Raw genomic sequence first — 57,369 nt, 5'->3', positions numbered from 1 at the left:
AGCCGGCACACGAAGAAGTGCTGGACCTTCACCCCGGAGACCCCGCCGTCCACGATGTGCTCGACGGTGTCGACGAAGCAGGGCACCACATCGGTGATCTTGGCGCCGAGCTCCTCGTGGACCTCGCGGTGCAGGGCCTCGACGACGGTGGTGTCGGAGGGTTCCACGCCGCCACCGGGCGTGACCCAGTAGGGATCCATCCCCGGCTTGGTGCGCTTGATGAGGATGAGGTCGTCCCCGTCGAGCAGGATGGCGCGTGCGGTGCGCTTGATCACGGGCCGTTCGGTCATGGGCCGTTCGTTCATGGGAAGAAAATGGCCCGTTCGAGGTGTCCTGAAACGCGTCGGCCGTCTGAGGTAACTCGCCGCCCCGCGCGGTGACTCATGCGTTCCCGCGGTGATTCACCAGTCCCCCGCCGCCCGCAGCAGCTCCTCGTGGGCCCGCGCGAGGGGCGACAGGGCGAGCGTGCCCGTACGCACGACCAGGAAGTAGGTCCGCAGTGGAGGCACCGGGGGGTCGAGGAGCGCCACCAGCCGGCCCTGGGCCAGGGCCTCCTCGCACAGATAGCGGGGCAGGACGGCGAGCCCGGCGCCTGCCGCGGCGGACTCCCGTACGGCACGCAGATCGGGGGCGATCACGGTGGCGGCGACCGTCGGCTCGGCCTCGAAGACGCTCGCCCAGTAGCGGGCGACGAACGGCAGCGACTCGTGTACCTCGACCACCGGAAGCTGCTCAAGGAGCATCGCGCCCTTCTCCAGAAGCACCTCGGGGGAGAGCCTGGCCGCCCAGCGTTCCGCCGCGACCAGGACGTACTCCTCGTCGCAGAGCGGGGTGGAGACGAGCAGACCACCCCGGGGGCGGGCGGTGGCGACGGCCAGGTCGTGATGGCCGGCGGCGAGGCCGTCGAGGATCTCCTCGGTGTTGCCGAGGAACGACGCCCGTACGGCGAGGCCCTGGCCGACCAGCGGGGTGAGCGCGGGCAGGACGCGGAGGGCGGTGAACTCCGGGGGCCCGGCGATGTGAAGGGTCCGGACGCCACCCTCCTCGTCGAGGCCGGTCTCGGCTATCTCGACGAGGGCGTCGAGATGGGGAGCGGCGCGGTGCGCCAGCTCGTCCCCGATGGTGGTCGGCGTGACGCCGCGGGCCTGTCTGAGGAAGAGCGGGCGCCCCAGTTGTCGTTCGAGGGTCCGGATCTGGCTGGTGACGGCGGGCTGCGAGAGCCCCAGGAGCGCGGCGGCACGGGTGAAGGAGCCGGCCCGGTGCACCGCGACGAACGTGCGCAACAGGGCCAGATCCATGTCCGCCCCCTCCCGGCCGTGTGGCCGTTCGACTCAGGCGGTCGGCTGACTGCGCCTCAGGACCGTCCAACTATAAATAAGTCGATAGGCCTCTGTCGCTACCGTGATTGGACACTGACGCTCGGTCAACTAGCCTTGCTCAGGCGGTCTCCGCGCGTGGAACCGAGGGCGTTCCGAGCCACGAGGGGGGAGGCTCGGAGCGCCCCGTCCCGCGCGCCCGCCCGCTGGAGACCTCTCAGCCACCGGCCTCGTCGAGCGCCCGCAGCACGTCGGCGATCAGGTCCTCCGGATCCTCGGCGCCGACCGAGAAGCGGATGAAACCCTCCGCGACCGCGTCCCCGCCCCAGCGCCCGCGCCGCTCCGCGGTGGAGCGCACGCCGCCGAAACTGGTGGCGTCGTCCACGATCCGCAGCTCCTCGAGGAACCGCTCGGCCCGCTTGCGGTCCGCCAGTTCGAAGGAGACCACCGGCCCGAAGCGCCGCATCTGCCGGGAGGCCACCGCGTGCGAGGGGTCGCCGGGCAGCCCCGGGTAGCGCAGCCCTGTCACGTCGGTGCGCCCGGCGAGCGCCTGCGCGAGCGCGAGCGCGGTGGAGCACTGGCGGTCGATCCGCAGCTGGAGCGTCGCGAGGGAGCGGTGGGCGAGCCAGGCCTCCATGGGACCGGGGATGGCCCCGACGACCTTGCGCCAGCGCCGTACCTCCGCCGCCCGCTCGGGATCGCGGCAGCTGACGTGGCCGAGCAGGATGTCGCCGTGTCCGGTCATGCCCTTGGTGTCGCTGGCGACGGAGAAGTCCGCGCCCAGTTCGAGGGGCCGCTGACCGAGCGGTGTGGCGAGGGTGTTGTCGACGGCCACGAGCGCCCCCGCCGCGTGCGCCTCGCCCACCAGGCGGCGGATGTCACAGACGTCGAGCCCGGGGTTGGACGGGGTCTCGATCCAGAGGAGACGAGCCCCGTCGAGCACCGCGAGCTGGCCGTCGCCGCCGGTCGGCGCTGTCCGGACCTCGATCCCGAACGCCCTCAGCTGCTCGTGCAGCAACGGCAGGGCCTGGTAGCCGTCGCTGGGCACCACCACCGCGTCGCCCGCCTTCAGCTGGGAGAAGAGGACGGCGGAGATCGCCGCCATGCCCGAGGCGAAGACCAGCGTCTCGACGCCCTGCTCCCCCGGCGCCTCCAGCTCGCCGATCGCCCGTTCCAGATGGGTCCAGGTGGGGTTCTCGTCGCGGCCGTACGCGTAGCCGCCGGTCGGCTCGCCCGGCAGATGGAAGTGGGCGGCGAAGACCGGCCCCGGAAGGGTCGGCTCGTACTTCACGGGTTCGGGAAGCCCCGCCCGCACGGCGCGCGTGCCGTCGCCGTATGCGTGGTCGGTCACGGTGTCCGGTCCTCCAGTTCCAGTCGTACGGCGGCGAGCAGTCCCTCGCTCGCCGCCTCCACCATGTTCAGGCACTCCTCGAAGCCCTCGCGGCCCCCGTAGTAAGGGTCGGGGACGTCGAGTCCGTCCCGTGCGGCCGGGTCGTAGGAGCGCAGTAGTCGTATCCGCGCCGCTTCCTCGGGCGTGCGGGCCAGCTCGCGCAGCTCCCGCAGATGTCCTTCGTCCAGTGCGATCACCAGATCGATGGCCGGGAACCACGAGGCCCGGAAACGGCGGGCGGTGTGCGCCGAGGTGTATCCGTTCTCGTCGAGAACGGCGACCGTGCGCGGGTCGGCGGCGTCGCCCTCGTGCCAGCCTCCGGTTCCGGCGCTGTCCACCTCCACGAGGTCACCGAGGCCGGCCTCCTGCACATGGCGGCGGAAGACGTGCTCGGCCATCGGCGAGCGGCAGATGTTGCCGGTGCAGACGAAGCAGACGCGGTAGGTCAAGGTCCTCACTCAGTCACCGTCGGGGAGCACGACGTTCAGCGCCCACGACACGATGGAGATGATCAGCCCGCCCAGGACGGCGGTCCAGAAGCCCTCCACGTGGAAGCTGAGGTCGAACTGCTCGGCCAGCCAGGAGGTGAGGAGCAGCATCAGGGCGTTGATCACGAGGGTGATCAGGCCGAGGGTCAGAATGAAGAGAGGCAGCGCCAGGAGACTGACGACCGGCTTGACCAAGAAGTTCACGAGCCCGAAGACCAGGGCGACGAGAATGAGGGTCAGGGCCTGCTTGCCGGTGCTGTCGCCGGTGAGGGTGATCTTCGGGACCAGCCAGATGGCGACTCCCAGGGCACCCGCGTTGGCGAGTGTCTTGACTACGAAATTCATCATGTGTCTGATCGTGGCAGACGTGATCAGGCCGAGGGCAGGGGCTGCAGGGCGATGAAGGCTTTCCGACTGGACGAACTGGAGGCGGAGCGTGCCGCGAACAAGGGCGCGTACCTCCAGTTCCTGAGGGAGCGGCACATGTCGGTGGGCCTGTACGCGCTGGACGCCGGAGAGCTCGACCCGCAGCAGCCGCATCACCAGGACGAGGTGTACTTCGTGGTGAGCGGGCGCGCGGCGATCACGGTGGGGACGGAGACGACCCAGGTGGCGCGTGGCAGCGTGGTCTACGTGCCGGCCGGGGTGGAGCACAGGTTCCACCACATCAGCGAGGACCTGCGGGTCATGGTCGTCTTCTCCCCGCCGGAGAGCTGAACCGGAGAGCGAGGACCCGAGATCCGGACCAGCGGGCCCGGACCAGCGGGCCCGGGCCAGGGGGCCGACCCGGGCGCCGCATCCGCGTCCTGGCCTCGGAGAACCGGGGGCCGGGGTCGGGGAGCCGCCGGAGCCCCCTAGGGGTCGGATCAGGGGAGAGCGGGGGCCGCAGGGCCCCCATGGGCCCCTTCCGGCCCCTAGCCTTGAGGATGTTCGGCGCGGAGTGTGCGGAACGGATCTTCGAGAGCGAGGTAGGGACGATGGCCGTACAGGAGATTTTCGCGGGGATGCCCTGGTGGGTGAAGTGGGTCGCCATACCCGCGCTCGCGCTGCTCGTCTTCGGCGGGCTGATCACCAGCGTCCTGACCGTCGTGATCGGGCTGCTCTTCAAGGTGCTGCTCTTCGTGGCCCTCGTCGCCGGACTGATCTACGTCGTAAGGAAGTTCGGCTCCTCCGACCGGTCGCGCGAGGACTGGTAGCACAAGCTACTCATCGGTATGAGGGCGACGGAGGGTATTAGCCCGCCCGGGGGAACGCGCTGGTCGAATCAGAGCATGGGCCCAGAGGCTGCCACTAGAGTGGAATCCCTCCGCCGCGTTGGGGACTACAGGCGTAGACCTCCCTACTGACCAGCGGTTTCCCAGGCCCGGCGGGCGCGCGGGGGCGGCCCCCGCGGGCGGATGCACTGCATCCGTCGTCACGCCTGGGGGTGACCTTTGGCCACGGCTACGCAGACGGCTGCGCCTACCTTGATCGGCTCGGTGCAGCGAGCGCTGAGACTTCTGGAGGCCGTGTCCTCCCATGTGGACGGCGCTCCGGCCAAACAGCTCGCCCGCGAGACGGGCCTTCCGCTCCCCACCACGTACCACCTGCTCCGCACCCTGACGCACGAGGGCTACCTGGTCCGCGAGAAGGGTGTGTTCGTCCTGGGTGACGCCGCCGTGCGACTGGCCTGCGGCGGAGATGTGCAGAATCGTCGCATCAAGATCGAAGACTCCTTGGCCCGCTGGCGGGACGAGATCGGTGTGCCGGTGTACTTCGCCCTCTACCGCGAGGGCGAGATCGAGCTCGTCGCTGTCGCCGACACCCCATCGGCCCCCGCGGTGGACGAATGGGCTGACTTTCGCGAGACCGGGCACGCCCACGCGATCGGGCAGTGCCTGTTGAGCCAACTCGATCTGAAATCTCGTCAAGACCACCTCGACCGCCACCCGGTGGAATCCATCACTCCGTACACGGTGCGTAACCGGCATGTGCTTTTGGATCGTTTGGGCGGTTTGGGGCGAATGGAGCCCCTGGTGGAGCGTCAGGAATATGCGCTCGGCACGGTCTGTGCCGCAATCCCCATCACGGCGGGCTCCGCGGCGGCCGCAATGGCCATTTCCCTCCCCCTCCACCAGGAAGAACGGTTGCTCCCAGCGGTCGAGCGGCTACGCACGGAGATCGGAAAGCTCTTCAGCTCCCTCGCGTTCTCTATCAGTATCTGAAAAATCACTCCTTGTGATCTGCTAGTGCTTACAGCACGATTGCGTCAAGAGGGCCACGGGGGATCATTCCTGGCCGTTTCGGTCACAGCTTTCAGCAGCTGTGTTTACACAACTGCTTCATCTACTGCGGGGTACACGATGCGAGAGTCGGTTCAGGCTGAGGTCCTGATGAGCTTCCTCGTCTCCGAGGAGCTCTCCTTCAAGATCCCGGTCGAACTGCGTTATGAGACCCGGGATCCCTACGCGGTGCGGATGACCTTCCACCTCCCCGGGGACGCGCCTGTGACCTGGGCGTTCGGCAGAGAGCTGCTGCTCGACGGGATCAACCGGCCGAGTGGGGACGGCGATGTGCACATCGCCCCGACGGAGCCCGAGGGCCTCTCGGACGTCTCCATCCGGCTCCAGGTCGGCGGCGATCGCGCCCTGTTCCGGGCCAGCGCGCCGCCACTGGTCGCGTTCCTCGATCGGACGGACAAGCTGGTTCCGCTCGGTCAGGAACGCACACTCGGTGACTTCGAGGACAACCTGGAGGCGGCGCTGGGCCGGATCCTGGCCGAGGAGAGCGCTGGACCTGCCGCCTGAGCCGGCGCGCGGCCCGCACAGGCCGTCCCGGCACCCGTGCTCGTACAGGCTGCCCCGGCGCGCACCCTCGTACACACGGCTCCACCACCCGTCGCCAACCGCGCGTCACTTCGCGCGGCGGCGCCGTCCGCCCCGTGCGGTGGGCTTCCGGCTGCCCGTCGCCGTACGACCCTCGGCCTCCGCCCGGTCGGCGGAGACCACCAGGGCCGCGAGGACCGTGGTGACCGGCACGGAGGCGACCAGACCGATCGATCCGACGAGCGTCCGGACGATCTCCTCGGCCACCAGCTCGCTGTTGGCCACCGTCCCCATGCTGCTCTGCGCGATGGTGAAGAGCAGCAGCAGCGGGAGGGCGGCGCCCGCGTAGGCGAGCACCAGCGTGTTCACGACCGAGGCGATGTGGTCGCGGCCGATCCGGATCGCGGCCCGGTACAGCGCGCGCGGACCCATGTCCGGATCGGCCTGGTGCAGTTCCCAGACCGCCGAGGTCTGGGTGACCGTCACGTCGTCGAGCACGCCGAGCGAACCGATGATGATCCCGGCCAGGAGCAGGCCGGACATGTCGATGCTCGGGTACAGGCCGTGGATCAGGCCGGTGTTGTCGTCGGTGTTGCCGCTGAGTGAGGCCCAGTCGATGAAGACCGAACCGAGCAGCCCGATCAGCAGCAGCGAGATCAGCGTGCCGAGCACCGCGACCGAGGTGCGGGCCGAGAGTCCGTGGCACATGTAGAGGGCGATCAGCATGATCGCGCTCGACCCGATCACCGCGACCACCAGCGGATTCGATCCCTGCAGGATCGCCGGCAGGATGAAGAACGTCAGCACGAGGAAGCTCGCGGCGAGGGCGATGAGCGCCATCACACCCCGCATGCGGCCGACGAGGACGACCACGAGGGCGAAGATCCCGGCGAGCACCGCCATCGGGACCTTCCGGTTCACGTCCGTCACGGAGAACTGCAGGTCGCGCGGGGCGTCGGGGGCGTACGCCACCACCACGCCCTGCCCCTCGTGCAGTTGGCGCGGCGCGTCCGGCTGCACGATCTCGGTGAACGTGCGCCCCTTCTGCGCGCCGGTGGTGACCTCGATCGTCGCCTTCCCGCACTCGCCCTGCTGGGCGTTGACCGCCTCGCGGCCCTCCGGGGTCGAGGTGTCCCCGGTGGGCGGCACCTGTCCGGCGTTCACGGACTTGCAGTCGACCTGCTCGACGGAGACGACCGTGCCCTGCTCGGTCTGCCGGTCGAAGCCGACTCCGGTGCGTTCGTGCGCGGGGGTGCCGCCGGGCCACAGGACCACGAGACCGACGGCGACGGCGGTCGCGAAGGGGATCAGGATCGCGGCGATGACCTTGCGCAGATGTCGGGAGACCGGGGCGGCGGGGCCGTGGCCGTGGCTGTGGCCGTGCCCCTGGGCGTGCCCGTGCGAAGGGCCGGGACCATGATCGTGGCCGTGGGGCTCGGGAGTCTGCTGGGGGGAAGTCACCGACCGATCATCGCAAGAACGCCGGGGGCCCACTGTTCAGCACGCCAGGGATGACGCTAGCGTGGTGGCACCTTTGCACACGCGGGAGCTCGGAGCACCGGGCTGAGAGGGCGCTGATCACCGTACGCGCGTACTGACGTACGTACGGGAGGAGGCTGCGCCGACCGCCGAACCTGTTACCGGGTAATGCCGGCGTAGGGAGATCGGTCTCATGACCATTCAGGACGCACGCACGCCTGCCTCCAACCAGGACGGCCAGGACGGCCAGGACGATCCGGCCGTCACCCCCGTCGACGGCCGGCGCACGCCGGGCTGGCACAAGGGGTACGTCCAGGGTTCGCGCCCCGACCTCCGGGTGCCGGTCCGTCAGGTGCACCTCACCAACGGCAAGGACGTCACGCTGTACGACACGTCCGGCCCGTACACCGACCCCACCGTCGACACCGACGTACGGCGGGGCCTGCCGCCGCTGCGTGAGAACTGGATCATCTCGCGCGGCGACACCGAGGAGTACGCGGGCCGCCCGGTCCGTCCCGAGGACGACGGCATCAAGCACACCTCGCCGCGCGGCGGTGGGCTGAAGAACCTCGACGCGGTGTTCCCCGGCCGTCCGCGCGTGCCGCGCCGGGGGCGCGACGGCCAGGCGGTGACGCAGCTCGCGTACGCCCGCCGAGGGGAGATCACCCCGGAGATGGAGTACGTGGCGATCCGGGAGAACGTCTCCCCCGAGGTCGTACGGGAGGAGATCGCCGCAGGTCGCGCGGTGCTCCCGGCGAACGTCAACCACCCGGAGATCGAGCCGATGATCATCGGCAAGCGGTTCCTGGTGAAGGTCAACGCCAACATCGGCAACTCCGCCGTCACCTCCTCCATCGAGGAGGAGGTGGAGAAGATGACATGGGCGACCAAGTGGGGCGCCGACACGGTCATGGACCTGTCCACCGGCCGCAACATCCACACCACGCGCGAGTGGGTGCTGCGCAACTCCCCCGTGCCGATCGGCACCGTGCCGCTCTACCAGGCCCTGGAGAAGGTCGACGGCCGGGCCGAGGAGCTGACCTGGGAGATCTACAAGGACACGGTCATCGAGCAGGCCGAGCAGGGCGTGGACTACATGACGGTGCACGCCGGCGTACTCCTGCCGTACGTGCCGCTCACCGCGCGCCGCAAGACCGGCATCGTCTCGCGCGGCGGCTCGATCATGGCCGCCTGGTGCCTCGCCCACCACAAGGAGAACTTCCTCTACACGAACTTCGAGGAGCTCTGCGACATCCTCGCGACGTACGACGTCACGTACTCGCTCGGCGACGGACTGCGCCCCGGCTCGATCGCGGACGCCAACGACGCGGCGCAGTTCGCGGAGCTGCGCACGCTCGGCGAGCTGAACACGATCGCCAAGCGCCACAACGTGCAGACGATGATCGAGGGCCCCGGGCACGTCCCGATGCACAAGATCAAGGAGAACATCGACCTCCAGCAGGAGATCTGCGAGGAGGCGCCGTTCTACACGCTCGGTCCGCTGACGACGGACGTGGCCCCCGCGTACGACCACATCACCTCCGGCATCGGCGCGGCGATGATCGCCTGGTGGGGCACGGCGATGCTCTGCTACGTCACGCCCAAGGAGCACCTGGGCCTGCCGAACCGCGACGACGTGAAGACGGGCGTCATCACGTACAAGATCGCGGCCCACGCTGCGGACCTCGCCAAGGGGCACCCGGGCGCCCAGGAGTGGGACGACGCGCTCTCGGACGCGCGGTTCGAGTTCCGCTGGGAGGACCAGTTCAACCTGGCGCTCGACCCGGACACCGCGCGTGAGTTCCACGACGAGACGCTGCCGGCGGAGCCCGCCAAGACCGCGCACTTCTGCTCGATGTGCGGTCCGAAGTTCTGCTCGATGAAGATCAGCAGGAGCATCACCGAGCAGTTCGGCGGCGACGACTCGGCCACGGACGAGGAGATCCAGGCGGGGATGCTCAGCAAGTCGGCGGAGTTCGCGGCCACGGGCAACCGTCTGTACCTCCCGCTGGCCGACTGAGCCCGACGTGTCGGCCGACTGAGCCCGACGCACCTGACCGGCCCGCGACCTCCTGGAGGAGTCGCGGGCCGACCTCCTGGTCAGGAGCCGGTCGGGTCCGGTGGGCCGGTGGGGGGCCCGGTGGCGGCGAGGACGTCGCGGAGGAAGGGCAGGATGCCGCGTTCGAGCAGGGCGCGGCGCCAGGCCTCCCGGGCCCGGGACAGCTCGTCGTCCGGTGCGGCGGATGCGCCACGTCCGGCGGAGGACGGACCGCCTGCGGCGGAGAGCGGGCCGCCCGCGCTCACCTCGACGGGGCTGTTGCGCAGGGCCGTCACGAGGAGTCCGGCGGCCGCGCAGAGCAGCCCGGCGGCGGCCACGGCGCCGAAGACGAGGCCTGCCGTCAGCAGGGTCGCGCCGAACACCACGGTGGGGGCGAGGGCGTGCAGGACCCCGCCGACCAGCAGGAAGATGACGGCGGCCGCGCCCGCGAGGACGGGCACCATGACGGTGAAGATCGCGACGACGCCCGCGCCCGGACGGTCGGAGGGCGCCGGTCTCGGGGTCCGGAGGTCGGCGCGGTTCTGTTCGCGGACCTTCACGAAGTGGTCGTACTCGGCGGCGGCGGCGCTGGTGACCAGGGTCGTCGCGTTCAGCGTCAGGGCGCGGAGCTGGGCGAGCGTGAGCCGGGTTCCGGCTCCGGCGAGATCCGGACGTGCGTGGGCGGTGCTCAGTGCGTCGTCGAGGACCCGTTCGTACTCGGCGCGGTCCTCGGTCAGCAGGTGCGGAGCCACATTCATGTGCATCCCCCGATGCTCCGTAGGCCCGGATCAGCCGTGGGAAACGGTCGGTTGGGCGGAAACGGAGGAGAGCCTGCTACGGATGGACCCGATGGTATTGCGGCGACGCCACGCGCTGACAGGGTGTTTCCGGAATTCGCCGTCCCCGGATGCGCAGCGTGATGCGTCAGCCGTCCAGGGGGAGTTGGACGACCAGTAGCTTTCCGGCCATGGTCACTCCGCCGTCCATGGCGATCGCCAGACCGTCCGCGTAGACGTGCGGTCCGTCGACGATCGGGCCCGAACTGCCCTCGCCCTCCTCCGTGCCGACCTGGCCGAGAAGGTACGGGATCGGGCTGTGACCGTGCACGATCCGATGGCCGCCGTAGGTGGAGAGCAGCTCCTGGACGGCCTGCGGGCCGCCTTCGTCGCGGAAGGCGAAGCGCTTGGTGAACTTGCGGAAGACGTCCCAGACCTCGTCGGCGTCGTTCCGGTTGAGGATCTCGTGGACCGTGTCGTTGACGTCCTCGATGGTCTCGCCGTATTCGAGGTACGCGGTGGTGTCGGAGTGCAGGAGGAGGTGGTCGTCCTCGCGCACCACGGCGTCGAGCCGGGACATCCACTGGAGGTGGACGTCCTGGAGCCGGTCCATGTCGTGCTTCTGGCCGCCGTTGAGCAGCCAGGCCGCCTGGAACGTGGCGGTGCCCGCGCCGGAGTTCACCGGGGTGTCGCCGAAGCGCTTGGCGCCGATGAGCAGCAGTTCGTGGTTGCCCATGAGGGCCTTGCAGTAGCCGCCGGCGGCGGCGGCCTCGGCGGAGAGCCGCATGACGAGGTCGATGACGCCGATGCCGTCGGGGCCGCGGTCGGTGAAGTCGCCGAGGAACCAGAGGCGGGCGTTGCCCGCGGCCCAGCCGCCGTTCTCGTCGATGAGGCCCTGGGCGCGCAGGGCGGCGACGAGCTCGTCGAGGTAGCCGTGGACGTCGCCGACGACGTAGAGCGGTCCCGGTCCCTCGCCGCTGGCGGGGACGGGTTCGGCGGCGGGGGAGGACTCGGAGGTGACCGGGACCTGCACGGTGTCACCGCGGTTGATGACGGGGAGGTCGCGCTCGGTCGGGGTGTAGCCCTCGGGAACCCCGTCCTCGGGGAAGGCGTTTCCGGGGTGGCCGGTGGCGACGGAGACGATGGAGGAGCCGGTCTCGGCGGCGTACGCGGGGGCGGTACGGCGTCCCAGGTGGAGGGTCGGATCGGCGGGCATCGGCGCGGTGGGCGCGGGTGCGTGCGAGGGCATGGCAGGGGCGTCCTGGGGTGCCTGCGGCGGCACGGCCGGGGCGGTCGCGGGTGCTTGTGGGGACATGGCTGCCGCGGGCGCGTGCGGAGGCGCGGCGGGTGCCGACGGAGGTGCGGTCGGCGCGGCGGGTGCCTGCGGAGGTGCGGCCGGGGTGGTCTCGGGTGCGACGGATTCGGTGGCTGCCCGCGCGGCCACGGCCTGCACCGGAACGGCCTCGACGGGCGAGGGCGCGACGGGCGGCAGCTGCTCCGCCGGAGGCACGGGCGCGTGCTCCGGGGGAGCGGTCCCGGCCGGCGGAGGCACCGGCAGAGGCTCCGTGGACGTCGGTTCGGTGGCATGGCCCTGTACGGGCACGCGGGCGTACGGCGGTACGCGGAAGTCACGCAATGTCGCCGTGCGCACCACGGGCTCCTGCCCGGCCCCCTGAGTCATGGACCCCTCCACCACCGTCGCGATGCCCTGCACATCGCGGACCGGCCTGGTCGGGGTGGTCCGCGATGTCGTGCGCCCATCATAGGAATGAGGGTCCGCCTGTGTGACGCACCAGGGGTGGTGAATCCGGGTCTACTCCGGGTTCACCGGTTGTTTCGCCCGAATTGAGAAGGTCCGGTCCAGGGTTGGGGCCGGTTGGGTGGCCGGTTTCGCCGCCCCTGCCCACGGGCAGGGGCGGGGACGGCGGATTCGGTGAGGACGGTCGGGGGTCGATCCCGCGCGGCCGGGGTTTCGCCGCGTGGTCCTCGCGGCGGTCCCGCGTGGGTCAGTCCTTCGCGGGTGAGCGGGGCGGACTGACCGTCGTGCGGGGCGAACGGCGTTGTGAGGAGGTGCGGACGATGAGTTCGGTCGGTATCACCTGCTCGACCGGTCCGTCGGTGTCGATCCCCTCGATGGCGTCGATGAGGAGTTGGACGACGGCCGTGCCGATCCGGCGTGGCTTGAGCGAGAGCGTCGTGATGGGCGGTTCGGTGCTGGCGTAGACGGTCGACTCGCTGCAGCAGACCAGCAGCAGGTCGTCCGGGACGCGCAGTCCGTAGCGGCGCGCGGCCGCGAGGAGGTCGGTTCCGTTGGGGTCGAAGAGGCCGTACACGGCGTCGGGCCGGTCCGGTCGGGCGAGCAGCCGGTCGGCCGCGACGGCACCCGCGCACGGATCGTGCGCCGGATAGGCCTCGTAGACGGGGTCCTGGCCCACCCGCTCGCACCAGTTCAGGTACGCGGTGGTGGACAGGCGGGTGTAGGTGTCGGTGGTGGTTCCGGTGAGGAGGCCGATGCGGCGGGCGCCGGCGGCGGCGAGGTGGTCGAGCAGATCGAGGACGGCGGCTTCGTGGTCGTTGTCGACCCAGGCGGTGACCGGAAGAGTGCCGGCGGGGCGTCCGTCCGAGACGACGGGCAGGCCCTGGCGGACCAGTTCGGTGACGACCGGGTCGTGGTCGGAGGGGTCGATGACGACGGTGCCGTCGAGGGCGACGTTCGACCAGACGTCATGGCGGGATGTGGCGGGGAGGATGACCAGGGCGTAGCCCCGGGCGAGCGCCGCCGATGTGGCTGCTCTGGCCATCTCCGCGAAGTACGCGAATTCGGTGAAGGTGAAAGGTTCATCCCCGTACGTGGTCACGGTCAGGCCGATGAGTCCCGACTTCCCGGTGCGGAGCGTGCGAGCCGCCGCGGATGGGCGATAGCCCAGCCTGTCGGCGACCTCGCGCACGTGACGGCGGGTGGCGTCGGGGAGTCGGCCCTTGCCGTTGAGCGCGTCGGAGACAGTCGTGATGGAGACCCCGGCGGCGGCGGCCACGTCCCGGATGCCCGCCCGGCCCTGCCGGCTTCCCCGGGTCTGTGCCCGGCTCACCTGGTGCTTCCCTGCTGCTGTCATGGCGAGCCGATAGTAGGGCGATGAGGGGCGGTTGGGACGGTCGCATATGCGGGCGTTGACAGGCACGTTTCTGCATGGCCGAATGGCCCCAAGGGGCAATAAATCCAAGGTAGTTAGGGTGTTTGCCATAAGACCTGTGGCCGCCGAACGGCGTAGGCCTGGCGAGGGGGCGAGGTCTCGAAGAGGTCTCAACTCACCTCTACGGGGGATGCGCGCCACGGCGCCCGCCACCGGCGCGCGCCACCCAACCGCGCGCTCCCCCTCTGCGAGGGCGCTCCGGGGGGCCGTGTCCGCAGTGTGTCCCTCCTGTTGTCCGCAGCCCATTCGCAGGGAAGGGGAATCCTCTTAAGGTGAGGAGTATTGGCGGTACGGACGGTCGAGGAGGCCACACTGTGAGCGAGACCAGCGGGACGAGTACGGGCAGCCCCAAGCTGCGCGCCGAGCTGGACGGCGTCCCCACCTACAAGCCGGGCAGGCCGGCGGCCACGGGGGGCCCCGTGGCCTTCAAGCTGTCCTCCAACGAGAACCCGTACCCGCCGCTTCCGGGCGTCATGGAGACCACCCTGGCCGCCGCGGCGAACTTCAACCGCTACCCCGACATGGCCTGCACGGGGCTGACCGAGGAGCTGGCCGACCGTTTCGGCGTGCCCGTCTCCCACGTGGCCACCGGCACCGGGTCGGTCGGCGTCGCCCAGTCGCTCCTGCAGTCGACCTCGGGCCCCGGCGACGAGGTCATCTACGCCTGGCGTTCCTTCGAGGCGTACCCGATCATCACGCAGATCAGCGGGGCCACCTCGGTGCAGGTGCCGCTGACCGAGGGCGAGGTGCACGACCTCGACGCGATGGCCGAGGCGATCACCGACCGGACGCGGCTGATCTTCGTCTGCAACCCCAACAACCCCACCGGCACCGCGGTGCGCCGGGCCGAGCTGGAGCGCTTCCTCGACCGGGTGCCCTCCGACGTCCTGGTCGTGCTCGACGAGGCGTACCGCGAGTTCGTCCGCGACACCGACATCCCGGACGGCATCGAGATCTACCGTGACCGCCCGAACGTCGCCGTGCTGCGCACGTTCTCCAAGGCGTACGGCCTGGCGGGGCTGCGGGTCGGCTTCGCGGTCGCCCACGAGCCGGTGGCGGCGGCGCTGCGCAAGACCGCGGTGCCGTTCGGGGTGAGCCAGCTGGCGCAGGACGCGGCCGTGGCCTCGCTGCGCGCCGAGGACGAGCTGCTCGGGCGGGTCGGCTCGCTGGTCGCCGAGCGCGATCGGGTCCACGCGGGGCTGGTGGCCCAGGGCTGGACCGTTCCGGACACCCAGGCGAACTTCGTCTGGCTGCGGCTGGGCGAGCGGACGCTGGACTTCGCGGCGGAGTGCGAGCGGCACGGCGTGATGGTGCGGCCCTTCGCCGGCGAGGGCGTGCGCGTCACGATCGGCGAGACCGAGGCGAACGACCTGTTCCTGAAGGCGGCCGAGGGCTTCCGCAAGGAGGGCTGACCCGCCCGTCCCGGAGTGACGACCCCCGCGAGCACCGCGCTCGTGGGGGTCTTTCCGTGGTGGGCCCCGGGGGCGGTCCGTGGCGGAATCCGTAGGGGGGACCCCCGGTAGAAGATACGGATTTCGTATGAGCCATAATGCTTGTGAATGTGAACGCGTTCACAAGCGTGTCCCGGTTTCTCCCTAATTTTATGGGATTAACGGGGCAAACTGCCGATGTGACCACGGCGATGTAAGGAGAAAACGACGTGGACCTCGCTCTGGCGCCAGAGACCCTGGCGCGCTGGCAGTTCGGCATCACCACCGTCTACCACTTCCTCTTCGTTCCCCTCACGATCTCCCTCGCCGCACTCACCGCCGGTCTCCAGACCGCCTGGGTGCGCACGGAGAACGAGAAGTACCTCCGGGCGACGAAGTTCTGGGGCAAGCTCTTCCTGATCAACATCGCCATGGGTGTCGTGACCGGCATCGTGCAGGAGTTCCAGTTCGGCATGAACTGGTCCGACTACTCCCGGTTCGTCGGTGACATCTTCGGGGCGCCGCTCGCCTTCGAGGCGCTCATCGCCTTCTTCTTCGAGTCGACCTTCATCGGTCTGTGGATCTTCGGCTGGGACAAGCTCCCGAAGCGGATCCACCTCGCCTGCATCTGGATGGTGTCGATCGGCACGATCCTCTCCGCGTACTTCATCCTCGCGGCCAACTCCTGGATGCAGCACCCGGTGGGCTACCGGATCAACGAGGAGCGCGGTCGGGCGGAACTCACCGACTTCTGGCTGGTGCTCACCCAGAACACCGCCCTCACCCAGTTCTTCCACACCATGACGGCGGCCTTCCTGGTCGGTGGCGCGTTCATGGTCGGCATCTCCGCCTTCCACCTGGCCCGCAAGAAGCACATCCCGGTGATGCGGACCTCGCTGCGGCTCGGCCTGATCACCCTGATCATCGCGGGCCTCGGCACCGCCATCAGCGGTGACCTGCTCGGCAAGGTCATGTTCAAGCAGCAGCCCATGAAGATGGCCGCCGCCGAGGCGCTCTGGGACGGTGAGGCGCCCGCACCGTTCTCGATCTTCGCCTACGGCGACGTCGACAAGGGCCACAACAAGGTGGCCATTGAGATCCCGGGCCTGCTGTCCTTCCTGGCCAACGACGACTTCAGCTCGTACGTCCCGGGCATCAACGACATCAACAAGGCCGAGCAGGAGAAGTTCGGCCCGGGCGACTACCGGCCCAACATCCCCGTCGCCTACTGGGGATTCCGCTGGATGATCGGCTTCGGCATGGCCTCGCTGACCATCGGCATGCTCGGCCTCTGGCTGACCCGCAAGAAGTTCATGCTGGCGCCGGGGCTGCGGACCGGTGAGGACGAGGTGCCGAACCTGGTCCTGTTCAAGCGGAAGGCGCTCAGCCCCCGCCTGGGCAAGTGGTACTGGATCATCGCCCTCTGGACCATGGCGTTCCCGCTCATCGCCAACTCCTGGGGCTGGATCTTCACCGAGATGGGCCGCCAGCCCTGGGTCGTCTACGGCGTGCTGCGCACCCGGGACGCGGTCTCCCCCGGCACGACGACGGGCGAGGTGCTCACCTCGATGTTCGTCTTCACGGCGGTCTACGCCGTTCTCGCCGTGATCGAGGTCAAGCTCCTCGTGAAGTACATCAAGGCGGGCCCGCCGGAGCTCACCGAGAACGACCTCAACCCGCCCACCAAGATCGGCGGGGACTCTCGTGACCCCGACCGCCCCATGGCCTTCTCGTACTGAGGCTCAGGAGATCGAGGCATGGAACTCCACGACGTCTGGTTCGTACTCATCGCGATCCTCTGGATCGGCTACTTCTTCCTCGAAGGCTTCGACTTCGGGGTCGGCATCCTCACCAAGCTGCTCGCCCGTGACCGGGTCGAGAAGCGGGTCCTCATCAACACCATCGGACCCGTCTGGGACGGCAACGAGGTGTGGCTGCTCACCGCCGGCGGCGCGACCTTCGCCGCCTTCCCCGAGTGGTACGCGACGCTCTTCTCCGGCTTCTACCTGCCGCTGCTGATCATCCTGGTCTGTCTGATCGTCCGGGGTGTCGCCTTCGAGTACCGGGCGAAGCGGCCCGAGGAGAAGTGGCAGCGCAACTGGGAGCAGGCCATCTTCTGGACCTCGCTGATCCCTGCGTTCCTCTGGGGCGTGGCCTTCGGGAACATCGTCCGGGGCGTGAAGATCGACGCGGACATGGAGTTCGTCGGCACCTTCTGGGAGCTGCTGAACCCTTACGCGCTCCTCGGCGGCCTGGTCACGCTCACCCTCTTCACCTTCCACGGCGCCGTCTTCGCCTCACTCAAGACGGTGGGCGACATCCGCACCCGGGCCCGGGCGCTCGCGCTCAAGCTGGGCCTGGTGACGGCCGCGCTGGCGCTCGGCTTCCTGATCTGGACCCAGATCGACACCGGGGACAGCTGGAGCTTCGCGGCGATGCTGATCGCGGTGGTGGCCCTGGTCGGTGCGATCGGCGCGATCAAGATGGGTCGCGAGGGCTGGTCCTTCGCTCTCTCGGGCATCACCATCGCCGCAGCCGTGGCGATGCTCTTCCTCGCGCTCTTCCCGGACGTCATGCCGTCTTCGCTCAACCCGGAGTGGAGCCTTACCGTGACGAACGCGTCGTCCAGCCCGTACACGCTCAAGATCATGACCTGGTGCGCGGCGATCGCGACCCCGCTGGTGCTGCTCTACCAGAGCTGGACCTACTGGGTCTTCCGCAAGCGGATCGGTACGCAGCACATCGCCGACGCCCACTAGCCGGCCCTTCCCAGGGGAGCATGTTTCACGTGAAACCGATCGATCCGCGCCTGCTCCGGTACGCCCGGGCCACCCGAGTCTTCCTGATCGCGGTGGTCGGACTCGGCCTTGTCGGGGCGGCGCTGGTCATCGCCCAGGCGATGCTCATCGCCGAGATCGTGGTGGGGTCCTTCCAGGAGGGCCGGTCGGTCTCCGATCTGACCACCGCCCTGTTGCTGCTCGTGGGAGTCGCGGCGGCACGGGCGCTGGTCTCCTGGCTGACCGAGCTCGCCGCCCACCGGGCGAGCGCGGCGGTGAAGTCCGAACTTCGCGGTCGCCTTCTCGACCGCGCGGCCGCACTCGGGCCGGGCTGGCTGAGCGGCCAGAAGGCCGGTTCCCTGATCGCCCTCGCCACCCGGGGCGTGGACGCCCTCGACGACTACTTCGCCCGCTATCTGCCCCAGCTCGGCCTCGCGGTGGTCGTGCCGGTGGCGGTGCTGGCCCGGATCGTCACCGAGGACTGGGTCTCGGCGGCGATCATCGTCGTCACCCTGCCCCTCATCCCGGTCTTCATGATCCTCATCGGCTGGTACACCCAGGCCCGGATGGACCGGCAGTGGAAGCTGCTCTCCCGGCTCTCCGGCCACTTCCTTGACGTGGTGGCCGGCCTTCCCACTCTCAAGATCTTCGGCCGGGCGAAGGCCCAGGCCGAGTCGATCCGCGCGATCACCTCGGAGTACCGGCAGGCCACGATGCGCACCCTGCGGATCGCCTTCCTCTCCTCCTTCGCCCTGGAGCTCCTCGCGACGCTCTCGGTCGCGCTCGTCGCCGTGACCATCGGCATGCGGCTCGTCCACGGCGAACTCGACCTGTACACCGGACTCGTCATCCTGATCCTGGCGCCCGAGGCGTACCTCCCGCTGCGCCAGGTGGGAGCGCAGTTCCACGCGGCAGCGGAGGGTCTCGCGGCGGCGGAGGAGATCTTCGACGTCCTGGAGCAGCCGGTTCGGGACGGGGGCACGGGCGCCGCCCCTGACTCCGTACGGCTTGCGCTCGACGGGGTGACGGTACGACACGCCGGCCGGGCCGAGCCCTCGCTCGACGCTGCGACGCTAACAGTCGAACCGGGCGAGACGGTGGCCCTGGTCGGGCCGAGCGGAGCCGGGAAGTCGACGCTGCTCGATGTCGTCCTCGGGTTCGTCGTGCCCGAGCACGGCGGGTCCGTCCACGTCGGCGGCGAGGACCTCGCCACGCTAGACCTGGAGGCCTGGCGTTCGCGGATCGCCTGGGTGCCCCAGCGCCCCCACCTCTTCGCGGGGACGATCGCCGAGAACGTCCGTCTGGCCCGCCCGGACGCCTCCGACGAGGCCGTACGGGAGGCGCTGCGGGACGCCGGGGCGGACGGGTTCGTCGCGGAGCTGCCCGAGGGGCTCGACACCCGGCTCGGAGAGGACGGCGCCGGACTCTCGGCAGGCCAGCGGCAGCGTCTCGCCCTCGCCCGGGGGTTCCTGGCGGACCGGCCCCTGCTGCTCCTCGACGAGCCGACGGCCGCGCTCGACGGGGAGACCGAGGCGGGCGTGGTGGAGGCGGTACGACGCCTCGCGGCGGGACGGACCGTGCTCCTGGTGGCGCACCGGCCGGCGCTGCTCGCTGTCGCGGACCGGGTGGTGACCGTCGGCGGGCCCGCCCGGGCCGCCACGGTCGCCACGCAGCGGGGCGAGGGGGATCCGGCCGTGCCGGAGACCGTCGAGGCGGCCGGGGGCGAGGGGGGCGCCGGACCCGACGCGGAGGCGTACCTCCTCGGTGGGGAAGGGCACTCCGACGCCGAGGCGTACCCCCTCGGTGCGGGGGCGCACTCCGAACCGGAGGCGTACTCCCTCGGTGCGGATGCGTGCCCGCAGGCGCGGCGGGAGCCCGTATCCGGTGGGTCGCTCCTCAAGCGGGTCCGGGACATGGCCGGGGAGCTCAAGGGGCGGATGGCGCTCGCGCTCCTCCTCGCGAGCCTCGCCCTCGGCTCCGCCGTCGGGCTCATGGCCGTCTCCGGCTGGCTGATCTCACGCGCCTCCGAACAGCCGCCCGTGCTCTACCTGATGGTGGCCGTCACCGCCACGCGCGCCTTCGGTATCGGACGGGCCGTCTTCCGGTACGCCGAGCGGCTCGTCTCGCACGACGCCGTGCTCCGGATGCTCTCCGAGCTCCGGGTCTCCGTCTACCGCCGCCTGGAGCGGATCGCCCCGGCCGGGCTGCGCCGCACGCGCCGCGGGGACCTGCTCGCCCGGCTCGTCCAGGACGTCGACGCGCTCCAGGACTACTGGCTGCGCTGGCTGCTCCCGGCGGGCGCCGCCCTCGTCGTCGGCGTGGCCTCCGTCGGGTTCACCGCCTGGCTCCTCCCCGAGGCCGGCGCCGTCCTCGCCGTGGGTCTCCTGGTCGCGGGTCTCGCCGTACCGGCCATCGGCGGGACGCTCGCCCGCCGGGCCGAACGACGACTCGCCCCCGCCCGCGGCACCCTGGCGAGCGCCGTGGCCGACGTGCTCCGCGGCTGCGCCGAGCTGACGGTGGCCGGTGCGCTGCGAGGCAGGATCGAACGCGCCCGCGAAGCCGACCGTGCGCTCACCGGCATCGCCTCCCGGCAGGCCGCGGCCACCGCGCTCGGCGCCGGACTCTCCGCCCTGGTGTGCGGCCTGACGGTCGCGGCCGCCGCGCTCGTCGGCGTCCAGGCGGTGGAGGACGGGCGGCTCGCCGGAGTGGCCCTCGCCGTGGTCGTCCTCACACCGCTCGCCGCCTTCGAGGGGGTCGCCGCGCTTCCGCTCGCCGTCCAGTACCGGCAGCGCGTCAAGCACAGTGCCGAGCGGGTCTTCGAGGTGCTCGACGCCCCCGTGCCCGTACACGAGCCGGCCCGGCCGGAGGCTCCCCCGGCGAGCCCGTTCCCGCTGGAGCTGGCCGAACTCTCCGCCCGGTACGCCGGGCAGGACCGGGCGGCGCTCAGCGACTTCCGGCTCACCCTGGAGGCCGGACGCCGGGTCGCCGTCGTCGGCACCTCCGGCTCCGGCAAGACCACGCTCGCCCAGGTGCTGCTCCGGTTCCTGGACGTCGAGTTCGGCACGTACCGGCTGGGCGGGGTGCCCGCCTGGGAGCTCGACGGCGACGCGGTCCGGCGGCTCGTCGGCCTCTGCGCCCAGGACGCGCACCTCTTCGACAGCTCCGTCCGCGAGAACCTGCGGCTCGCCCGGACCGGGGCGAGCGACGAGGAGCTGCGCGAGGCGCTGCGCAGGGCCCGGCTGCTGGACTGGGTGGACGGGCTGCCGGACGGGCTCGACACGCTCGTGGGTGAGCACGGGTCCCAGCTCTCCGGCGGTCAGCGCCAGCGCCTGGCGCTCGCCCGCGCCCTGCTCGCCGACTTCCCCGTCCTCGTCCTCGACGAGCCGGCCGAGCACCTGGACCTGGCCACCGCCGACGCGCTCACCGACGATCTGCTGCGGGCCACCGAAGGCCGTACGACCGTCCTCATCACCCACCGTCTGCACGGCCTCGACGCGGTCGACGAGGTGCTGGTCCTGGACGGGGGCCGGACCGTGCAGCGCGGCCCGTACGCGGAACTGGCCGAGGCGGACGGTCCGCTCCGCCGGATGCTGGAACAGGAGCGGGAGACCGACCTGCTGGCCGTCCCCGGGGCGGCCGGTGCGGAGCGGGCCCGCGCCGTGCGGGCCGGTGTGGCGCAGCCCGGTGAGGAGCGGCCGACTTTCCTCGCCAAATAGGACTTACTAGGCTCAAGCCCATGACCGCCGCAGCGTCCGACGCCCCGGACCCCCTGGAAGCAGCCACCCAGGCCACCCGCAGCCTCCAGGGGCTGTCCACGGAGCTCACCGCCCGCGTACCGCAGCTGCTGGAGGCCATGCGCTCGGTCGGTACCGGGCTCGAACTCCACTCCACCCTCGACCGTATCTGCGAGACCGCCGCCGAACTCGCCGACGCCCGCTACGCCGCGATCGGCGTCGTCGACGAGGAGGGCAAGGGACTGTCCGACTTCGTCACCTTCGGCGTCGACGAGGAGACGGCCCGTCGGATCGGCCATCGCCCCGACGGCCACGCCGGGCTGCTCGGCGCGCTGATCCGCGACCCCCAGACGATCCGCCTCGCCGACCTCTCCACCGATCGGCGCGCGGCCGGCTTCCCGCCGGGGCATCCCCCGATGCGCAGCTTCCTGGGCGTTCCCATCAGGGTCCAGGGCGAGATCTTCGGCAACCTGTACCTCGCGGAGAAGCGCGGCGGCGGCGAGTTCAACGACTACGACGTCCACATGGTCCGGGTGCTCGCCACCGAGGCCGGCATCGCCATCGGCAACGCCCGCCTGTACGAGGCCGCCCGCCAGCGCGAACGGTGGATCGACGGCTCGGTCGCCGTCACCACCGCGCTGCTCTCCGGCGGCGACGCGGACGACGCCCTCGCGGTCGTCGCCGAACAGGCCCGCCGCCTCGCCGACGCGGACGCGGGGATCGTGCTGCTGCCCGCCGAGGACGGCGGTCTGGAGATCGTCGCCGTCGCCTCGCCCCGCCCGACGAAGTCCCTCGGTGTGGTCATCCCGCCCGAGAGCGCCGTGGTGGAGCGGCTCCTGGACGGAGAAGCGGTCTTCGTGACGGACGCGTCGACCGACCCGCGCATGATCAGCCGGCTGACCTCCCCGTACGGGCCGAGCATGATGCTGCCGCTGCAGAGCGGCGGGCGGGTGCTCGGCGCGCTCGCGACCCCCCGGGCGCGGGGCGCCCGCCAGTTCACGGAGACGGAGCGGACGCTCGCCACCCAGTTCGCCTCGCAGGCGGCTCTCGCCCTGATGATGGCCGACGCACAGCGCGACCGGGAGCGGCTCGCCGTCTACGAGGACCGTGACCGGATCGCCCGTGACCTGCACGATCTCGTCATCCAACGGCTCTTCGCCACCGGCATGATGCTGGAGAGCGCCCAGCGCAGGTCGATCGTGCCGGCCGTGCGCGAGGGTGTCGGCAAGGCCGTGGACGAGCTGGACGTGACCATCCAGGAGATCCGTACGGCGATCTTCGCGCTCCAGCAGGGGCCCGCCGAGGCCCCGTCGGGGCTGCGCACCCGGGTGCTGCGGGAGATCAACATGGCCGCCGTGCCGCTGGGCTTCAAGCCCGCGCACCGTTTCCTCGGCGCGATCGACGCGACGGTCGGCGACCTCACCGGGAAGAACCTCATCGCCGCCCTCCGCGAGGCGCTCTCCAACGCCTTCCGGCACGCGGAGGCGGGCCGGATCGAGGTGGTCGTCGACGCTGGAGTCACCCTGCCCGACGGCTCCGCGGGGGTACGCCTGGAGGTCGCGGACGACGGAATCGGCCTCCCGGCGGGCGGGCGTCGCAGCGGTCTGCGCAACCTGGCGCGCCGGGCCGAGTCGCTGGGCGGCGCGAGCTGGTGCGGGCCGGGGATCGGGGAGGACGGCGGCGGTACGACGGTGGTGTGGGAGGCCCCGCTGTAGCGGGTGGCGTGCGGGCGCGGGCCCACCGGACCGGAGACCCGACCGAGGCCGGAGCAGAGCCTGGGCGGAGGCAGGGGTGATCAGGCCGTGCCGTTCCCGGCCGCGTCCACCGCCTCGGTCACCAGCCGCTCGATGACGACGGCCACCCCGTCCTCGTTGTTGCCGGCCGTTCGGCCCGAGGCGGCGGTGAACACGTCCGGATGGGCGTTGCCCATCGCGTACGAGCGGCCCGCCCAGCTGAGCATCTCGATGTCGTTGGGCATGTCGCCGAAGGCCACGACCTCCTCGGCCGAGATGCCGCGCTCCGCGCAGCACAGGGCGAGCGTGGAGGCCTTGGAGACGCCGAGCGCGCTGATCTCGATGAGGGCGGTGGGGCTGGAGCGGGTGAACGAGGCCAGGTCTCCCGCGGCCTCCCTGGCCACGGCCAGGAACGCGTCGGGGTCGAGTTCCGGGTGCTGGGCGAGCAGCTTGAGCACCGGGGCCGCGGCGCCGGGCGCCTCCTCGAAGAGGAGCTTCTCGGCGGTGGCGACGGTCGCGCCGGGGTCGAGGAAGAAGGGCGGGTACAGCGGCTCGTAGTGGATGCCGGTGGTGAGCTCGACCGCGAAGGAGGTCCCGGGCGCGGCGGCGCGCAGGGCCCGGACGACGTCGAGGGCGACCGGCCGCTCCAGCGGGCGCACCTCCAGGAAGGTGCCGCCCGCGTGGAGGTCGACGACGGCCGCGCCGTTGGCGCAGATCGCCCGGCCGTGGCCGTGGACGTGGTCCCTGACGACATCCATCCACCGGGCCGGGCGGCCGGTGACGAAGAAGACCTCGATCCCGGCCTGCTCGGCCGCGGCGAGGGCGGCGACCGTGCGCTCGGAGACGGACTTGTCGTCGCGCAGCAGCGTGCCGTCGAGGTCGGTGGCGATCAGCCGGGGCGCCGGGGCGGGAGTACGCGGGGAACGGAGAGAGGTCACCGCGCCATTCTTCCGCACCGGACGCACGGGCGTGCGGGGAGCCGCACATATGAGTGGTCGAATTCGGGTGGCCGCGGACCGTGGCGGCCGGTGTTCACGCCCCGATGTGGCCGTAAACGTCCGTTCGTTTTCCGGGTGACGGGGAAGATCCCTGAGAGCTGATGGTGTCTCAAGGGGGCGGGGCATGGGCGTGGGTCGGCGAAGCGACGAGTGCGACTCCTGCGGTGGGCCGTACGGGACGTGGGTCGCGAGCCTCGGCATGGCCCTGTGCGCGGGGTGTGAGGGCTCCGGAACGCGCCGGGCCACGCGGGATCCTGTGCTGGTGGGCGATGTCCTGGCGGGCCTGGTCGACGCGGCGACGTTCGCGGTCCGCCCCACGGTCGGTGTACCGGAGGCCAGATCCGGGGGCGCTGGTGGCGAGGCCGGGTACGGGGGCGCCGCCCGGGAGCTCGGGTACGGAGGTGGTGGACGGGACGCCAGGTACGGAGGTGGTGGGCGGGAAGCCCGATCCGGGTCGGTCGTGCCGGAGGCCTGGGGCGCCGGAGTCGTACCGGGCCCGGCGAGATCCGCGACAGCGGCCACCGCGGCCTGCGCCAGGTGTGGGGCCCGGGCCGCGTGGCACCGTACGGTCCACGGCCGCTGGATCCTGATCGAGCCCGGGGAGCTGACGGCCGGCGCCGTTCCGGCCGGCAGTCGCTGGCGCGTCGCGGGCGACGGCACCGCGGTCAACCTGGGCTCCGCCGTTCCGTCCGACACCTGCCGGGTCAGCCATTTCGACGTCTGCGCGGCCGGCCCCGCTCCGGTCGGCGCCCCGGTCCTGCTCGCCCTGTGGCGGGGCCATGCCCGACGGATCGCCTGATCCGCCGGGCGAAGGCCCCTCGCCCTGACGTGGGCGTCGCCCGTCAGCCCAGCTGGGCGAGGGCCTCCGTGGCGATCCGCTCGAAGACGGCCTGGTCGGCCGCGAAGTCGGAGTCCGGGATCGGCCAGTGGATCACGATCTCGGTGAAGCCCAGCTCGCGGTGGCGCCCGGCGAAGTCGACGAAGGCGTCCAGGGACTCCAGCGGCCTGCCGCGGTCCGGGGTGAAGCCGGTCAGGAGGACCTTGTCGAGTTCGGCGACTTCCCGGCCGGTCTCGGCGCACGCCTTGCCGAGCTTCTCGATCTGGCCGCGCAGCGCCGCCACCGACTGCTCGGGGGTGCCCTCTTCGAAGATCTTCGGGTCGCCGGTCGTCACCCACGCCTGCCCGTATCGCGCGGCGAGCCGCAGCCCGCGCGGCCCGGTCGCCGCGACCGCGAACGGCAGCCGGGGGCGCTGGACGCAGCCGGGGATGTTCCGGGCCTCGTTCGCCGAGTAGAACGTCCCCCGTTCCGTCACGGACTCCTCGGTGAGCAGCCGGTCGAGCAGGGCGACGAACTCGCCGAAGCGGTCCGCCCGCTCCTTCGGCGTCCACGGCTCCTGGCCGAGCGCGGTGGCGTCGAAGCCGTTGCCGCCCGCGCCGATGCCGAGGGTGACGCGCCCGTCGGAGATGTCGTCGAGCGACATCAGCTCCTTGGCTAGCGTCACCGGATGCCGGAAGTTCGGCGAGGTCACGAGGGTGCCGAGGCGGATGCGTTCGGTGGCCGTAGCCGCCGCGGTGAGGGTGGGGAGCGCCCCGAACCACGGGCCGTCCCGGAAGGTCCGCCAGGACAGGTGGTCGTAGGTGTACGCGGCATGGAACCCGAGGTCCTCGGCCCGCCGCCAGGTCTTCTGCCCCTCGCTCCATCGGTGGATGGGGAGGATCACCGTACTCAAGCGCATGACGCCACCCTACGCGCGCGAGGGGCGGGGGCTCCGGGCCGAGGGGCGGATGCCCCCACGGGGCGCGGGAAGGCTCCGGGCGAAGGGGCGGATGCCCGCACGGGGTGCGGGAGAGGAGGGAGGCCGGGTCAGCGGACCCGGCTGTTCAGCCAGGGGGTGAGCGAGGCCTCGGGAACGAGTTCCTTGTACGTCTCGTCACCCGGCAGCGGGACGATCAGCCACCAGCCGGGCGGGAAGAAGCGGCCCTTCACATGGGCGAGGCCGCCGTGGACCGAGCGGAGGAAGGCGGGGACGGCGTCGCGGGGCACGTCCGCGAACTCGATGCCGTCCACGATGATCCGGGCGTCGTCCTCGGGGAAGATCTGGACCGTCACGGAGGGGGAGCCGCCCAGCTCGACATAGGCCTCGTGCGGCAGCGAGCCGTCCGGGTCGAGGACGGCGAACGCGCCGGAGGAGGTACGCCGGGAGGTCTGGTCCGCACCGATGTCGTCCGTGACCGTCATCTCCAGGTGGAACTCCTGGGCGATGGCGCGGATCGCGGTCACGGCCGCCTCGGTGCTGGGCAGGTGCGGGTGTGCCATGGGAACGATCATGCCTCAGTCGGGGAGGCGGAGGAACTCCGGCGGGACGGCGTCGGCCAGCCAGACGCCGTTGGCGCTGACGCGGAAGACGTGCCCGGCCCGGTGCATGGCGCCGGCGTCGACGCTGAGCACCACCGGCCGTCCGCGACGCGCGCCGACCCGGGTCGCGGTCTCGCGGTCGGGGGAGAGGTGCACGTGGTGGCGGGCCATGGGGCGCAGCCCCTCCGCCCGGATCGCGGGGAGCCGGTCCGCGACCGTACCGTGGTAGAGGTACGCGGGCGGTTCGGCGGGCGGCAGGTCGAGGTCCACCTCTACGGTGTGGCCCTGGCTGGCGCGGATGCGGGTGCCCTCGATCGCGAAGCGCTTCTTGTCGTTGGTCGCGACGACGTGGTCGAGTTCCTCGCGGGTGATCGGGAAGCCGTTCCGCGCGGTGGCTCCGAGCAGTGTGTCGATCTCGGTCCAGCCGTGTGCGTCGAGGACGAGGCCGATGCGCTCGGGCTGGTGGCGCAGATGCTTGGAGAGGTACTTCGAGACTTTCACCGTGCGGCGTTCGTCCGGCGGTTGTGGTCGGGTCATTCCGTCAGGATGCCGGAGCCCGGATCGCCGGACCATCGATTTTGATCGCCGAACCATTGATGGGGAAGAGCAGGTTTGATCCACAGCCAAGACGACTTATCCACAGGCTAGTTGGCAATTCTGTGGACAACAGGCTTTGCATTTCAGGTGGATTGGGTAAATTAGTCCACTATGGGGACACTTGAGGTAAGTGTGTCCAATGTTCTTTTGTGTAGCTCTCGTTCCGTGGCGGCGGCGACGAAAGCCGCGACCTGATCCGGACCCACGAGGCTCTGAACGGCCCGTACGGTCCCGGCCGGTAGCGCCACCGGGCGCGGCTCGTCGTCCTTCGCGTGGTGCACGTCGGGCGCCAGATGGATCTGAAGATGGCGGGTGGCCAACAGGCGCATGGCCCGGGCGAGTTCGGCGTCCACCGTCTGCTGCGCGAGTGGCCGGAGCCGTCGCACCATCGTCGCCGCCTCGGCCGCGTCCGCGTCCGTCGGCGGCCGGTGCTCCAGATAGCGCGCGAAGACGTACTCCGTCGTGAACTCCAGGAAGCGGGAGGCGATGTGCTCCACCTGATCGCGAAGTTCCCTCAGATGACCGGTGATTGCCGCGAGGGGCACCCCCGCCGCGTACAACTCGGCGGCCACCGCGAGTTCCTGGGGGCTCGGTACGAGGTACTCCTCCGTCTCCCGGCCGGGAAGCGGCTCCAGCACGCCGAGCGCGACGGCCTCCCTGATGGCGTCCTCGTCCGGGGTGCCGCCGAACCGGGCGTCCAGCTCCGCGCGGGAGATCCGGTCCGCCTCCTCGTCCGTCCACGGGCCGTGGACCTCCGCGACCAGACCGAGCACCCCGCCGAGGCCCCGGCCGGTGTCCCAGGCCTCCAGGAGCTCCTTGATCGAGGCCAGGGTGTAGCCGCGGTCGAGGAGGTCGGCGATCTGCCGGAGCCGTGCGAGGTGCGCGTCCCCGTACACGTTCGACCTGCCGCGCCGCTCGGGACGGGGCAGCAGCCCGCGGTCCTGGTAGGCGCGGATCGTCCGGACCGTGGCCCCGCTGTGATGGGCGAGATCCTCGATCCGGTACTCCGGCTGTGCTGACTGCTCGGACAAACCCGCTCCCACCGACCGCTCGCTCCACCCCGCCGCCGCGAGGCCCTTCCTGGAAGGGGATCGTACGACCGCCGCCCCGAACCGTTCCCCCGCGCGGGCGAACGCACCCCGAATCCGGACCCTGCGCGACCGCCCCCCCCGAACCGGACCCGCGCGACCGCCCCCGAACCGGACCCCGCGCGGGCCCCCGAACCGTTCCCCCGCGCGGCGACCGCCCCGAACCCCTCCCTACGTCGGCGGCTGCCAGCGGGCGAGCGCCCGCAGCGTCCCCGGGCTCAGCCGGGAGAGGAAGTGGGCGCCCCGGGCCTCCGGCGTCACGGGCACGACCGCGCGGTCGTGCAGGACCGCGCCCAGGATCGCGTCCGCGACCTTCTCCGGCGGATAGTTCCGCAGGCCGTACAGCCGGGACGCCTTCTTCTGGCGCCGCTTCTCCTCCGCCTCGTCCGTGACCCCCGCGAACCGCGCGGTCGCCGTGATGTTCGTGTTGACGATGCCGGGACAGATCGCGGAGACCCCGATGCCCTGGTCGGCCAACTCGGCACGTAGGCACTCGCTGAGCATCAGCACCGCCGCCTTCGACGTGCTGTACGCGGGCAGGGCGCGGGAGGGCTGGAACGCGGCGGCGGACGCGGTGTTCACTATGTGGCCGCCCTGACCGCGCGCCCTCATCTGCGCGCCGAAGACCCTGCACCCGTGGATCACGCCCCACAGGTTGACGTCGAGGACCCGCTGCCACTCCTCGCTCGTGGTGTCGAAGAAGGAGCCGGTGAGCCCGATCCCCGCGTTGTTGACGAGGACGTCGACGATCCCGTACTCGCTCGCCACCTTGGCGGCCAGCTTCTCCATCGCCTGCTCGTCGGCTACGTCGACGGTCTCGCCCCAGGCCTCCGGGGCGCCGATCAGCCGGGCCATCTCGGCCGTGCGGACCGCGCCCTCGGCGTCCCGGTCCACGGCCACGACCCGGGCGCCGGCCTCGGCGAAGGCGAAGGCGGTGGCCCGTCCGATCCCGCTGGCCGCCCCGGTCACCAGGACCAGCTGGCCGCCGAACCGCTCCGTGTACTCCGGCTTCACCCCGCTCTTCGCCGCGACGGGCTTCGGCGCCTTGGCGCCCGGCTCCTCGTTGGCCTGGACGAACGCGCCGATCCAGGCGGAGAGCTGGTCCGGCCGGGTGCGCGGCACCCAGTGCTTCGCGGGCAGCGTGCGCCGGGTCAGGTCCGGCACCCAGCGGCCCAGGTCGTCGTAGAGCCGCTCGGAGAGAAAGGCGTCACCGGTCGGCGTGATCAGCTGCACGGGCGCGTGCGCGTACGCGTCGGGTCGCGGACGGCCGAGCCGCGCGCGGACGTTGTCCCGGTAGAGCCAGGCGCCGTGCGCCGCGTCGCTCGGCAGCGAGGGCGTCGGGTAGTCGCCGGCCGGCACCTTCTCGACGCGCTCCAGTATCTTCGGCCAGCGCTTGCCGAGCGGGCCGCGCCAGGCGAGCTCCGGCAGCACGGGCGTGTGCAGCATGTACACGTACCAGGACTTGGCGCCCTGTCCGAGGAGCTGGCCGACCCGGCGCGGGGTGGGCCGGGTCATCCGCTGCTTGATCCAGTGCCCGAAGTGGTCGAGGGAGGGCCCCGACATCGAGGTGAAGGAGGCGATCCGGCCCTCGGTGCGGGGCACGGTGACGAACTCCCAGGACTGCACCGAGCCCCAGTCGTGGCCGACGAGGTGGACCGGCCGGTCCGGGCTGACGGCGTCGGCGACCGCGAGGAAGTCGTCGGTCAGCTTCTCCAGGGTGAAGCCGCCGCGCAGCGGGGTCGGTGCCGTGGAGCGGCCGTGGCCCCGGATGTCGTACAGCACCACGTGGAAGTCCTCGGCGAGCCGGACGGCGACCTCCGACCACACCTCCTTGGAGTCCGGGTAGCCGTGCACGAGCAGCACGGTGGGCCGGCCCGTCTCGCCGAGCTCCGCGACGCACAGTTCGAGCCCGCCCGTCCGTACCCAGCGCTCCCGCGCCCCGGTGAGACCCGCGCTTCCCGCCATCAGACCGTCCCCTCGTTCCAGCGCCGCACGTGCGGCAGATCGTCGTCCAGCCAGAACGCGCTCTGCTCGGGGTCCCGGGAGTCGGTGACGACCAGGATCTCCTCGAACTTCGCGCCCGTACCCCGGAATCCGAGGTGCGGCTCGACCGCCCACAGGCCCGGTCTGGGCGGGTGGTCGGAGAACTTGTACGGCGACCAGAGCGGCGACCAGCCGTCCCGGTGGCCGTGCAGGGCGTCACTCGCGAGGCCCTTGAGCGCCTGGGTGCCGAAGCCGAAGACCGTCGGCGACCAGCGGCGCTCCTTCACCCGGTCGATCTTGTGGGCGATCACGCCGAAGGGGTAGGCCCGGTGCCGGTTCGCGTACCCCTGGCGGACCATGAGCCGGTCCACGTCCTGGTAGATCTCGCGGAGCGTGCGCCGCTCGCGCACCTCGCGCAGAATCAGCTCGCGGTGGTCCGCGAGGTCGGCGAGCAGCTTGTCGTGCAGGGGGTTGAGGCCCAGGCAGCCGCTGTAGCCGATGTCGGCCGTGTGCCCCTTGTAGACCGGGGCCATGTCGAGGATGAACGGCATCCCCGCCTCAAGACGCCGGTTCGTCGGGAAGAACTGCAGCGGGATCCTGAAGTCGACGAAGGCCGTGCGGTCGCCGAACCAGGCGAACGGCCGGTGGAACCAGTCCCGCACTCCCCGCTCGTACAGCCACTCCCGCTGCATCCGCGCGGCCTCGCGCTCGGTCACTCCGGGCCTGAGCTGCGCCGCGACGGCCTCCGCGCACTCATAGGAGAGCCGCTGTACTTCCCTGAACCCCCGCAGCTCCGCGGAGAGTTCGCCTGTCACCACTGAGGCCATGCCACCCGCCGTCCCGTGTGAGCGCCCGGCTGCGCTACGCGTTCGTAACTTGACACCGATGAATGTGACAATGCCCGGCGGCTGAGTCAAGAGGTCCGACGACGCCCTGTGGAAAACCCGACGGCCGACCCGGCCGCGGACCTGTGGAAAAAGACTTTCGTCGCGACCTCCCCTACTGGCTTGTACTCCTGTAGTCGGAGAAGGATCGAGCCGTTGGGCTGACGACCGCTGTGGCGCACACCACTACCGTCGTAGGCGTGACTGTGATCGCGACCGAAAGCCTCAGCAAGCGGTTCCCCCGGGTGACCGCTCTTGACCGGCTCTCCCTGGACATCGGGCCCGGTGTGACCGGACTCGTGGGTGCCAACGGAGCCGGCAAGTCCACCATGATCAAAATCCTGCTCGGACTCTCCCCCGCGACGGAGGGCCGCGCCGAGGTGCTCGGCCTCGACGTCAGCACCTCCGGTGGGCAGATCCGTGAGCAGGTCGGCTACATGCCGGAGCACGACTGCCTGCCCCCGGACGTCTCGGCCACCGAGTTCGTCGTCCACATGGCGCGGATGTCGGGCCTGCCCGCGACCGCCGCCCGGGAGCGGACCGCCGACACCCTCCGCCACGTCGGCCTGTACGAGGAGCGCTACCGCCCTATCGGCGGCTACTCGACGGGTATGAAGCAGCGGGTGAAGCTCGCCCAGGCCCTCGTCCACGACCCGAAGCTGGTCCTCCTCGACGAGCCGACCAACGGCCTCGACCCGGTCGGCCGGGACGAGATGCTCGGACTGATCCGCCGCGTCTGGACCGACTTCGGCATCTCCGTCCTCGTGACCTCGCATCTCCTCGGCGAGCTGGAGCGCACCTGCGACCACGTCGTCGTCATCGACGGCGGCCGGCTGCTCCGCTCCAGCTCCACCAGCGACTTCACCCGGACCACCACGACGCTCGCCGTCGAGGTCACCGACTCGGACACCCACCCGGACGGCACGGCGGCGCTCCGCGCGGCCCTGGGGAGCGCCGGCGTCACGATCCACGCGGGCGTGGAGGACGGCCTGCCCGGCGCCGGACACATCCTGCTCCTGGAGGCTCCGGGCGAGGAGACGTACGACCTCGTGCGGGACACCGTCGCCGGCCTCGGCCTCGGTCTCGTCCGCATGGAGCAGCGCCGCCACCACATCGCCGAGGTCTTCCGCCCCGAGGCGCCCCAGCACGAGGAGGTGCCGGCCCGATGAGCACCCAGATCCCCCAGCCCTCCCAGGCCGCTCCCGACACGACCCGGATCCACAACATCGGCTACCGGTCCTACGACGGCCCGCGCCTCGGCCGGGCCTACGCGCGCCGGTCGCTCTTCTCGCAGTCCCTGCGCGGTGCCTACGGCCTCGGCCGCAGCGCCAAGTCGAAGGTGTTGCCGATGCTCCTGTTCGCCGTGATGTGCGTCCCGGCGCTGATCCTCGTCGCGGTCGCCGTGGTCGGGAAGCAGTCCAAGCTCTCGATCGAGTACACGCAGTACGCGATCTACCTCCAGGTCGTCATCAGCATCTACCTGGCCTCGCAGGCACCGCAGTCGGTCTCCCGGGACCTCCGGTTCCGGACGGTGCCGCTGTACTTCTCCCGACCGATCGAGCGCGCGGACTACGTCCTCGCCAAGCTCGGCGCGATGGCCTCGGCGCTCTTCATCCTGACCGCCTCGCCGCTGCTGATCCTCTGGATCGGCTCGCTGCTCGCCAAGATGGACTTCGCCGAGCAGACCAGGATGTTCGGCCAGGGACTGGTCTCCGTGGCGCTGCTCTCGGTGCTCTTCGGCGGCATCGGACTCGTCATGGCGGCCCTCACCCCGCGCCGCGGCTTCGGCGTCGCCGCAGTGATCGCCGTCCTGACGGTCTCGTACGGGGCGGTCTCCACCCTCATGGGCATCGCCTTCGCCACCGAGAACGAGGGCGCCATCCAGTGGCTCGGCCTCTTCTCGCCGATGACCCTCATCGACGGCGTGCAGAGCGCCTTCCTGGGCGCCCCTCCGGGCTTCCCCGAACTCGGGGGTCCGAGCACCGGTGCCGGCGTGGTCTACGTGCTGGTCGTCCTCGCGCTCATCGCCGGCTCGTACGGCGTCCTGATGCGCCGCTACCGAAAGGTCGGGCTGTGACCGCCTTCCCTTCGCCCGCCGCCACCCCTCAAAGGAATGGGCCGCGCCCATGAGTACCCTCTCCATCGACCACGTCTCCCGCTGGTTCGGAAACGTCGTGGCCGTGAACGACGTCACGATGACGGTGGGCCCGGGTGTCACCGGCCTCCTCGGCCCCAACGGCGCCGGGAAGTCCACCCTGATCAACATGATGGGCGGCTTCCTCGACCCCTCCACCGGCAGCGTCACGCTCGACGGGCAGAAGATCTGGGGGAACGAGTCGGTCTACCGCCAGATCGGTGTCGTCCCCGAGCGGGAGGCGATGTACGACTTCCTCACCGGCCGCGAGTTCGTCGTGGCCAACGCGGAACTCCAGGGCCTCGGCGACAAGGAGGCCCAGGCGGCCCTCGCCACGGTCGAGATGGAGTACGCACAGGACCGGAAGATCTCCACGTACAGCAAGGGCATGCGGCAGCGCGTGAAGATGGCCTCGGCCCTCGTGCACGAGCCGTCCGTGCTGCTCCTGGACGAGCCGTTCAACGGCATGGACCCGCGCCAGCGCATGCAGTTGATGGACCTGCTGCGGCGGATGGGGGCGGAGGGCCGCACGGTCCTCTTCTCCTCGCACATCCTGGAGGAGGTCGAGCAGCTCGCCTCCCACATCGAGGTGATCGTGGCCGGGCGGCACGCGGCTTCCGGTGACTTCCGCAAGATCCGCCGACTCATGACGGACCGGCCGCACCGCTATCTCGTCCGCTCGAGCGACGACCGGGCGCTGGCCGCCGCGCTGATCGCCGACCCGTCCACGGCCGGGATCGAGGTCGACCAGGTGGAGGGCGGACTGCGCGTCCAGGCGGTGGACTTCGGGCGGTTCACGGAGCTGCTGCCCAGGGTCGCGAAGGACCAGGGCATCCGCCTCCTGACCGTCTCGCCTTCGGACGAGTCCCTCGAATCGGTCTTCTCTTACCTCGTCGCGGCCTGAAAGGAGCCTGACCGATGTACAACCCCACAGTCGCCCGGCTCACCTACCGGGCCCTCCTCGGCCGCCGACGGGCGCTGATCCTCTTCCTGCTGCCCGCTCTGCTGGTGCTCATCGCGGCGGCGGTCCGCGCCTTCAACGGGGCGGACGACCAGGTCGCCGCCGACGTCCTGGGCGGCTTCGCGCTGGCCACGATGGTGCCGCTGATCGGCGTGATCGCCGGGACGGGCGCGATCGGTCCGGAGATCGACGACGGCTCGATCGTCTACCTGCTGTCCAAGCCGGTGAAGCGGTCCTCGATCATCTTCACGAAGCTCATCGTGGCGATCGCCGTGACCATGGTCTTCTCGGCGGTGCCGACGTTCATCGCCGGATTCGTCCTCAACGGCAACGGCCAGCAGGTGGCGGTCGCGTACACGGTGGCGGCGCTGGTGGCCTCCATCGCCTACAGCGCGCTGTTCCTGCTGCTCGGCACGGTCAGCCGGCACGCGGTGGTCATCGGCCTCGTCTACGCGCTGGTCTGGGAGACCCTCTTCGGCTCCCTGATCTCCGGAGCCAAGACCCTGAGCGTCCAGCAGTGGTCGCTCGCCCTCGCGGAGAAGGTCACCGGTGACGGTCTGATCGACTCCGAGGTCGGACTCACCACGGCGACCGTCCTCCTCGTGGCGGTCACGGTCGTGGCGACCTGGTTCGCCGGCCACAAGCTGCGGACCCTGACCCTGGCGGGCGAGGAGTAGAAACCGAAGAGGAAGCGGTACGGCTCCGAGGGCGGGCGCCCCACCCCGGGCGCCCCACCCCGGGAGCCCCACCCCGGAGCCGTACCGCAACCCCCTCCTCTCACACCGTCCGGTCCCGGGCGGCGAGCAGCCCCACGCCGAGGGCGGCCGCGCAGACGCCGAGGACCACACAGATCGGCAGCGTCCAGGAGCCGGTGGCCTGGTGGAGGGCGCCGGCCGCCAGCGGGCCCGCGGCGGCGAGCAGATAGCCGACCGTCTGGGCCATGCCGGACAGCCGGGCCGCGGTCACCGCGTCCCCGGAGCGCAGCACGATGAGGGTCAGCGCGAGACCGACCGCACCGCCCTGGCCGACACCGAGCACCGCCGACCAGAGCCAGGCCCCCTCCACCGGCGCCACCATCAGACCGGCGTAGCCGGCCGCGACGAGCGTGGTGACGAGGACGATCAGCGGGCGCTGGCTCCGCATCCGGCCGGCGAGCAGCGGCACAACGAAGGCACCCGCGACCTGGATCAGGTTGTTGAAGGCGAAGACGACACCGGCGGTGGAGCGGCTCATGCCGTGGTCGGTGAAGATCGTCGGCATCCAGGCGATCAACACGTACGACCACAGCGACTGCAGGCCCATGAACAGGGTGACCTGCCAGGCCAGCGCCGAGCGCCAGACGCTCACCGGACGGGAGGCGGTGGCCGGGACGGCCCGTACCCCGTGGCCCGTCCGGCCCCGGGCGATCAGGACCTGGGGCAGCCAGGCGAGGGCGGCGACGGCGGCGAGCAGCGACCAGAAGGCGAGCGAGCCCTCCCAGCCGCCGCCGAGCGCCTTCTCCAGCGGCACGGCGGCCGCGGCGGCCAGCGTCGCCCCCGCGATCATCGCGCCCGTGTAGACCGAGGTCATCGCGGCCGCCCGGTCCGGGAAGTCACGCTTGATCAGGCCCGGCATCAGCACGTTGAGCAGGGCGATCGACGTGCCGACGAGGATGCCGCCGCCGTACAGCGCGTACACGGAGGGCAGCACGCGCGCGAGGATGCCGACGCCGAGCAGGAGCAGCGCCGCGAACAGCACGCGTTCGGCACCGAACCGGCGCCCCAGCCAGGGCGCGACCATCGCGCCCACGCCGAGGAACAGGACGGGCACCGAGGTCACGAGCGAGGTCGCCGTGGCGGAGAGCCCGAAGGCCGCGGAGATCTCTCCGACCAGGGGCGCCACGCCGGCCAGCGCGACCCGCATGTTCAGCGAGGCCAGCACGATCCCGATCAGGAGGAGTGCGGGATGCGCGAGCAGGGCCCGCCGGGCCGCCGCTCCGGACGCCGACGCCCGGACCCCGGCCTCGGCGTCGACGAGCACGGGCGGGGCGGAAGCCGTCGTACGGGTCTCGGCGGATCCCGGCGTCCGTATCTCGGCGCCCATCAGGAGCGCTCCGCCGGGGACGTCGAGGACGCCGGGGACGCCGGGGAGGTCGGGGAGGTCGAGGGCGTGGGGGACGCCGAGGACGCCGAGGTGGCGGGGGACGCCGGGGAGGCCGGAGATGGGGGCGACGTGGGTGACGTCAGCGCCGCGACCGTCTCCATCGGTGGCCGCAGCAGCTCGCGGGCCTGCCGCTCGGCCGCCTCCGGGTCGCCCGCCTCGATCGCCGCCACGAGGGCCTCATGGGCGTCGATGTCGACCGGTGGCATCTCCCGGTCGCCGAGGGCCTCCACGAGGACCTCGTGGACCTGTGCCGAGAAGAAGCGGTAGACCTCGACGAAGGCGGCGTTGTGGGTCGCGCCGACGACCGCCAGGTGGAAGGCGAGGTCCGCGTCCGCGTCCCGGTCCCCCTCCTCGCGCAGGGTGGTCAGCGCCGCCCGCATCCGCAGCAGGTCGTGGGTGTCCCGTCGTGCCGCCGCGAGCCGGGCGGCCTCGGCCTCCAGGGCGACCCGGAGTTCGAGGACGTCGGCCGCGCCCGCGTGCCGGACCCCGCGCAGGACGGCCGCCGGATCCGCGGTCGACCTGACGAAGGTGCCGTTGCCCTGACGGGACTCCAGGAGGCCCGCGTGGACCAGGACCCGGAGCGCCTCGCGGACGGTGTTGCGGCCCACGCCGAGTTGCTGCGCGAGCTCGTGCTCGGTCGGGATGCGGTCGCCGACCGCCCACTCACCGTCCGTGAGCTGCGTACGCAGCTGTTCCACGACGGAGTCCACCAGCGAGGTCCGTCCCGCCGCCCTGAGTGCCATGCCGCTCCGACCTCCCGATATGCCCGGTTGCCCAGTCATCCTACAACTGACTGCGGCCGGTACTCCGGACTACTGTGGGGCCGTACGCGGACCGAACACCCTCACCACCCTCGGGAGTCAGTCATGTCAGACCGCTTCGACGTCGTCGTACTCGGAGCTGGCCCCGGCGGCTACGTCGCCGCCATCCGCGCCGCCCAGCTGGGCAAGCGGGTCGCGGTCGTCGAGGAGAAGTACTGGGGCGGTGTCTGCCTGAACGTCGGCTGCATCCCCACCAAGGCACTGCTGCGCAACGCGGAACTGGCCCACATCTTCAACCACGAGGCCAAGACCTTCGGCATCAAGGTGGACGGCACCGTCTCCTTCGACTACACCGAGGCGTTCCGCCGCAGCCGCTCGGTCGCGGACGGCCGCGTCAAGGGCGTCCACTTCCTCATGAAGAAGAACGGGATCACCGAGTTCGACGGCCGGGGAACCTTCCTCGACGCGAACACCCTCCAGGTCGCCAAGTCCGACGGCACCTCGGAGACGATCCAGTTCGACAACTGCATCATCGCCACCGGCGCCACCCCGCGCCTGCTCCCGGGCACCGCCCGCAGCGAGCGCGTCGTCTCGTACGAGGAGCAGATCCTCGCCGAGGACGCCCCGCAGTCGATCATCATCGCCGGAGCCGGCGCGATCGGCATCGAGTTCGCGTACGTCCTCAACAACTACGGCACCAAGGTCACGATCGTCGAGTTCCTCGACCGGATCGCCCCGCTGGAGGACGAAGAGGTCTCCAAGGAGCTGGCGAAGCAGTACCGCAAGCTCGGCATCGACGTCCTGACCTCGACCCGCGTCGAGGCCATCGACGAGTCCGGCCCGCAGGTCCGCGTCACCGTCACCGGCAAGGACGGCGCCCAGAAGGTGCTGGAGGCCGACAAGGTCCTCCAGGCCATCGGCTTCGCCCCGAACGTCACCGGCTACGGCCTGGAGGCCACCGGCGTCGCCCTGACCGAGCGCGGCGCGATCGACGTCGACGGCCGCTGCCGCACCTCCGTGCCGCACATCTACGCCATCGGTGACGTCACCGCGAAGCTGATGCTCGCGCACACCGCCGAGGCCATGGGCGTCATCGCGGCCGAGACCATCGGGGACGCCGAGACGATGGAACTCGACTACCCGATGATCCCGCGCGCGACCTACTGCCAGCCGCAGATCGCCAGCTTCGGCTGGACCGAGGCGCAGGCCCGCGAGAAGGGCTTCGACGTCAAGGTCGCCAAGTTCCCGTTCGTGGCGAACGGCAAGGCGCACGGTCTCGGCGACGCCACCGGCTTCGTCAAGATCATCGCCGACGGGACCCACGGCGAGATCATCGGCGCCCACCTCATCGGCCCCGACGTCACCGAGCTGCTGCCCGAGCTGACCCTGGCCCAGCAGTGGGACCTCACCGTCCACGAGGTCGCGCGGAACGTCCACGCCCACCCGACCCTCGGCGAGGCAGTGAAGGAAGCCATCCACGGCATTGCCGGACACATGATCAATTTCTGAGGTTTCTCCCAGCTTCGGGTGATAGGCACTGAAAGGTGCCGATCGAAGCCGGAAGCAGTGGAACCAGCGGAGCCCCGCCGGGTGGCGAACCGTCCCGACCGATCAGGTCGTGGGTGCGTTCGTCACCCGGTACGCATCTCTGGCTGGCGGTCATCGCGATCACCAGCCTCGTCATCGCGCTGACCCCCGAGAGCGTCGACACCTATCTGCTCCACCGCAACAGCAGCAACCTCCACCAGCTCGCGCACCACCCACTGCGAGCCCTGCTCGGCAGCGCGTTCTGGATCGAGGACCCGGCCGGCCTCCTGCTGTACGCGGCCCTCTTCGAACTGATCCACGCGCCCGTGGAACGCTGGCTCGGCACCGCGAAATGGCTCGTCGTCGTCGCCACCGCCCATGTCGCGGCGACCCTGATCAGCCAGCAGGTCGTCCTGATCGCCATCCGCCACCACGACGTGCCGCGCAGCATGGCGCACGTCGTCGACATCGGGGTCAGCTACGGGCTCGCCGCCTCCGCGGGCCTCCTCGCCTACCGGCTGGCCCGCCCCTGGCGCTGGCTCTACCTCGCCGGAGTGGTGGCCTTCTTCGCCGTACCGTTCGCCGCCGAGCGCACGTACACCGACCTCGGGCACGTGATCTCACTGGCGATCGGCCTGGCCTGCTACCCGCTCACCCGGGGAGGAAAATCGCTCGCCCCCGAATGGGGGCCGGGCGCACACTAGTTGTACGGAGGGCACGGGGGATCCTCCGAAGGGAGGGGCGGCCACTTCGAGCGCGCGGACCTGGTCCGCGCGGGCCGCCCCTTCTCTCTTCGCCGGGCTCGCTCCACCCATGGGGTCCCGGTCAGGCCGACAGCAGGCGCTCCAGGACGACGGCGATGCCGTCCTCCTCGTTCGAGGTCGTGACCTCGTCCGCGACCGCTCGCAGCTCGTCGTGCGCGTTGCCCATGGCCACGCCGTGGGCCGCCCAGCCGAACATCGGGATGTCGTTCGGCATGTCGCCGAAGGCGATCGTCTCCGCCGCCTTCACCCCCAGCCGGCGCGCGGCGAGCGAGAGACCGGTCGCCTTGCTCAGGCCGAGCGGAAGGATCTCCACGACCCCGGGCCCCGCCATGACGACGTCCACGAGACCGCCGACCGTCGCGCGGGCGGCCCTGGTCAGCTCGTCGTCCGACAGCGTCGGGTGCTGGAGGTAGAGCTTGGTCAGCGGCGCCGCCCACAGCTCCGCCGGGTCCTCGTACGGCACGTACGGCAGCGGCCCCGGGTGCGCCCGGTAGCCGGGGCCCATCAGGACCTCGCCCTCCAGACCGTCGCGGCTGGCGGCCAGCGCCAGCGGGCCGACCTCCGCCTCTATCTTCGACAGGGCGAGCCCGGCCAGCTGCCGGTCCAGGGTCAGCGAGGTGAGCAGTCGGTGCTCTCCCGCGTGGTAGACCTGCGCGCCCTGGCCGCACACCGCGATGCCCTCGTACCCGAGGTCGTCGAGGATGTGCCGGGTCCAGGGCACCGCCCGGCCGGTGACGACGATGTGCGCGGCGCCCGCCTCCGTGGCGGCGGTGAGCGCGTCCCGCGTGCGGGCCGAGACGGACTCGTCGGCCCGCAGCAGCGTGCCGTCGAGATCCGTCGCGACCAGGCGGTAGGGGAAGGGGCTCACTTGGCGATCGGCTCCAGGACCTCACGGCCGCCGAGGTAGGGCCGCAGCATCTCCGGCACCCGCACCGAACCGTCGGCGAGCTGGTGGTTCTCCAGGATCGCCACGATCGTGCGCGGGACGGCGCACAGCGTGCCGTTCAGGGTGGCCAGCGGCTGCACCGTCTTCTTGCCGCCCTGCTCGTCGCGCATGCGGACGGAGAGCCGGCGGGCCTGGAAGCTGTTGCAGTTCGAGGCCGAGGTCAGCTCGCGGTACTTGCCCTGGGTCGGGATCCACGCCTCGCAGTCGAACTTGCGGGAGGCGGAGGCGCCGAGGTCGCCGGTGGCGACGTCGATGACCTGGAACGGCAGCTCAAGACCGGTCAGCCACTGCTTCTCCCAGTCCAGGAGCCGCTGGTGCTCGTTCTCCGCGTCCTCGGGCGCGACGTACGAGAACATCTCGACCTTGTCGAACTGGTGGACGCGGAAGATGCCCCGGGTGTCCTTGCCGTACGTGCCGGCCTCGCGGCGGAAGCAGGGCGAGAAGCCCGCGTACCGCAGCGGCAGCTTGTCCGCGTCGATGATCTCGTCCATGTGGTACGCCGCGAGGGGCACCTCGGACGTGCCGACGAGGTAGTAGTCGTCCTTCTCCAGGTGGTACACGTTCTCCGCGGCCTGGCCGAGGAAGCCGGTGCCCTCCATGGCGCGCGGTCGGACCAGTGCCGGGGTCAGCATGGGGATGAAGCCGGCCTCGGTGGCCTGCGCGATCGCCGCGTTGACCAGGGCGAGCTCCAGGAGGGCGCCGACACCGGTCAGGTAGTAGAAGCGCGAGCCGGAGACCTTGGCGCCCCGCTCGACGTCGATGGCGCCGAGCGCCTCACCGAGCTCCAGGTGGTCCTTGGGCTCGAAGCCCTCGGCCGCGAAGTCGCGGATGGTGCCGTGCGTCTCCAGGACGACGAAGTCCTCCTCGCCGCCGACCGGGACGTCCGCGTGGACGATGTTCCCGAGCTGGAGCAGGAGCTGCTTGGCCGTCTCGTCGGCCTCGTTCTGTTCGGCCTCGGCGGCTTTGACGTCGGTCTTGAGCTGCTCGGCCTTCTGGAGGAGCTCGGCGCGCTCCTCGGGCGTGGCCCTGGGGATCAGCTTGCCGAGCGCCTTCTGCTCGGATCGGAGCTCGTCGAAGCGGACGCCGGACGACCTGCGCCGCTCATCGGCGGAGAGCAGGGCGTCGACGAGCGCGACGTCCTCTCCACGGGCGCGCTGGGAGGCGCGAACACGGTCGGGGTCCTCACGGAGCAGGCGAAGGTCAATCACCCCACCAGGCTACCGGTGCGTGTTCGCCCGCCCCCACCGGATAACGTCACGCGTGTTGCCACGCGTGTTGTTTTGCCCGAATTGAGACCTGGGAAATGCTGGGCTTCGGGCCTTCGCATTCAGTTATCCACAGGCTGTGTGGAAGATCTGTGGACTACGGGGGAGATCGCGGTGATTTCCCGCTCCGCCCTTGGGAATTCTGTGACCAAACGCCATTGAGGCACTCATTTGGGTGGGAATTGCTCGCCCAAAGAGTTGATGGGGCGAGGGGCGCTGACGAGGGCGGCTTCCGGCGCTGTGGACAGTCGCGTGGGGCCGGGGAGTGACTAGGGCGATTTGTCGACCTTGTCGGGGCGAGCTGTCGACTTGTCCCCAGGTCGAGCGGGGACCCTGTGGATAACCGCTGTGGGTAACTGAAAAATATGCAGGTAGGACTAGCGGTTCGGGCCTGTGGACGAACGCTCCCGTCGCCGGGAGCGTTCGGTCACCATCGGGTCAGGCCCGACCGTCCTGGGCTCTCGCCAGCCAGTCGGAGGCCGCCATGAACTCCCCGTCCGAGGTGCCGCGCCGCAGCGCCGCCACGTCCTCGACCGCGACGCCCGCCCTCGGGTACGAGCCGAGGAAGCGCACCTTGGGGCAGATCCGCTTCAACCCCATCAGCGCCTCGCCCACCCGCCGGTCCGAGATATGGCCCTCGGCGTCCACGGCGAAGCAGTAGTTCCCGATCCCCGCCCCCGTGGGCCGGGACTGGATCAGCATCAGGTTCACCCCGCGCACCGCGAATTCCTGGAGCAGTTCGAGGAGGGCACCCGGATGATCGTCACCCAGCCACAGCACCACCGAGGTCTTGTCCGCGCCGGTCGGGGCCGCCGGCCTGGCCGGCCTGCCCACCAGGACGAACCGGGTCTCGGCGTTCTCCGCGTCGTGGATCTCGGTGACCAGCGCTTCGAGACCGTACGTCGTCGCCGCGAACTCCCCGGCGAAGGCGGCGTCGAAGCGGCCCTCCTGGACCAGCCGGGCCCCGTCCGCGTTGGACGCGGCCGACTCCCACACCGCCTCGGGCAGGTTCGCCCGCAGCCAGTTCCGTACCTGCGGCTGGGCCACCGGGTGGCCCGTCACCGTCTTGATCTCCGACAGCCTGGTCCCCGGCCGCACGAGCAGCGCGAAGGCGATCGGAAGCAGCACCTCGCGGTAGATCATCAGCGGTTCGCCGGAGGCCAGCTCGTCGAGGGTCGCCGTCACCCCGCCCTCGACCGAGTTCTCGATCGGCACGAGCGCGGCGGCGGCCTCCCCGTTCCGCACGGCGTCGAGCGCGGCCGGGACCGAGACCATGGGGACGAGTTCCCTCGTCGCGGCCTCGGGCAGCGTACGCAGCGCGGCCTCCGTGAAGGTGCCCTCGGGGCCGAGATACGTGTACCGGGTGGCGGACATACCGTCACCCTAATGGGCTCCGGAGCCCAGGGCCGCCCGTGCGGAGGATCGCCCGGGGAATCACGACTCCAGGAGCCGCTGCCCCACGTACTCGCCCTCGGCGGGACCGCCCGGCACCGCGAAGAGGCCACTCGCCTCGTGCCGGATGAACGCGGACAGCGCGTCGCCCCGGTCGAGCTTGCGCTGCACGGTGACGAAGCTCCGGAGGGGGTCCGCCTGCCAGCAGACGAAGAGCAGACCGGCGTCCGGCGTCCCGTCCGGACCGATGCCGTCGTGGAAGGAGAACGGCCGGCGCAGCATCGCCGCCCCGCCGTTCTGTTCGGGGGCGGAGATCCGGGAGTGGGCGTTGTCAGGGATCACGGTCCGTCCGTCCGGTCCGCGCTTGTTCAGGTCGAGCTCCGTGGTCTCCGTACCGCCGGTGAGCGGGGCCCCGTCGGACTTCCGGCGCCCGATCACCTTCTCCTGCCGGTCCAGCGGCAGCTTCTCCCAGTCGTCGAGCAGCATCCGGATCCGGCGCACCACCGCGTAGGAACCACCCGCCATCCACTCCTCCGCGCCGGTGGCCCCGGCGGGGACGAAGATCCGCCGGTCGAAGTCGGGGTCGGTGACCTTCGGGTTGCCCGTGCCGTCGATCTGGCCCATGAGGTTGCGGGCGGTCATCGGCTTCGCCGTGGCACCGGCCGAGCGGTTGAAGCCGTTCATCTGCCAGCGCACCCGGGCCGCGTCGCCCGCGTCCTTCTGGAGCGCGCGCAGCGCGTGGAAGGCGACGAGGGCGTCGTCCGCGCCGATCTGCACCCACAGATCGCCCTCGGAACGCCGGGGGTCCAGGGCGTCGGCCGAGAACGCGGGCAGCGGGTCGAGCCCGGCGGGACGGCGCGCGACGAGTCCGGTGCGGTCGAAGAACGTACGGCCGAAGCCGAAGGTGACCGTCAGGGAGGAGGGGCCCGCGTCGAGCGCGACACCGGTGTCCCCGGTCGGGGTCCTGCCCGACATCAGCGTCCCCGCCGTCACCGACCAGCGGCGCAGCAGCGCGATCGCCTCCTTGCGGCCGGAGCCCGGCGCGAGGTCGAAGGCGACCAGATGACCGCGGGACTGGAGGGGAGTGGTGATACCGGCCTGATGTTTCCCGTGAAACATCACCTCGGTCGCGCCGACGGTGGTCAGTGCGGGAGCGCCGCCGGCTCCGGCGGTGGTGTCGTCACCCGACACGGCCCCGGAGACCCCGACGCCTCCGGCCGCGCCGATCACGAGCCCGGCCGCGCCCGCCGCTCCGACGGTGCCGAGCAGGCGCCGCCGGGAGATCTCAAGTCTGTCGTTCTCGGTCACGGGTCAGCCGATCTTCACGTTCTTCTCGATGGTGGTCTGGTCGATGTCGGAGGTACGGACGGTCACCTGGATCCGCCACTCGCCGGGCATCGGGATCTGGACGCCGCTGGCGCTCCAGTGGCCCGTCTGGATCCGGTCGGGGGCCACCGGCAGCGGTCCGATGTCCTTCGACTCCAGAGTGAGGGCGACCTTGATCTCGGGGACGTCCAGCGGCTTGCCGTTGGGGCGATCGACGTAGAGGTGGAGCCCGTTGGCGCCGGTGCGGCCGGGGTCCAGGCTGAGCCGGACGACGCCCTTGCCGTCGACACCGCCGGTGTCGAAGGGCAGCCGGATGTCGACGGGCCGGTCGGGCACGGCGGCCGGGCCGGCGGCGGTGGTGCCCTTGCCGGCCTCCTCCTCGGTGCGGCCGGGCTCGGTCGAGGTGAGGACGGTGGTCACGGCGAGGAGCACGACGGCGACGGCGGCCTCGGTCAGCACCGAGCGGCGCAGACCGGCCCGCTCCGGGTCGGCGTCCCGCTCCCGCTTCCGCCGCGCGGTGGCGACGGCGGCCCGCTGCCGGGCGAGTTGAGCGGCCCGCTCGGGGTCGGCGGAGTCGCTACCTCCGGCCTCTTCGCTCTCTCCGGCCTTCGGGTTCTCACCGGCCTCTTCGCTCTCACCGGCCTTCGCGTTCTCACCGGCCTCTTCGCTCTCGCGGGCCTTCGCGCTCTCGCCGGTCGGCGTCGGGTCGGCGAGGCGCTGGGTCCAGCGGCGCGAGATCCAGGCGATGCCGATGAGGACGCACATCAGGCCGATCTTGACGAGGAGCAGCTGCCCGTAGCGGGTGTCCGTCAGTGCCGACCAGGAGCCCACCTGACGCCAGGACTGGTAGATCCCGGTGGCCGCGAGGACGGCCACGGAGCCGAAGGCCACCTTGGAGAAGCGCTCGACAGCCGAGCGTTCGACGGACGGAGCCCGGTAGAGGGAGACGAGCAGCACCGTGAGACCGCCGAGCCAGGCGGCGACGGCCAGCAGGTGCAGGATGTCGACGGGCATGGCGATACCGGGCTGGATGCCGGTCGAGGCGTGCTCGGCCAGGGCCCAGGTGCCGGCGATGCCGGCGGCGACGACGGTGCCGCCGATGCCGAGTCCGAAGGCGAGGTCCTTCTTCTCCTTCGGATCGGTGCGCCGCGCGTAGGCGCCGAAGAGGACGGCCACGAAGAGCGCGGCCGCGCCGAGCAGCAGCAGCCGCGAGGTGAGCGCGGCCCCGGTCTTCGTCTCCAGGACGGCCTTCAGACCCGCCAGGTCGAAGGCGTCGGAGAGTTCGCCGGAGCCCGTGTACGGATTGCGCAGGAGCAGCATGACGAGGGTGGCGCCGGTGAGGGCGAGCCAGCCCCTGACCACGGTCTGCTGGACCGGGCGGACGCTCGCACCGCGCGGCCAGCAGGCCAGCACGAAGGCGCCGCCGCCGACGAGGACGGCGAAACCGGCGTACGAGACGTAGCGCGCGATGCCGTAGAGGGTGCCGACGACTCCGCCGCCCGCCGTCCGGTCGGGCAGGGCGACGGCGGTCGTGGAAGGGGCGCCGATGGAGAAGGTGAAGGCGCCGGAGATGGGGTGGCTGTCGGCCGAGACGGTCTGCCAGGCCACGGTGTAGGTGCCGTCGGGCAGTCCGGCGCGGAGTTCGACCCCGTAGCGGACGATCGAGCCGCTGCACAGGTCGCGTATCTCGCCGGTGTCGGCGCGTCGGCCCGCCGGGTCGAGGACCCGGATCGAGTCGGCGCTCATGGCGACCTGCTCGGAGAAGGTGAGGTTGACCTCCTGGGGAGCGGTGGCGACCACCGCCCCGGCCTTCGGATCGCTCTCGGTCAGCGCCGCGTGCGCGGAGGCGGGGGCGGCGCCGGCGAGCAGTGTGCCGAGGAGCGCGGCCGCGAGGATCAGCAGCCGGGCCAGGGCGGTACCGAGGCGCGGGGCGGTGGTTGTCATCTTCCGGTTCACTCCGTCAGTTCTGTGAGAACTCCGTCAACGCGCTCAGTGCTGCCGCGGGTTGTGGTTGGGGGCCTCGACGGGAAGGTCGACCTTGATGGGGTCGGACTTCTCGAAGTGGAGCTCGATGCTGACCTTCTCGCCCTGCTTGAGCGTCTTCTTCAGTTCCATGAACATGATGTGGTTGCCACCGCGTTCCAGGGAGAGGGTGCCGTTCGCGGGGATGTCGAAGGAGTCCACCTTCTGCATCTTCTGGTTCTTCGTCTCGTGGATCGTGACGTCGTCGGAGACCGGGCTGGTCACCGAGGTGAGCTTGTCCGCGGTGCCGCCGGCGTTCTTGATCGTGAGGAAGCCGCCGGCCATGTCCATCACGGGCTGGGGCATGTACGCGCCGCTGACCTCCAGCCTCGGCTTGCCGTCGGTGGATCCGGCGGAGCCGTCGGACGAGGACGAGCACCCGGTCAGCGCGAGTGCGGCGGCGAGCGCCACGGCGGCGGACAGGGTGGTGGTGCGGCGGTTCACGGGTTCTCCCCCTTGACGAGCTTCGGCAGATCCTTGGCGTAGTCGTCGATGGACGCGTCCTCGCCGTACAGGACGTAGCCCTGGTCGGTCGTGGGCGAGAAGGCGATCACCTGTGCTCCGTGCATGGAGACGACCGTGCCGTCCTTCTGCTTCTTCGGCGGGTCGATGCCGATGCCGATCTGGCGGGCTCCGGCCTGGATGGCGGAGAAGTCGCCGGTGAGACCGGTGAAGGAGGCGTCGCCGGCGGCGGGCAGCCACTTGGCGAGCTCGGCGGGGGTGTCCCGCTCGGGGTCGGTGGTGACGAAGACGACCTGGAGCTTGTCCTGGTCGGCCTTGGAGAGCTGCTTCTTGGCGATGGCGATGTTGCTCATCGTCATGGGGCAGACGTCGGGGCAGTGCGTGTAGCCGAAGTAGATGAGCGTCGGCTTGCCCTTGGTCCGCTCCCGCAGGTCGTACTTCTCACCCTTGGTGTCGGTGAGGACGAGCGCCGGCTTGGTGAACGGCCGGTCGAGGACGGTCGCGGCCCCGGTGGTGTCGTCGCCACCGGAGACCACGGCGACGGAGCCGGAGCCCTTGTCGTCGCCGCCGCCGAGGCCGACGGCCGCGGTGATGCCGAGCGCGGCGACGATCGCGACCGCGGCGACGATCAGCGGGGTGCGCCGGCCGGGACGGGTCGAGCCGTCCTCGGCCTGCGGCGTGGGGTTCTTCTCTGCGGACATGCTGGTTCTTTCCGCTTGTATCCGGGTTCTCTGGAGGAGCTGCGGCCGTCAGGCCGAGCGGCGGCGGCCGGCGAGGACACCGAAGGCGACACCGGCGACGCCGACGAGGATGCCGATGACGCCGAGGATCCGCGCGGTGGTGTCGGAGGAGTCCGCGGCGGCCGTCTCCTGGTGGGAGGCCGCCGTGTCGTCGTGACCGGCCTTGTCGTCCGCCGCGGCGGAGGCGGAGGCGGACGGGGTGGCGGCGCCGCCGTGGTGGTCGGCGGAGGCGGCGGAGAGCTTCAGGACGGGGGCGGGGTTCTGCGGCTCCTCCGCACCCTCCTTCGGCTCCTCGATCCAGCGCACGACCTCCTTGTTGTCGTACGTCTGGATCGCCTTGAGGACCAGCTGGTCGGCGTCCTCGGGCAGCTGGCCGAGGGAGAGCGGGAACTGCTGGAACTGGCCGGGCCCGATCTTCGAACCGTCGGCGGTCCAGGTCACCTTGGAGACGGCCTCGTTGATCTTCTTTCCGTGCAGCTCCAGCGGCTTGCTGAGCTTGCTCTTGGTGACCTCGGCCTTCCAGCCCGGGACGGGCTGGGGCATGACGGAGGCCAGCGGGTGGTCGAGCGGGAAGTTGACCTCGACCTTCACGGTGGAGGCGTTGTCGCGCTCGTTCGGGACCTTGATGTTGACGGTCGCGTAGCCGCCCTTGGCTGCCTCGCCCTGCGGCTGCACGCTCACGTGCGCGAAGGCCGTGCCGGAGAGCAGCACGACGGAGGAGAGGGCGATGCCGCCGGCGAGGGCGACACGGGTGGCGGAGAGACGGGAGGAGACACGGGAAACGGTCATGGCGGAAGACACTCCAGCTCGAAGGAGGGCGAGGGAGTCCGGCGCGCCGAGGGCCCGGGGATCACGTGATCGTGCCCTGGACCGGCGTGCGGACGGGCGCGGCCCCGCTCCCTGTGAGCGGACCGCGTCAGGCTGCGAGAACGCAGTCGGCGGCCGGTGGGCCGCGCCTGATCACCATGTCCTCGAGTGCCTCGGCCACCGGCGGTGGAGAGGAGTCGAATGCCGTACGGGCCACCCGCCGCGGTCCCGTGCCCAGAGCCGCCGAGAGGCCGGTGAGCAGCGCCCGTACGAGACGGAGCGCGGCCCGCAGCGAGCGGACGAGGGCGCACTCGGCGAGTTCCGTCGCGCCCTGTTCGGAGAGCTCGACGAGACGGCGCAGCGCGCGGTCGCCGCGGCGCAGCAGCCAGCCCGTGGCGAGGGCGGCGAGCAGGTGGCCGAGGAGCATGGGCAGACCGGGGAGCAGTCCACCGGCGGGCTCGTTGGCCGCGGCGGCCGCGTGCTCCAGGTGGGCGTGGGCGCCGGCCGGGTCGAGCCCGGCGTCGCGGACGATCCTGGTGGCGTCGGCGGAGCTGAGGGACGCGGTCCCCGCTCCGCAGACCAGCCGGGCCGCCATCCGTACGAGGGCGTCGTCGGCCTGGGTGCTCAGGCCGAGGTGGCGCTGGCCGAGTCCGAACAGGACGTGCAGGCCGAGCTGCCCGCCGGCGAGGGCGCCGACGACGAAGCCGAGGGAGCGTTCCCGTCCGGTGAAGAGGACGGCGACGCCGAAGACTCCGAGGAATCCGGCGAGGAGGGTCCACGGGGCGACGCCCGCGCAGGCGGCGAGCGCGTGTCCGAGCGCGGACAGCACGACGCAGACCGCGGTGAACACCGCGGCCCTCAGCAGCCGTGGAGCGAGCGCGGGGGCAGTCATGGCGGGCCCATCATCGCACCACGCGTCCCACCGGCAGGAGGCAGGTCCAGAAGGTCGTTCTTGGGGGCCTTCGGGGTGACATACACCGGCGCGCGGGCCCGGTGTATCCGCCGAACGAGCGCTCTTGACGCCTCCGGGCGCTTACGAAGGGTTCCGTGCGGCAATAGGTAACGGTATGTCGAGCCGCTGCCGGGAGGCCGGAGCATGAGCATCTGGTGGTCACTCCATCTGCGGCGCGAGGCGGCGAGCGTGCCGCTCGCCCGAAGGCTTCTGATGGGCACGATGGAGACGGCGGGTGTCGATCCCGACGTGTCCTACGAGCTGTCGGTCGCGCTCACGGAGGCCTGTGCGAACGCGGTCGAGCACGGTGGCGCGGGCGCCCCGCCGGGACCGGGTGCGACGGCCGGCGCGTACCGGGTGACGGCGTACCTGGACGGCGAGACCTGCCGTATCGAGGTGGCGGACTCGGGTCCGGGATTCCCCGGAGTGGAGGTCCCCGCGGCTCCGGCTCCGTCGGACGCCGAGCACGGCCGTGGGCTGCGGCTGATCGAGGAGCTCGCCGACCACGTGCAGTTCGGCAACAGATCGGGCCGGGGCGGCGCCGTGGTCAGCTTCGACAAGATCCTGAAGTGGAAGGACAGCCCTTCCCTGCTCATGGCCTGAGGGACGCGGCGCGCGGGGAAGGGGAAGGGCCCCCGCCGGTCGGTCGACGAGGGCCCTTCGGTTCCAAGTTACGCGCAGGTCAGCCCTTCAGCGCGGCCATCCACGCCTCGACCTCGTCGGAACGGCGCGGCAGCGCGTCCGAGAGGTTCCGGTTGCCGTCCTCGGTGACGAGGATGTCGTCCTCGATCCGGACGCCGATGCCGCGGTACTCCTCCGGCACCGTCAGGTCGTCGGCCTGGAAGTACAGACCCGGCTCGACGGTCAGGCACATGCCCGGCGCGAGGGTCGTGTCGACGTACGCCTCGGTGCGCGCGGCGGCGCAGTCGTGGACGTCCATGCCGAGCATGTGACCGGTGCCGTGCAGGGTCCAGCGGCGCTGGAGGCCCAGCTCCAGGACGCGCTCGACCGGCCCCTCGACCAGGCCCCACTCGACGAGCTTCTCGGCGAGGACGCGCTGGGCGGCGTCGTGGAAGTCGCGGTAGGCGGCGCCGGGCTTCACCGCGGCGATGCCGGCCTCCTGCGCCTCGTACACGGCGTCGTAGATCTTGCGCTGGAGCTCGGTGTACCGGCCGTTGATCGGCAGGGTGCGGGTGATGTCCGCGGTGTAGAGCTCGGTGGTCTCCACGCCGGCGTCGAGCAGCAGCAGGTCGCCGGAGCGGACGTCGCCGTCGTTGCGCACCCAGTGCAGGGTGGTGGCGTGGGGGCCGGCGGCGCAGATGGAGCCGTAGCCGATGTCGTTGCCCTCGACGCGGGCGCGCAGGAAGAAGGTTCCTTCGATGTAGCGCTCGCTGGTGGCCTCGGCCTTGTCGAGGACCTTGACGACGTCCTCGAAGCCGCGGGCGGTGGAGGCGCAGGCCTTCTCCAGCTCGGCGATCTCGAAGGAGTCCTTGATGAGGCGGGCCTCGGAGAGGTGGACGCGGAGTTCCTCGTCGCGCTCGGCGGTGACCTTGTCGGTCAGGGCGGCCTCGATGCCGACGTCGTGGCCGCGGACGGCGCGGACGGGGCCGGTGGCCTCGCGCAGCGCCGCGGTCAGCTCGCGGACGTCCTTGGCGGGGATGCCGAGGAGCTGCTCGGCCTCGGTGAGGGAGTGGCGACGGCCGACCCAGAGCTCGCCCTGGCCGTCGAGCCAGAACTCGCCGTTCTCACGGTCGGAGCGCGGCAGCAGGTACAGGGTGGCCTCGTGGCCGCCGGCCGCGAGGGGTTCCAGGACGAGGACGCCGTCCTGCGTCTGATCACCGGTGAGGTACGCGTACTCGGTGGACGCGCGGAAGGCGTACTCGGTGTCGTTCGACCGGGTCTTCAGGTTGCCGGCCGGGATCACCAGGCGCTCGCCCGGGAAGCGGGCGGAGAGCGCGGCGCGGCGGGCGGCGGTCTTGTCGGCCTGGGTGATGGGCTCGAGACCGCGCAGCTCGGTGTCGGCCCAGCCGGACTTCATGTTCTCGGCCAGCTCGTCGGAGACGCCCGGGTACAGGCCGTTCTTCCGCTGCTTGATCGCCTGCTCTTCGGTCTCTTCCGGGGTCTCCGGCGTGAGCTCCTCGGCCACGGGTCTGCCTCCTCTTGGTACGACTCTGAACCCCCACCATCGTACGGTCGTACGGAAGGGGGCCCAGGGCCGGAAGACCCATTACCGGAATGTCACACTCCGCCTATCGGGGCTCACCGGAACCCCTGATCGATGCGCTTCGACGCCGCTCAGTCGAAGCGGGCGGCGAGCAGGACCACGTCATCCCCGTCCACGGTGGGGTCCACGCCCTCCGGCAGCAGGGTCCGCAGGACGTGGTCGGCGACCGCGCCCGGGTCGCCCCGGTCGGCCTTCGGCACGCTCGACGCCGCCGCGTGGAGCCGTGCGAAGGCGCGGTCCATGGCGTCACCGGTACGGCGCAGCAGCCCGTCCGTGTAGAGAAGCACCGTTTCTCCAGGTGCCGGGGACAGCTCCACGCTCGGCGCCTCCCAGCAGGAGAGCATCCCGAGCGGGGCCGAGAGCGAAGTCTCGACGAACTCGGTGCGCCGCTCGCCGATGACCAGCGGCGGGGCGTGCCCCGCCCCGGCCAACACGATCCGTCGCCGCGCGGGTTCGGCGTACGCGAAGAGCGCGGTCGCCGAGCGGGCCGGTTCGGTGAGCCGGAGCAGGAGTTCCAGGTCGGACAGGACGGCGACGGGGTCCTCGCCCTCCATCACCGCGTACGCCCGGAGGGAGGCGCGCAGCCGGCCCATGGCCGCGAGCGCGCTGGGGCCGGTCCCGGAGACGGAGCCGACGGCGAGCCCGAGGGCGCCCTCGGGCAGCGGCAGCGCGTCGTACCAGTCGCCGCCGCCCCGGGGGCCGGTGCGGTGGCGGGCGGCGAGCTGGACGCCGGGGACGCGGGGGAGGCGGCTGGGGAGCAGCTCCTCGGCGATGGTGGCGACCTGGACGCGGGCGCGCTCGACCTGGAGGAGACGGGCGAGGTGCTCGGTGGCGAAGCGGCCGTAGAGCCCGATGAGGTGACGCTGGCGGCCGGTGGGATCGGCCGGCTCGTCGTAGAGCCAGACGGCCGCGCCGAGCCGGCCGGCCTCCTCGGTGGCGAGGGGGAGGGCGTAGCTGGCGGCGTAGCCGAGGCGGGCGGCGACCTCGCGGTGGCGCGGGTCGAGGCCTTCCTCGGTGCGTACGTCACGGATGGCGATCGGATCGGGGACCCGTTCGGGGTGGCCCGGATCGGGGAGGCCGTCGAGGAGGCGGCCGTAACTGCTGGTGCCGCGCGGAACGGTCTCGATGGTGCCGAGGTCCGAGTGGGCGAGGCCGAGGCCGATGGTGGCGGCGGGGCCGAGGCCGTCGGCGGGTTCGAGGACGGCCATGCCGCGGCGGGCCCCGACGAGGGCGGCGCCCGCGCCGAGCACCTCACGGAGGGCCTCGTCGAGCGAGTCGGTCCTGATGAGGCGCTCGGTGAGTTCGTGGAGAGTGGTTAGGTCGGAGACCCAGGCGGCGAGGCGGTCCTGGATCAGCGCGCCCGGCGCGGGGACCGGATCCGAGGGCGGAGCCGCCGCGGGGACCCCGGGGAGCGGCGACGTAGTGTGCGGGGACCCGGGAACCGTGGAATCGATTCCAGCCACTTTCGGCATGTGCGGCGCACTCATGTCAGTCGGCTTTCCGACCGGTGCGTTTGACGCCATAGCATCGCAAACCCCCATGTCATTCTGAGCCGCTCGATGCATCCACATGTACACGCACAAGAGGAACGATGTCCAGCATTGTCCCCACGGGACTTGTGGTGTCCGTGAGGTCGTGCGCGAGGGTTGAACTCAGCGGGAAGTTGGCCGAAAATTGTCCCCGGTGTGCACCTTTTGCGGTCGACTGGCGTCGTTTCACAGCGCGTCATTCCGAGCGTGCTGGGTACGTAATCGGTGACAGACAGGGGCAGTTGGAGCTGCCCCGGAACGTGATGCGCAACCCCGGCGTCTTCCCTGCCGCAGGCCGCAGCCCGTCACCGAGTGGCGGGGAACGTGTTCTGATCCGCCCTGGTTCCGACCCGGCTCCACCTCGTTCTGACCCGGCTCCACCTGGTACTGAGTTCGCTCCATCTGGTTCCACGTGGTTCCACCTGGTCCCGGCCCGGCAGGCCCCGCTCCTCCAGGGGCCTCCATCCCGCCGACCCGGTACGCGCTGATACGCACAGTGAAACGTCCTGCACATAGTGTGATGTGGATTCGGCGTTCAACGGAAAGGAACGAGCGCTCATGCGCGAGATCCTCGGAAGGCGACGCAGGCTCCGGTTCCGGCGCAAGGCGAGGACCGCCCGGCTCGACGCGGCGGTCACCTTCGCCGTCGAGTGGGACTGGCCCGTCCTGCCGGGAGCGGGCCTGAGAGCGACGACCCGCACGACCGCGGGAGCCGTCTGCTCCTGCCCCGACCCCGAGTGCGTGGTGCCCGGCGCCCACCCCTACGACCCCGGACTGCTCGCGGCCACCACGGACGAGCGGATGATCCGCTCGTGGTGGACCCGGCGCCCGGACGCGCCGGTGGTCCTCGCCACGGGCGGCGGCGCGCCCTGCGCGGTCAGCCTGCCCGCGGTGGCGGGCGCGCGGGCGCTCGCCGCGCTCGACACGATGGGCATGCGGCTCGGCCCGGTGGTCGCGACCCCGACGCGCTGGTCGATCCTCGTCGCCCCGTACGGCCTCGAACGGCTCGGCGAGCTGCTGTACGCGAAGGACAGCGTGCCGAGTTCGCTGCGCTTCCATGGGGAGGGCGGCTATCTGCTCCTGCCGCCCTCGGTCGCCGGGACCGGACAGGTGCGATGGGAACGGGCGCCCCTCGCCGGCTCGTCCCGGCCGTGGCTGCCGGACGTGGAGGCGGTGGTCGACGCCCTGGTGGAGGCGAGCACGAGCACACCGGGCGGCGGGAGCCGGCTCGCGTTCTGACCTTCGGAACGGCGGGCGGCTCGGCGGCTCGGGCGTTCACCCGAACGGGTGTGTCCTGACCCGACTTCCACGGGAAACGGGCGTGCGGCCGGCCGGGGGCCCGTCGGCCGCCGCTATGTTCACCCCACCGTTCGAGATCTCCAGCCGAGCAGGAACAGGTGGGGCGCATGGGTCCGGTGAACCTCCGCGTGGTCGGGCTCGGGGCCGCCGTCACGGTAGCCGTCCTGCTGCCCCTCGTCGCGACGGCCGGGCCCACGGGGGAGCCCGTACGGCCGCCCGGTGTGCGGGGCGCGGGCGACGCGAAGTCCGGGGACCTGCTGGGCGGGCTCCGTCCGGCACCCCGTACGACGGCGTCCCCCTCCCCCGCCAGCCGGGCCGGGGGTCCCGACGCCCCGGCGGCCTCACCCGGTCCCTCCTCGCCCGATCAGGTCCCTCCTGCTCCGGTCTCGCCCGAACGCGTCACCCACTGTGGGCCGGAACTCGCCTCCCCCGAGGGTGTGGAGGCGCAGACCTGTGTCCTGGCCGAGGGGCCCGACGTCTGGGCGCGCACGTACTACCGGAACGCCAGTGGCCAGGAACTCGACGCGTTTCTGACCCTCATGGCCCCCGGCGGGCGGACCGTACAAGTCCGCTGCGCGGTCACGGCGCAGGATGAACCGGGAGCCTGTGAAACGCCCGGGGAACGTGGTCGCGGCGTGGCCAGGGCGTATACGGCGGTGGCGGAATTCGCGGGAGCCGGCGAGGGGGACAACACCCCGCTGCTGCTGCGGGCGGGCAGCAACACGGCGGACAGTGAGGGAAGTTGAGCGTCGACGCCACGGACCTGCCGGAAGCGGACATGGAAAGGCCCGGTCGCTGGCGACGGGGGATGCACCAGCGACCGGGCTTCCAGAACGGTAACAAGAGATCTGCTGTTCGCAAATTCGATCTCGGTTATTCGGACAGGGATTTACCTGTCCGAAGACCGGGTTGTGGTGGAAGTCACCGACTGGTCGGTCTGTCAGTCACCGATACCACCTGGGGTATCAGCTGAGAGTCACCTGACGGTTCGTGAGGCCGCCGCGCGCACGCCGCTCCTCCGCCGTGAGCGGGGCGTCCGAGGCGAGCGCCTCGGTCAGCCGCTCGGCGAACTCGGCGGCCGGCTTCTCGCACTCCTCGGCCGTCATCGACGTCGGCAGGTCCCAGACCGGCACCATCAGGCCGTGGGCGCGGAACGAACCGACGAGCCGGGTGTCGGCGCCGAGCGAGGTCGCCCCGGCCGCCTGGAGGCGGGCGAGCGCGTCGAGGAGCTTCTCCTCCGGGTACGGCATGACCCAGCGCAGGTGGTTCTTGTCCGGGGTCTCGCACCAGTACGAGGAGTCGACGCTCGTCAGCTTCACCGTCGGGATCGCGGCCGCGTTGGCCCGCTCCAGCGAGGCGGCGACCTCGGGGTCGGCGCCGTCGGCGGACTGCGGGATCCAGAACTCGAAGCCGGAGTGGACCTCCGGGGCGAACACGGCGTCCGCGTCGAGCAGCTCCTGGAGGCGCGGGCCCTCGGCCGGCACGCGGCGCGCGGGGACCGGGCTGCCCGGCTCCGTCTCCAGGGCGCGCTGGAGGGTGTCGGCGAGGTCGCGGGCGAGGTCGCCGGAGGTGGAGTCGTTCTGCAGGGCGAGCAGGACGGAGCCGTCGTCACGGCGAAGCGCCGGCCACGCCATCGGCAGCACGGTCGCGAGCGTCACGGACGGCACGCCCTCCGGCAGTCCGCCCTTCAGGGTGAGCGGCACGGTGGCCGCGGGCACCAGCTCGCGCAGGGCGACCCAGTCGCACTCGCCGGGCAGGCCCTCGAAGGGGCGCTGGACGAGCTCCGTCACGGCGTGCGCGGCGGCCCGGCCGTGACACGCCTTGTAGCGGCGGCCCGAACCGCACGGACACGGCTCGCGGGCGCCGACGACCGGGATCTCCCCGCTCGTGACCTGGGCCTGGCCGGTCTTGCCGGCCTTCGTCTGGGGGCGCTTCTTGGCCATGGTGTGGCTTTCTCCCGATCGCGGCGTGTGGTGCTTGTTTCCGGGCGCGAGCCTAGCCGCACCGGGCACCGGCACCCCTCAGGCGGGCCGCCGCCTCCGAGGGGGCCGCGACGACCGGGGCCGGCGGGTTCGCCGTCCGCGGGTCGCCGGGTTCGCCGGACGCGGGGTCGCCGGGTTCGCCGGACGCGGGGTCGCCGGGTTCGCCGGACGCGGGGATCGGGCTCGTCGTACGCGAGGGCCGGGTTGGCCGTACATACAGGGGACCGAGATCGTTCGGCGCCCGACCCGGGCGGCTCGGCGCCCCGGCCCGGGCGTGGGTTCGGGGTCCGGCCGAGGCGCCCGGGTCGGGGTCCCGGCCGAGGGCGCGCGGCGTCCCGGCCAGGAGCCCCTACGCGCGTCACTCCAGATCGTCGTACGCGTCCAGGATGTCGAAGCGTGAGCCGCCGCCGACGCGGGCCGCGAAGTCCTCGCGCCGGTGTCCCTCGGTGACCACCACCCAGACCGTGACCTCACCCGTCGCGCTGTCCCGTACGCCCCAGTCCTGGGCCAGCGCGCTGATGATGTTCAGCCCGCGGCCGCCCCGTGCGGTGACCGAGGGCGTCGCCGGCACGGGCCGTGTCGGGCCACCGCCGTCCGTCACCTCGACCCTGAGGCCGCCCGCCGGGTCCACCCGCCAGGCCGCCCGTACATCCCCGTCGCCCCTGTCCGCCCGCCCCAGCGGCCTGCCGTAACGGCAGGCATTGCTGAGCAGTTCGGAAAGGATCAGCACCGCGTCGTCGACGACCGAATCGGACACCCCGCTGCGGTACAGCTCGTCCCGCATCCGGTGTCTCGCCTCACCCACGCCCGCAGGGCCATGGGGTACGGCCATGCTCGACGACGTGGGCACCTCTTGTGCCACCACCAACGCCACCCCCGAGACCTCCTTTGCCCCACGCCACCGTGTGGATGCCCCAATGGCCTGGACCGGAAACCGGCCAATCCGGGTTCGATGAGGCACTCGTGACGATCGCGTACGCGCGGAACGCGCCGGTGCACACCCCGCAGGCCCTGTGGATCCTTGTGGCGTAAGGGAAAGGGGAGGCTGGAGGGGCGAGAACTGGACGGCTGA

At 71.3% G+C, this 57,369-nt stretch carries 51 protein-coding genes (1 of these 51 cut by a window edge); 20 read left to right on the top strand and 31 right to left on the bottom strand.

Translation table 11 applies throughout. The annotated features are described in order from the left end of the window. The 5 genes from ACRRSS_RS35295 to ACRRSS_RS35275 form a co-directional block, all read right to left on the bottom strand. Positions 1–290: the 5' portion of an NUDIX domain-containing protein gene (locus tag ACRRSS_RS35295; RefSeq protein WP_435975507.1), read on the bottom strand. Its footprint begins 190 nt before the window's first position; only the first 290 of its 480 coding nucleotides appear in the window; it begins with the start codon at positions 288–290; its stop codon lies off the left edge, out of view. Positions 291–401: 111 nt separating this feature from the next. Next, a complete protein-coding gene (locus ACRRSS_RS35290) occupies positions 402–1,298 on the bottom strand; it encodes a LysR family transcriptional regulator (RefSeq protein ID WP_435975029.1) in 897 nt (298 codons plus the stop codon). A 235-nt stretch (positions 1,299–1,533) separates the two neighbouring features. After that, positions 1,534–2,667, bottom strand: a complete 1,134-nt coding sequence (locus ACRRSS_RS35285; protein WP_435975028.1) for a cystathionine gamma-lyase — start codon at positions 2,665–2,667, stop codon at positions 1,534–1,536. Beyond that, positions 2,664–3,155 (bottom strand): low molecular weight protein-tyrosine-phosphatase, encoded by a 492-nt coding sequence (locus tag ACRRSS_RS35280; protein WP_435975506.1) that lies wholly within the window; start codon positions 3,153–3,155, stop codon positions 2,664–2,666. Before ACRRSS_RS35280 ends, ACRRSS_RS35285 begins: the two co-directional genes overlap by 4 nt. 9 nt (positions 3,156–3,164) lie before the next feature. Continuing rightward, complete coding sequence (locus ACRRSS_RS35275; RefSeq protein WP_435975027.1) at positions 3,165–3,542, bottom strand: phage holin family protein; 378 nt, start codon at positions 3,540–3,542, stop codon at positions 3,165–3,167. A gap of 51 nt (positions 3,543–3,593) precedes the next feature. Between ACRRSS_RS35275 and ACRRSS_RS35270 the strand changes: the two genes are divergently transcribed. The 4 genes from ACRRSS_RS35270 to ACRRSS_RS35255 all read left to right on the top strand — a co-directional run bounded on the left by ACRRSS_RS35270 (position 3,594) and on the right by ACRRSS_RS35255 (position 5,980). Further along, on the top strand, positions 3,594–3,911 hold the full coding sequence (locus ACRRSS_RS35270; protein ID WP_435975026.1) for a cupin domain-containing protein: 318 nt from the start codon (positions 3,594–3,596) through the stop codon (positions 3,909–3,911). Positions 3,912–4,171: 260 nt separating this feature from the next. After that, positions 4,172–4,390 carry a DUF5326 family protein gene (locus tag ACRRSS_RS35265; protein WP_435975025.1) on the top strand — a complete coding sequence of 73 codons (219 nt, stop codon included), beginning with the start codon at positions 4,172–4,174 and terminating at the stop codon, positions 4,388–4,390. 237 nt (positions 4,391–4,627) lie between these two features. Beyond that, complete coding sequence (locus ACRRSS_RS35260) at positions 4,628–5,398, top strand: IclR family transcriptional regulator (protein WP_435975024.1); 771 nt, start codon at positions 4,628–4,630, stop codon at positions 5,396–5,398. 138 nt (positions 5,399–5,536) lie between these two features. Further along, positions 5,537–5,980, top strand: coding sequence for an SsgA family sporulation/cell division regulator (locus tag ACRRSS_RS35255; RefSeq protein WP_030317990.1), 444 nt, complete (start codon positions 5,537–5,539; stop codon positions 5,978–5,980). A 105-nt stretch (positions 5,981–6,085) separates the two neighbouring features. Here ACRRSS_RS35255 and ACRRSS_RS35250 read toward each other — a convergent pair whose 3' ends face one another. Continuing rightward, complete coding sequence (locus ACRRSS_RS35250) at positions 6,086–7,459, bottom strand: YibE/F family protein (RefSeq protein ID WP_435975023.1); 1,374 nt, start codon at positions 7,457–7,459, stop codon at positions 6,086–6,088. A gap of 211 nt (positions 7,460–7,670) precedes the next feature. Here ACRRSS_RS35250 and thiC point away from each other — a divergent pair, with 211 nt between their 5' ends. Next, positions 7,671–9,497, top strand: a complete 1,827-nt coding sequence (gene thiC / locus ACRRSS_RS35245; RefSeq protein WP_435975022.1) for a phosphomethylpyrimidine synthase ThiC — start codon at positions 7,671–7,673, stop codon at positions 9,495–9,497. 80 nt (positions 9,498–9,577) lie between these two features. Here the strand turns inward: thiC and ACRRSS_RS35240 are convergent, their stop codons facing one another. From ACRRSS_RS35240 to ACRRSS_RS35230, 3 genes are all read right to left on the bottom strand, one after another. Further along, complete coding sequence (locus ACRRSS_RS35240; protein WP_435975021.1) at positions 9,578–10,279, bottom strand: hypothetical protein; 702 nt, start codon at positions 10,277–10,279, stop codon at positions 9,578–9,580. A gap of 160 nt (positions 10,280–10,439) precedes the next feature. Next, on the bottom strand, positions 10,440–11,972 hold the full coding sequence (locus ACRRSS_RS35235; protein WP_435975020.1) for a metallophosphoesterase: 1,533 nt from the start codon (positions 11,970–11,972) through the stop codon (positions 10,440–10,442). Positions 11,973–12,297: 325 nt separating this feature from the next. Further along, on the bottom strand, positions 12,298–13,404 hold the full coding sequence (locus tag ACRRSS_RS35230; RefSeq protein WP_351894659.1) for a LacI family DNA-binding transcriptional regulator: 1,107 nt from the start codon (positions 13,402–13,404) through the stop codon (positions 12,298–12,300). Positions 13,405–13,796: 392 nt separating this feature from the next. Here ACRRSS_RS35230 and hisC point away from each other — a divergent pair, with 392 nt between their 5' ends. From hisC to ACRRSS_RS35205, 5 genes are all read left to right on the top strand, one after another. Further along, positions 13,797–14,894 (top strand): histidinol-phosphate transaminase, encoded by a 1,098-nt coding sequence (gene hisC / locus ACRRSS_RS35225; protein ID WP_435975019.1) that lies wholly within the window; start codon positions 13,797–13,799, stop codon positions 14,892–14,894. 248 nt (positions 14,895–15,142) lie between these two features. After that, complete coding sequence (locus ACRRSS_RS35220; RefSeq protein ID WP_435975018.1) at positions 15,143–16,651, top strand: cytochrome ubiquinol oxidase subunit I; 1,509 nt, start codon at positions 15,143–15,145, stop codon at positions 16,649–16,651. Positions 16,652–16,669: 18 nt separating this feature from the next. Further along, positions 16,670–17,671, top strand: a complete 1,002-nt coding sequence (cydB, locus tag ACRRSS_RS35215; RefSeq protein ID WP_435975017.1) for a cytochrome d ubiquinol oxidase subunit II — start codon at positions 16,670–16,672, stop codon at positions 17,669–17,671. A 29-nt stretch (positions 17,672–17,700) separates the two neighbouring features. Continuing rightward, complete coding sequence (gene cydD, locus ACRRSS_RS35210; RefSeq protein WP_435975016.1) at positions 17,701–21,405, top strand: thiol reductant ABC exporter subunit CydD; 3,705 nt, start codon at positions 17,701–17,703, stop codon at positions 21,403–21,405. Between the two features lie 20 nt (positions 21,406–21,425). Then, positions 21,426–23,138, top strand: coding sequence for a GAF domain-containing sensor histidine kinase (locus tag ACRRSS_RS35205; RefSeq protein ID WP_435975015.1), 1,713 nt, complete (start codon positions 21,426–21,428; stop codon positions 23,136–23,138). A gap of 80 nt (positions 23,139–23,218) precedes the next feature. Here the strand turns inward: ACRRSS_RS35205 and ACRRSS_RS35200 are convergent, their stop codons facing one another. After that, positions 23,219–24,094: a Cof-type HAD-IIB family hydrolase gene (locus ACRRSS_RS35200; protein ID WP_435975014.1), complete on the bottom strand. Its 876-nt coding sequence runs from the start codon at positions 24,092–24,094 to the stop codon at positions 23,219–23,221. A 322-nt stretch (positions 24,095–24,416) separates the two neighbouring features. Here ACRRSS_RS35200 and ACRRSS_RS35195 point away from each other — a divergent pair, with 322 nt between their 5' ends. After that, positions 24,417–24,953: a DUF6083 domain-containing protein gene (locus ACRRSS_RS35195; protein ID WP_435975013.1), complete on the top strand. Its 537-nt coding sequence runs from the start codon at positions 24,417–24,419 to the stop codon at positions 24,951–24,953. Between the two features lie 43 nt (positions 24,954–24,996). Here the strand turns inward: ACRRSS_RS35195 and ACRRSS_RS35190 are convergent, their stop codons facing one another. From ACRRSS_RS35190 to ACRRSS_RS35165, 6 genes are all read right to left on the bottom strand, one after another. Continuing rightward, positions 24,997–25,890, bottom strand: a complete 894-nt coding sequence (locus ACRRSS_RS35190; protein ID WP_435975012.1) for an LLM class flavin-dependent oxidoreductase — start codon at positions 25,888–25,890, stop codon at positions 24,997–24,999. 128 nt (positions 25,891–26,018) lie between these two features. Continuing rightward, positions 26,019–26,471: a hypothetical protein gene (locus ACRRSS_RS35185; RefSeq protein ID WP_435975011.1), complete on the bottom strand. Its 453-nt coding sequence runs from the start codon at positions 26,469–26,471 to the stop codon at positions 26,019–26,021. A gap of 15 nt (positions 26,472–26,486) precedes the next feature. Further along, a complete protein-coding gene (locus tag ACRRSS_RS35180; protein WP_435975010.1) occupies positions 26,487–27,047 on the bottom strand; it encodes an RNA 2'-phosphotransferase in 561 nt (186 codons plus the stop codon). Positions 27,048–27,208: 161 nt separating this feature from the next. Beyond that, on the bottom strand, positions 27,209–28,138 hold the full coding sequence (locus ACRRSS_RS35175) for a MerR family transcriptional regulator (protein WP_435975009.1): 930 nt from the start codon (positions 28,136–28,138) through the stop codon (positions 27,209–27,211). Positions 28,139–28,366: 228 nt separating this feature from the next. Next, positions 28,367–30,160, bottom strand: coding sequence for an SDR family oxidoreductase (locus tag ACRRSS_RS35170; protein WP_435975008.1), 1,794 nt, complete (start codon positions 30,158–30,160; stop codon positions 28,367–28,369). After that, a complete protein-coding gene (locus ACRRSS_RS35165; RefSeq protein WP_435975007.1) occupies positions 30,160–31,005 on the bottom strand; it encodes a M24 family metallopeptidase in 846 nt (281 codons plus the stop codon). Before ACRRSS_RS35165 ends, ACRRSS_RS35170 begins: the two co-directional genes overlap by 1 nt. Positions 31,006–31,268: 263 nt before the next feature. On the opposite strand from ACRRSS_RS35165, the gene ACRRSS_RS35160 reads away from it, so the two are divergent. Genes ACRRSS_RS35160 through ACRRSS_RS35145 form a run of 4 tightly spaced genes read left to right on the top strand, consistent with a single transcriptional unit; the run spans position 31,269 to position 34,834 of the window. Then, entirely contained in the window at positions 31,269–32,231 is a 963-nt protein-coding gene (locus ACRRSS_RS35160; protein WP_435975505.1) for an ABC transporter ATP-binding protein, read from the top strand. Next, complete coding sequence (locus tag ACRRSS_RS35155) at positions 32,228–33,139, top strand: ABC transporter permease (protein ID WP_435975006.1); 912 nt, start codon at positions 32,228–32,230, stop codon at positions 33,137–33,139. Before ACRRSS_RS35160 ends, ACRRSS_RS35155 begins: the two co-directional genes overlap by 4 nt. Positions 33,140–33,188: 49 nt before the next feature. Further along, a complete protein-coding gene (locus tag ACRRSS_RS35150) occupies positions 33,189–34,100 on the top strand; it encodes an ABC transporter ATP-binding protein (RefSeq protein ID WP_435975005.1) in 912 nt (303 codons plus the stop codon). 14 nt (positions 34,101–34,114) lie between these two features. Then, complete coding sequence (locus ACRRSS_RS35145) at positions 34,115–34,834, top strand: ABC transporter permease (protein WP_435975004.1); 720 nt, start codon at positions 34,115–34,117, stop codon at positions 34,832–34,834. Between the two features lie 100 nt (positions 34,835–34,934). On the opposite strand, the gene ACRRSS_RS35140 is transcribed toward ACRRSS_RS35145, so the two are convergent. Beyond that, positions 34,935–36,239 (bottom strand): CynX/NimT family MFS transporter, encoded by a 1,305-nt coding sequence (locus ACRRSS_RS35140; protein WP_435975003.1) that lies wholly within the window; start codon positions 36,237–36,239, stop codon positions 34,935–34,937. Then, the gene (locus tag ACRRSS_RS35135; RefSeq protein WP_435975002.1) at positions 36,239–37,042 is read right to left on the bottom strand and encodes a FadR/GntR family transcriptional regulator; all 804 of its coding nucleotides are present in this window, start codon (positions 37,040–37,042) and stop codon (positions 36,239–36,241) included. The genes ACRRSS_RS35140 and ACRRSS_RS35135 overlap by 1 nt, the downstream gene beginning before the upstream one ends. Before the next feature lie 123 nt (positions 37,043–37,165). Here ACRRSS_RS35135 and lpdA point away from each other — a divergent pair, with 123 nt between their 5' ends. Further along, positions 37,166–38,569 (top strand): dihydrolipoyl dehydrogenase, encoded by a 1,404-nt coding sequence (gene lpdA, locus ACRRSS_RS35130; RefSeq protein ID WP_351894614.1) that lies wholly within the window; start codon positions 37,166–37,168, stop codon positions 38,567–38,569. 113 nt (positions 38,570–38,682) lie between these two features. Then, on the top strand, positions 38,683–39,291 hold the full coding sequence (locus tag ACRRSS_RS35125) for a rhomboid-like protein (RefSeq protein WP_435975001.1): 609 nt from the start codon (positions 38,683–38,685) through the stop codon (positions 39,289–39,291). A gap of 121 nt (positions 39,292–39,412) precedes the next feature. On the opposite strand, the gene ACRRSS_RS35120 is transcribed toward ACRRSS_RS35125, so the two are convergent. The 9 genes from ACRRSS_RS35120 to ACRRSS_RS35080 all read right to left on the bottom strand — a co-directional run bounded on the left by ACRRSS_RS35120 (position 39,413) and on the right by ACRRSS_RS35080 (position 49,203). Beyond that, positions 39,413–40,219, bottom strand: coding sequence for an HAD family hydrolase (locus ACRRSS_RS35120; protein WP_435975000.1), 807 nt, complete (start codon positions 40,217–40,219; stop codon positions 39,413–39,415). Beyond that, a complete protein-coding gene (serS, locus tag ACRRSS_RS35115) occupies positions 40,216–41,505 on the bottom strand; it encodes a serine--tRNA ligase (RefSeq protein ID WP_435974999.1) in 1,290 nt (429 codons plus the stop codon). Before serS ends, ACRRSS_RS35120 begins: the two co-directional genes overlap by 4 nt. Positions 41,506–42,000: 495 nt before the next feature. After that, a complete protein-coding gene (gene pheA / locus ACRRSS_RS35110; RefSeq protein WP_351894608.1) occupies positions 42,001–42,936 on the bottom strand; it encodes a prephenate dehydratase in 936 nt (311 codons plus the stop codon). Between the two features lie 60 nt (positions 42,937–42,996). Further along, positions 42,997–44,262, bottom strand: a complete 1,266-nt coding sequence (efeB, locus tag ACRRSS_RS35105) for an iron uptake transporter deferrochelatase/peroxidase subunit (RefSeq protein WP_435974998.1) — start codon at positions 44,260–44,262, stop codon at positions 42,997–42,999. A gap of 3 nt (positions 44,263–44,265) precedes the next feature. Next, positions 44,266–46,224 (bottom strand): copper resistance CopC/CopD family protein, encoded by a 1,959-nt coding sequence (locus ACRRSS_RS35100; protein ID WP_435974997.1) that lies wholly within the window; start codon positions 46,222–46,224, stop codon positions 44,266–44,268. 45 nt (positions 46,225–46,269) lie between these two features. Then, the gene (locus ACRRSS_RS35095) at positions 46,270–46,746 is read right to left on the bottom strand and encodes a copper chaperone PCu(A)C (protein WP_435974996.1); all 477 of its coding nucleotides are present in this window, start codon (positions 46,744–46,746) and stop codon (positions 46,270–46,272) included. Then, on the bottom strand, positions 46,743–47,465 hold the full coding sequence (locus ACRRSS_RS35090; protein WP_435974995.1) for an SCO family protein: 723 nt from the start codon (positions 47,463–47,465) through the stop codon (positions 46,743–46,745). Before ACRRSS_RS35090 ends, ACRRSS_RS35095 begins: the two co-directional genes overlap by 4 nt. Positions 47,466–47,513: 48 nt before the next feature. Continuing rightward, positions 47,514–48,293, bottom strand: a complete 780-nt coding sequence (locus tag ACRRSS_RS35085) for a YcnI family copper-binding membrane protein (RefSeq protein WP_435974994.1) — start codon at positions 48,291–48,293, stop codon at positions 47,514–47,516. Between the two features lie 127 nt (positions 48,294–48,420). Next, complete coding sequence (locus tag ACRRSS_RS35080) at positions 48,421–49,203, bottom strand: hypothetical protein (protein WP_435974993.1); 783 nt, start codon at positions 49,201–49,203, stop codon at positions 48,421–48,423. A gap of 204 nt (positions 49,204–49,407) precedes the next feature. On the opposite strand from ACRRSS_RS35080, the gene ACRRSS_RS35075 reads away from it, so the two are divergent. Next, positions 49,408–49,866, top strand: coding sequence for an ATP-binding protein (locus ACRRSS_RS35075; protein ID WP_435974992.1), 459 nt, complete (start codon positions 49,408–49,410; stop codon positions 49,864–49,866). Positions 49,867–49,945: 79 nt separating this feature from the next. Here the strand turns inward: ACRRSS_RS35075 and ACRRSS_RS35070 are convergent, their stop codons facing one another. Both ACRRSS_RS35070 and ACRRSS_RS35065 read right to left on the bottom strand, forming a co-directional pair. Then, on the bottom strand, positions 49,946–51,409 hold the full coding sequence (locus tag ACRRSS_RS35070; protein ID WP_435974991.1) for an aminopeptidase P family protein: 1,464 nt from the start codon (positions 51,407–51,409) through the stop codon (positions 49,946–49,948). Between the two features lie 149 nt (positions 51,410–51,558). After that, positions 51,559–52,950: a PP2C family protein-serine/threonine phosphatase gene (locus tag ACRRSS_RS35065; protein WP_435974990.1), complete on the bottom strand. Its 1,392-nt coding sequence runs from the start codon at positions 52,948–52,950 to the stop codon at positions 51,559–51,561. A 624-nt stretch (positions 52,951–53,574) separates the two neighbouring features. Here ACRRSS_RS35065 and ACRRSS_RS35060 point away from each other — a divergent pair. Both ACRRSS_RS35060 and ACRRSS_RS35055 read left to right on the top strand, forming a co-directional pair. Further along, the gene (locus ACRRSS_RS35060; protein ID WP_435974989.1) at positions 53,575–54,255 is read left to right on the top strand and encodes a bifunctional DNA primase/polymerase; all 681 of its coding nucleotides are present in this window, start codon (positions 53,575–53,577) and stop codon (positions 54,253–54,255) included. 167 nt (positions 54,256–54,422) lie between these two features. Beyond that, a complete protein-coding gene (locus ACRRSS_RS35055) occupies positions 54,423–55,061 on the top strand; it encodes a hypothetical protein (protein ID WP_435974988.1) in 639 nt (212 codons plus the stop codon). Between the two features lie 219 nt (positions 55,062–55,280). On the opposite strand, the gene ACRRSS_RS35050 is transcribed toward ACRRSS_RS35055, so the two are convergent. Both ACRRSS_RS35050 and ACRRSS_RS35045 read right to left on the bottom strand, forming a co-directional pair. After that, positions 55,281–56,258 (bottom strand): DUF5926 family protein, encoded by a 978-nt coding sequence (locus ACRRSS_RS35050; RefSeq protein WP_435974987.1) that lies wholly within the window; start codon positions 56,256–56,258, stop codon positions 55,281–55,283. A gap of 397 nt (positions 56,259–56,655) precedes the next feature. Then, on the bottom strand, positions 56,656–57,258 hold the full coding sequence (locus ACRRSS_RS35045; protein ID WP_351894577.1) for an ATP-binding protein: 603 nt from the start codon (positions 57,256–57,258) through the stop codon (positions 56,656–56,658). Positions 57,259–57,369 lie beyond the last annotated feature (111 nt).

This window comes from Streptomyces sp. Qhu_M48, from assembly GCF_051305195.1.
In the GTDB taxonomy this organism is placed as follows: Bacteria; Actinomycetota; Actinomycetes; order Streptomycetales; family Streptomycetaceae; genus Streptomyces.
Note: the sequence above shows the minus strand (reverse complement) of the source record. Positions and strands in the feature narration are given on the sequence as shown.

Coding starts and splice junctions, on each gene's coding strand:
- ACRRSS_RS35165 (WP_435975007.1), bottom strand. CDS start 31,005: ATGGCCTCAGTGGTGACAGGCGAACTCTCCGCGGAGCTGCGGGGGTTC.
- ACRRSS_RS35255 (WP_030317990.1), top strand. CDS start 5,537: ATGCGAGAGTCGGTTCAGGCTGAGGTCCTGATGAGCTTCCTCGTCTCC.
- ACRRSS_RS35185 (WP_435975011.1), bottom strand. CDS start 26,471: ATGGCACACCCGCACCTGCCCAGCACCGAGGCGGCCGTGACCGCGATC.
- ACRRSS_RS35060 (WP_435974989.1), top strand. CDS start 53,575: ATGCGCGAGATCCTCGGAAGGCGACGCAGGCTCCGGTTCCGGCGCAAG.
- ACRRSS_RS35265 (WP_435975025.1), top strand. CDS start 4,172: ATGGCCGTACAGGAGATTTTCGCGGGGATGCCCTGGTGGGTGAAGTGG.
- ACRRSS_RS35230 (WP_351894659.1), bottom strand. CDS start 13,404: ATGACAGCAGCAGGGAAGCACCAGGTGAGCCGGGCACAGACCCGGGGA.
- ACRRSS_RS35235 (WP_435975020.1), bottom strand. CDS start 11,972: ATGACTCAGGGGGCCGGGCAGGAGCCCGTGGTGCGCACGGCGACATTG.
- ACRRSS_RS35190 (WP_435975012.1), bottom strand. CDS start 25,890: ATGCGCTTGAGTACGGTGATCCTCCCCATCCACCGATGGAGCGAGGGG.
- ACRRSS_RS35170 (WP_435975008.1), bottom strand. CDS start 30,160: ATGGCGGGAAGCGCGGGTCTCACCGGGGCGCGGGAGCGCTGGGTACGG.
- ACRRSS_RS35100 (WP_435974997.1), bottom strand. CDS start 46,224: ATGACAACCACCGCCCCGCGCCTCGGTACCGCCCTGGCCCGGCTGCTG.
- ACRRSS_RS35135 (WP_435975002.1), bottom strand. CDS start 37,042: ATGGCACTCAGGGCGGCGGGACGGACCTCGCTGGTGGACTCCGTCGTG.
- cydB (WP_435975017.1), top strand. CDS start 16,670: ATGGAACTCCACGACGTCTGGTTCGTACTCATCGCGATCCTCTGGATC.
- ACRRSS_RS35075 (WP_435974992.1), top strand. CDS start 49,408: ATGAGCATCTGGTGGTCACTCCATCTGCGGCGCGAGGCGGCGAGCGTG.
- pheA (WP_351894608.1), bottom strand. CDS start 42,936: ATGTCCGCCACCCGGTACACGTATCTCGGCCCCGAGGGCACCTTCACG.
- ACRRSS_RS35080 (WP_435974993.1), bottom strand. CDS start 49,203: ATGACTGCCCCCGCGCTCGCTCCACGGCTGCTGAGGGCCGCGGTGTTC.
- ACRRSS_RS35155 (WP_435975006.1), top strand. CDS start 32,228: ATGAGCACCCAGATCCCCCAGCCCTCCCAGGCCGCTCCCGACACGACC.
- ACRRSS_RS35050 (WP_435974987.1), bottom strand. CDS start 56,258: ATGGCCAAGAAGCGCCCCCAGACGAAGGCCGGCAAGACCGGCCAGGCC.
- ACRRSS_RS35180 (WP_435975010.1), bottom strand. CDS start 27,047: ATGACCCGACCACAACCGCCGGACGAACGCCGCACGGTGAAAGTCTCG.
- ACRRSS_RS35270 (WP_435975026.1), top strand. CDS start 3,594: ATGAAGGCTTTCCGACTGGACGAACTGGAGGCGGAGCGTGCCGCGAAC.
- ACRRSS_RS35205 (WP_435975015.1), top strand. CDS start 21,426: ATGACCGCCGCAGCGTCCGACGCCCCGGACCCCCTGGAAGCAGCCACC.
- ACRRSS_RS35150 (WP_435975005.1), top strand. CDS start 33,189: ATGAGTACCCTCTCCATCGACCACGTCTCCCGCTGGTTCGGAAACGTC.
- ACRRSS_RS35090 (WP_435974995.1), bottom strand. CDS start 47,465: ATGTCCGCAGAGAAGAACCCCACGCCGCAGGCCGAGGACGGCTCGACC.
- ACRRSS_RS35290 (WP_435975029.1), bottom strand. CDS start 1,298: ATGGATCTGGCCCTGTTGCGCACGTTCGTCGCGGTGCACCGGGCCGGC.
- ACRRSS_RS35145 (WP_435975004.1), top strand. CDS start 34,115: ATGTACAACCCCACAGTCGCCCGGCTCACCTACCGGGCCCTCCTCGGC.
- ACRRSS_RS35140 (WP_435975003.1), bottom strand. CDS start 36,239: ATGGGCGCCGAGATACGGACGCCGGGATCCGCCGAGACCCGTACGACG.
- ACRRSS_RS35085 (WP_435974994.1), bottom strand. CDS start 48,293: ATGACCGTTTCCCGTGTCTCCTCCCGTCTCTCCGCCACCCGTGTCGCC.
- ACRRSS_RS35240 (WP_435975021.1), bottom strand. CDS start 10,279: ATGCACATGAATGTGGCTCCGCACCTGCTGACCGAGGACCGCGCCGAG.
- ACRRSS_RS35275 (WP_435975027.1), bottom strand. CDS start 3,542: ATGATGAATTTCGTAGTCAAGACACTCGCCAACGCGGGTGCCCTGGGA.
- lpdA (WP_351894614.1), top strand. CDS start 37,166: ATGTCAGACCGCTTCGACGTCGTCGTACTCGGAGCTGGCCCCGGCGGC.
- thiC (WP_435975022.1), top strand. CDS start 7,671: ATGACCATTCAGGACGCACGCACGCCTGCCTCCAACCAGGACGGCCAG.
- ACRRSS_RS35055 (WP_435974988.1), top strand. CDS start 54,423: ATGGGTCCGGTGAACCTCCGCGTGGTCGGGCTCGGGGCCGCCGTCACG.